This window comes from Nocardia sp. NPDC003693 (assembly GCF_053981095.1).
The window spans coordinates 172039-222055 of sequence record NZ_JBSFNO010000009.1; the positions used below are offsets into that span (position 1 = coordinate 172039).

46 protein-coding genes and 1 pseudogene (1 of these 47 cut by a window edge) are annotated in these 50017 nt (G+C 70.3%); 10 read left to right on the forward strand and 37 right to left on the reverse strand.

What is annotated here, in order from left to right:
- Positions 1–398: the 5' portion of a YidH family protein gene (locus ACWDOP_RS13400; protein ID WP_454209022.1), read on the reverse strand. 7 nt of this gene lie to the left of the window's left edge; the window shows 398 of its 405 coding nt (coding positions 1–398); its start codon is at positions 396–398; the stop codon falls past the left edge of the window.
- Positions 399–585: 187 nt separating this feature from the next.
- Here ACWDOP_RS13400 and ACWDOP_RS13405 point away from each other — a divergent pair, with 187 nt between their 5' ends.
- From ACWDOP_RS13405 to ACWDOP_RS13415, 3 genes and pseudogenes are all read left to right on the forward strand, one after another.
- On the forward strand, positions 586–1035 hold the full coding sequence (locus tag ACWDOP_RS13405; RefSeq protein WP_456345301.1) for a M23 family metallopeptidase: 450 nt from the start codon (positions 586–588) through the stop codon (positions 1033–1035).
- 32 nt (positions 1036–1067) lie between these two features.
- Complete coding sequence (locus ACWDOP_RS13410) at positions 1068–1577, forward strand: DUF1990 family protein (protein ID WP_456345269.1); 510 nt, start codon at positions 1068–1070, stop codon at positions 1575–1577.
- A pseudogene (locus ACWDOP_RS13415) lies at positions 1574–1777 on the forward strand (hypothetical protein); the annotation flags it as partial. The gene ACWDOP_RS13410 and the pseudogene ACWDOP_RS13415, both read left to right, overlap by 4 nt.
- A 19-nt stretch (positions 1778–1796) precedes the next feature.
- Here the strand turns inward: ACWDOP_RS13415 and ACWDOP_RS13420 are convergent.
- The 25 genes from ACWDOP_RS13420 to ACWDOP_RS13540 all read right to left on the reverse strand — a co-directional run bounded on the left by ACWDOP_RS13420 (position 1797) and on the right by ACWDOP_RS13540 (position 28088).
- On the reverse strand, positions 1797–2174 hold the full coding sequence (locus ACWDOP_RS13420; RefSeq protein ID WP_456345270.1) for a hypothetical protein: 378 nt from the start codon (positions 2172–2174) through the stop codon (positions 1797–1799).
- Between the two features lie 14 nt (positions 2175–2188).
- Complete coding sequence (locus ACWDOP_RS13425; protein ID WP_456345271.1) at positions 2189–2950, reverse strand: siderophore-interacting protein; 762 nt, start codon at positions 2948–2950, stop codon at positions 2189–2191.
- Between the two features lie 85 nt (positions 2951–3035).
- Positions 3036–3881, reverse strand: coding sequence for an N-formylglutamate amidohydrolase (locus tag ACWDOP_RS13430; RefSeq protein WP_456345272.1), 846 nt, complete (start codon positions 3879–3881; stop codon positions 3036–3038).
- A gap of 4 nt (positions 3882–3885) precedes the next feature.
- Positions 3886–4809, reverse strand: coding sequence for a tyrosine recombinase XerC (locus ACWDOP_RS13435; protein ID WP_456345273.1), 924 nt, complete (start codon positions 4807–4809; stop codon positions 3886–3888).
- Positions 4810–5079: 270 nt separating this feature from the next.
- Positions 5080–6378, reverse strand: a complete 1299-nt coding sequence (gene dprA / locus ACWDOP_RS13440; protein ID WP_456345302.1) for a DNA-processing protein DprA — start codon at positions 6376–6378, stop codon at positions 5080–5082.
- Positions 6379–6998: 620 nt separating this feature from the next.
- On the reverse strand, positions 6999–8507 hold the full coding sequence (locus ACWDOP_RS13445; protein WP_454209029.1) for a YifB family Mg chelatase-like AAA ATPase: 1509 nt from the start codon (positions 8505–8507) through the stop codon (positions 6999–7001).
- Positions 8507–8866 carry a YraN family protein gene (locus ACWDOP_RS13450; protein ID WP_454209030.1) on the reverse strand — a complete coding sequence of 120 codons (360 nt, stop codon included), beginning with the start codon at positions 8864–8866 and terminating at the stop codon, positions 8507–8509. The genes ACWDOP_RS13445 and ACWDOP_RS13450 overlap by 1 nt, the downstream gene beginning before the upstream one ends.
- Before the next feature lie 86 nt (positions 8867–8952).
- Positions 8953–9258: a DUF2469 domain-containing protein gene (locus tag ACWDOP_RS13455; RefSeq protein ID WP_067514125.1), complete on the reverse strand. Its 306-nt coding sequence runs from the start codon at positions 9256–9258 to the stop codon at positions 8953–8955.
- Between the two features lie 43 nt (positions 9259–9301).
- A complete protein-coding gene (locus ACWDOP_RS13460; RefSeq protein WP_454209034.1) occupies positions 9302–10051 on the reverse strand; it encodes a ribonuclease HII in 750 nt (249 codons plus the stop codon).
- Positions 10052–10084: 33 nt separating this feature from the next.
- The gene (lepB, locus tag ACWDOP_RS13465) at positions 10085–10906 is read right to left on the reverse strand and encodes a signal peptidase I (RefSeq protein ID WP_456345274.1); all 822 of its coding nucleotides are present in this window, start codon (positions 10904–10906) and stop codon (positions 10085–10087) included.
- Positions 10907–10982: 76 nt separating this feature from the next.
- Positions 10983–11324, reverse strand: coding sequence for a 50S ribosomal protein L19 (gene rplS, locus ACWDOP_RS13470; RefSeq protein WP_354987409.1), 342 nt, complete (start codon positions 11322–11324; stop codon positions 10983–10985).
- A gap of 176 nt (positions 11325–11500) precedes the next feature.
- Positions 11501–13195 carry an alpha-keto acid decarboxylase family protein gene (locus ACWDOP_RS13475; protein WP_456345275.1) on the reverse strand — a complete coding sequence of 565 codons (1695 nt, stop codon included), beginning with the start codon at positions 13193–13195 and terminating at the stop codon, positions 11501–11503.
- Complete coding sequence (locus tag ACWDOP_RS13480) at positions 13192–14058, reverse strand: hypothetical protein (RefSeq protein ID WP_456345276.1); 867 nt, start codon at positions 14056–14058, stop codon at positions 13192–13194. The genes ACWDOP_RS13475 and ACWDOP_RS13480 overlap by 4 nt, the downstream gene beginning before the upstream one ends.
- A gap of 395 nt (positions 14059–14453) precedes the next feature.
- On the reverse strand, positions 14454–16805 hold the full coding sequence (locus tag ACWDOP_RS13485; protein ID WP_456345277.1) for a Tex family protein: 2352 nt from the start codon (positions 16803–16805) through the stop codon (positions 14454–14456).
- Between the two features lie 285 nt (positions 16806–17090).
- A complete protein-coding gene (gene trmD, locus ACWDOP_RS13490) occupies positions 17091–17780 on the reverse strand; it encodes a tRNA (guanosine(37)-N1)-methyltransferase TrmD (RefSeq protein WP_456345278.1) in 690 nt (229 codons plus the stop codon).
- A gap of 3 nt (positions 17781–17783) precedes the next feature.
- Positions 17784–18320 (reverse strand): ribosome maturation factor RimM, encoded by a 537-nt coding sequence (rimM, locus tag ACWDOP_RS13495; protein WP_456345279.1) that lies wholly within the window; start codon positions 18318–18320, stop codon positions 17784–17786.
- Complete coding sequence (locus ACWDOP_RS13500; RefSeq protein ID WP_354987403.1) at positions 18321–18563, reverse strand: RNA-binding protein; 243 nt, start codon at positions 18561–18563, stop codon at positions 18321–18323.
- Positions 18563–19009, reverse strand: coding sequence for a 30S ribosomal protein S16 (rpsP, locus tag ACWDOP_RS13505; protein ID WP_454205933.1), 447 nt, complete (start codon positions 19007–19009; stop codon positions 18563–18565). Before rpsP ends, ACWDOP_RS13500 begins: the two co-directional genes overlap by 1 nt.
- Before the next feature lie 522 nt (positions 19010–19531).
- Positions 19532–20110 (reverse strand): Uma2 family endonuclease, encoded by a 579-nt coding sequence (locus ACWDOP_RS13510; RefSeq protein WP_456345280.1) that lies wholly within the window; start codon positions 20108–20110, stop codon positions 19532–19534.
- Between the two features lie 237 nt (positions 20111–20347).
- Positions 20348–21448: an amidohydrolase family protein gene (locus ACWDOP_RS13515; RefSeq protein WP_454205937.1), complete on the reverse strand. Its 1101-nt coding sequence runs from the start codon at positions 21446–21448 to the stop codon at positions 20348–20350.
- A gap of 263 nt (positions 21449–21711) precedes the next feature.
- Positions 21712–22689 carry a BMP family ABC transporter substrate-binding protein gene (locus ACWDOP_RS13520; RefSeq protein ID WP_456345281.1) on the reverse strand — a complete coding sequence of 326 codons (978 nt, stop codon included), beginning with the start codon at positions 22687–22689 and terminating at the stop codon, positions 21712–21714.
- 50 nt (positions 22690–22739) lie between these two features.
- Entirely contained in the window at positions 22740–23711 is a 972-nt protein-coding gene (locus tag ACWDOP_RS13525; protein ID WP_456345282.1) for an ornithine cyclodeaminase family protein, read from the reverse strand.
- Complete coding sequence (locus ACWDOP_RS13530) at positions 23708–24628, reverse strand: ABC transporter permease (RefSeq protein WP_456345283.1); 921 nt, start codon at positions 24626–24628, stop codon at positions 23708–23710. The genes ACWDOP_RS13525 and ACWDOP_RS13530 overlap by 4 nt, the downstream gene beginning before the upstream one ends.
- The gene (locus ACWDOP_RS13535; protein WP_456345303.1) at positions 24625–25623 is read right to left on the reverse strand and encodes an ABC transporter permease; all 999 of its coding nucleotides are present in this window, start codon (positions 25621–25623) and stop codon (positions 24625–24627) included. Before ACWDOP_RS13535 ends, ACWDOP_RS13530 begins: the two co-directional genes overlap by 4 nt.
- 611 nt (positions 25624–26234) lie before the next feature.
- Complete coding sequence (locus tag ACWDOP_RS13540) at positions 26235–28088, reverse strand: ATP-binding cassette domain-containing protein (RefSeq protein WP_456345284.1); 1854 nt, start codon at positions 28086–28088, stop codon at positions 26235–26237.
- Positions 28089–28204: 116 nt separating this feature from the next.
- On the opposite strand from ACWDOP_RS13540, the gene ACWDOP_RS13545 reads away from it, so the two are divergent.
- Complete coding sequence (locus ACWDOP_RS13545) at positions 28205–28924, forward strand: GntR family transcriptional regulator (RefSeq protein WP_454205947.1); 720 nt, start codon at positions 28205–28207, stop codon at positions 28922–28924.
- 71 nt (positions 28925–28995) lie between these two features.
- Here ACWDOP_RS13545 and ffh read toward each other — a convergent pair whose 3' ends face one another.
- The 6 genes from ffh to ftsY form a co-directional block, all read right to left on the reverse strand.
- Positions 28996–30567: a signal recognition particle protein gene (gene ffh, locus ACWDOP_RS13550; protein WP_456345285.1), complete on the reverse strand. Its 1572-nt coding sequence runs from the start codon at positions 30565–30567 to the stop codon at positions 28996–28998.
- 64 nt (positions 30568–30631) lie between these two features.
- Positions 30632–30907, reverse strand: coding sequence for a hypothetical protein (locus tag ACWDOP_RS13555; protein ID WP_454205951.1), 276 nt, complete (start codon positions 30905–30907; stop codon positions 30632–30634).
- Positions 30908–31104: 197 nt separating this feature from the next.
- The gene (locus ACWDOP_RS13560) at positions 31105–33573 is read right to left on the reverse strand and encodes a [protein-PII] uridylyltransferase (protein WP_456345286.1); all 2469 of its coding nucleotides are present in this window, start codon (positions 33571–33573) and stop codon (positions 31105–31107) included.
- A gap of 169 nt (positions 33574–33742) precedes the next feature.
- On the reverse strand, positions 33743–34081 hold the full coding sequence (locus ACWDOP_RS13565) for a P-II family nitrogen regulator (protein WP_067827260.1): 339 nt from the start codon (positions 34079–34081) through the stop codon (positions 33743–33745).
- A gap of 3 nt (positions 34082–34084) precedes the next feature.
- The gene (locus tag ACWDOP_RS13570) at positions 34085–35395 is read right to left on the reverse strand and encodes an ammonium transporter (protein WP_454206115.1); all 1311 of its coding nucleotides are present in this window, start codon (positions 35393–35395) and stop codon (positions 34085–34087) included.
- 264 nt (positions 35396–35659) lie between these two features.
- The gene (gene ftsY, locus ACWDOP_RS13575; RefSeq protein WP_456345287.1) at positions 35660–37228 is read right to left on the reverse strand and encodes a signal recognition particle-docking protein FtsY; all 1569 of its coding nucleotides are present in this window, start codon (positions 37226–37228) and stop codon (positions 35660–35662) included.
- Positions 37229–37443: 215 nt separating this feature from the next.
- On the opposite strand from ftsY, the gene ACWDOP_RS13580 reads away from it, so the two are divergent.
- A complete protein-coding gene (locus ACWDOP_RS13580) occupies positions 37444–37833 on the forward strand; it encodes a DUF2237 family protein (RefSeq protein ID WP_354987389.1) in 390 nt (129 codons plus the stop codon).
- A 243-nt stretch (positions 37834–38076) separates the two neighbouring features.
- On the opposite strand, the gene ACWDOP_RS13585 is transcribed toward ACWDOP_RS13580, so the two are convergent.
- Positions 38077–38982, reverse strand: a complete 906-nt coding sequence (locus ACWDOP_RS13585) for a hypothetical protein (RefSeq protein WP_454205957.1) — start codon at positions 38980–38982, stop codon at positions 38077–38079.
- Between the two features lie 108 nt (positions 38983–39090).
- Positions 39091–39792 carry a TetR/AcrR family transcriptional regulator gene (locus ACWDOP_RS13590; RefSeq protein ID WP_456345304.1) on the reverse strand — a complete coding sequence of 234 codons (702 nt, stop codon included), beginning with the start codon at positions 39790–39792 and terminating at the stop codon, positions 39091–39093.
- 512 nt (positions 39793–40304) lie between these two features.
- On the opposite strand from ACWDOP_RS13590, the gene ACWDOP_RS13595 reads away from it, so the two are divergent.
- Positions 40305–41204: an NmrA family NAD(P)-binding protein gene (locus ACWDOP_RS13595; RefSeq protein ID WP_456345288.1), complete on the forward strand. Its 900-nt coding sequence runs from the start codon at positions 40305–40307 to the stop codon at positions 41202–41204.
- 91 nt (positions 41205–41295) lie between these two features.
- Here ACWDOP_RS13595 and ACWDOP_RS13600 read toward each other — a convergent pair whose 3' ends face one another.
- Positions 41296–41958, reverse strand: coding sequence for an HAD family acid phosphatase (locus tag ACWDOP_RS13600; RefSeq protein ID WP_456345289.1), 663 nt, complete (start codon positions 41956–41958; stop codon positions 41296–41298).
- A gap of 97 nt (positions 41959–42055) precedes the next feature.
- The gene (gene smc / locus ACWDOP_RS13605) at positions 42056–45664 is read right to left on the reverse strand and encodes a chromosome segregation protein SMC (protein ID WP_456345290.1); all 3609 of its coding nucleotides are present in this window, start codon (positions 45662–45664) and stop codon (positions 42056–42058) included.
- A gap of 292 nt (positions 45665–45956) precedes the next feature.
- Between smc and ACWDOP_RS13610 the strand changes: the two genes are divergently transcribed.
- A complete protein-coding gene (locus tag ACWDOP_RS13610; RefSeq protein WP_354987380.1) occupies positions 45957–46160 on the forward strand; it encodes a cold-shock protein in 204 nt (67 codons plus the stop codon).
- A gap of 129 nt (positions 46161–46289) precedes the next feature.
- Here the strand turns inward: ACWDOP_RS13610 and ACWDOP_RS13615 are convergent, their stop codons facing one another.
- Positions 46290–46721 carry a DUF1707 SHOCT-like domain-containing protein gene (locus ACWDOP_RS13615; RefSeq protein ID WP_456345291.1) on the reverse strand — a complete coding sequence of 144 codons (432 nt, stop codon included), beginning with the start codon at positions 46719–46721 and terminating at the stop codon, positions 46290–46292.
- 166 nt (positions 46722–46887) lie between these two features.
- Here ACWDOP_RS13615 and ACWDOP_RS13620 point away from each other — a divergent pair, with 166 nt between their 5' ends.
- The 3 genes from ACWDOP_RS13620 (at position 46888) to ACWDOP_RS13630 (ending at position 49899) form a co-directional block, all read left to right on the forward strand.
- Positions 46888–48120 carry an acyl-CoA dehydrogenase family protein gene (locus ACWDOP_RS13620; RefSeq protein ID WP_456345292.1) on the forward strand — a complete coding sequence of 411 codons (1233 nt, stop codon included), beginning with the start codon at positions 46888–46890 and terminating at the stop codon, positions 48118–48120.
- A 2-nt stretch (positions 48121–48122) separates the two neighbouring features.
- Positions 48123–49247, forward strand: coding sequence for an acyl-CoA dehydrogenase family protein (locus ACWDOP_RS13625; RefSeq protein WP_456345305.1), 1125 nt, complete (start codon positions 48123–48125; stop codon positions 49245–49247).
- A 214-nt stretch (positions 49248–49461) separates the two neighbouring features.
- Positions 49462–49899, forward strand: a complete 438-nt coding sequence (locus ACWDOP_RS13630) for a carboxymuconolactone decarboxylase family protein (protein WP_456345293.1) — start codon at positions 49462–49464, stop codon at positions 49897–49899.
- Positions 49900–50017: the final 118 nt, after the last annotated feature.

Genomic DNA, 50017 nt, shown 5'->3' on the forward strand with positions numbered 1-50017 from the left:
AGCAGCAGCCCGTACCCCGCGAGCACCGCGATGACGGCGATGCCGAAGGCCAGGATCGGGACCATGAGCGTGCGCGGCAGCCGGTCGCCGCGTTCCATCGCGGCCTGCACGTGCTTCCAGCGCCCGTACGCGCCGACGGCGATGATCGCGGCCAGCACGATGCAGCTCAGGGCCACGGCGCTGCGAATGCCGTGGTGCGTGAACGGGCGGACCAGCTCGTGCACGGCCACGCCGCCCGCGAGCAGGCCCAGGCCGGTGCGCATCCACGCCAGGAACGTGCGCTCGTTGGCGAGGGTGAAGCGGTAGTCGATGTCGGCGGGTTCGGCGGCGAGCTCGCGATCGTGCTCCTGCGCCTCGGCTTCGATCGGGGTCTCGGGGCGCGGCTCGGCGGAGCCCATGACGTTCTCCTGCTGGTCGGCGGCATGTTCCGGGATTGGACAGCACGGTGTTCACATCCGTGCGGCCCATCCACATTCGAGGTTCACGGTAGTCCCGGGCGGCGGCCGGGAGCGCACCCTGAGGGGTATGCGAGCGATCGTGTCGATAACCCTCGGCTGGTTGCCGGGGCTGCTGCTCGGGCAGGTGATGGTGACATCGGCGGGCAGCGCGGCGCCAGCCGGCGAGTTCGGCTGGCCGCTGCGCCCGCGGCCCGCGGTGGTCCGGGCCTTCGACGCGCCGGAGCGGGACTGGCTACCCGGGCATCGCGGGGTGGATCTGGCGGGCCGCGCCGGGCAGGTGGTGCTCGCCGCCGGGGACGGAACGGTCGCCTTCGCCGGGACGGTGGCGGGCAAACCTGTGCTGTCCATCGATCACGTGGGCGGGCTACGGACAACATACGAGCCGGTGCGTGCCGGGGTTCCGTTGGGGCGCAGGGTTTTTCGCGGATCTAACATCGGGTCGCTGGAGGCCGGCCACGCCGGATGCCCGGTGGCCGCCTGCCTGCACTGGGGGCTGCGCCGGGACCGGGTGTATTTGAATCCGCTCGGGCTGCTGCGCACGGTCCAGGTGCGACTGAAACCACTGGCGAATCCTTGAAGACAGCACCGTCGCGAGACCAGGATGGGGGTATGACGCACGAGCCCGCCACGGTCGAATTCACCTACGCCGAGGTCGGCGCGACCCTCGGCGAATTCCCGCCCGGCTACCACCATTTCCGGCTGCGCCGCCGAATCGGTTCGGGCCGCGCGCTGTTCGAGGAGGCCGGGGCGCAGATCCTGGCGTACCGCATGCAGCGCGGTACCGGAATTCTCGTGTCGGCCACGACCCCGGTGGCCGCGCCCGGCACGGAGATGACCATGTGCCTCGGCATCGGCCGGCTCGGGTTCCGGGCCCACTGCCGCGTGGTCTACGTGCTGGACGAACCCGATCGCCGCGGCTTCGCCTACGGCACGCTGCCCGACCACCCCGAGATCGGCGAGGAACTCTTCGCCGTCGAGTACGACCCGGCCGACGGGTCCGTGTACGGGATCGTCGAGGCCTTCGCCCGCCCCGGCGCCTGGTACACCCGGCTCGGCGGGCCGATCGTCCGGGTCATTCAACGCTGGTTCGCGGGGCGGTACATCGGCACATTGACCTGACAGTCGCGGGTCGAGCCGCGGGGGCGACTCGACGACGTCAGCCGAGGAGTGGCGACGGTGGATTGCTCATTCCCTATGTCACCGCTCGCCAGGAGCAGCGGCGCCTCGCCTCGGATTCGGGACTGACGATGTCGCGGGTACTCGATCTCATCGTGCTCGCCGCCGAGAGCGGCGTCGCCGTCGTCGACAAATACCGCGACGGCATGCCGGGGCACGGCCTCACGACCGCCCGTAGAGGTGGCGGGTGAGGACGGCGGCTTCGGCGCGCAGCGCGGCGGCGCGCGCGGCGCCACCGGCGGCAGCGGCGTAATCGGTTGCGGCACTGTCGCGTTCGTCGATCTCGGCGCGGACGATCTCGTCGACGTCGGACTCGGTGAGTGCACGGCGGGGGCGTTCGGCCGCGCCGAGACCTCCGGCGGCCTCGATCGCGCCCGCGCGGACATCGGAGGCGTCGACCGCCTCGGCGTTGTCGATGGCGGCCAGGGCCGAGCGCAGGGCCGCGGCCGCGGTGCGGTCGCGGGCCTTCAGGGCTGCGGGCAGCGCGGCCCGCAGCCGGTCACGCAGTGGAGGGAGAGCTTGTTCGGAATCGCCGGGCATGCCTCGACCGTAGGTCAGACCCCGGCGGGCGCGGCCTTCTCGGCCTCGGCGAGTTCGGACTTCCAGGTGCGGAAACCCTCTTCGGTGCGGCCGCGACGCCAGTAGCCGGAGATGGACGCCCACTCGGCGGTGACGCCGCGCTCCTTGCGGACGTAGGGGCGCAGATCGTGCATGACGGCCTGCGCCTCGCCGTGGATGAACACGTGCGCCTGTCCGGCGCGCCACGGCTCGGCGCGCACGGCGGCGGCCAGCCGCTCACCGGGAGCCGCGTCGCCGCGATGCACCCAGGTGAGTTCGACATCCTCGGGGAGCGGGAAGGAGAGTTCGTCGGCGGGACCGCCGACCTCGATGAACACCCGGCCGGTCGCGTCGATCGGCAGCGTCGCGCAGGCGGCGGCGATGGCGGGCAGCGCCGACTCGTCACCGGCGAGCAGATGCCAGTCGGCGTCGGCGCGGGGCGCGTACGCGCCGCCGGGGCCGAGCAGGTCGATGCTGTCCCCGGGCTCGGCCGCGGCCGCCCACGGTCCGGCGACGCCCTCGGTGCCGTGGTGCACGAAGTCGATGGCGATCTCCTGGGCCGCGCGATCGATCGCGCGCACGGTGTAGGTGCGCATGATCTCCCCGTCGGGGCCGGGGAAGACCAGCTTGACGTAGGCGTCGGTGAAGTCGTTGGCCTCGAAGCTCGCGAAGCCGGGCCCGCCCAGGTGTACGCGGATCAGGTGGTCGGAAAGCCAGATGGTGTTCTGAACAATCAAGGTCGTACGGCTGCGTGCCAAGCGGAACACCTCCACAATTAGGGTTACCTAAGTCAACGTACACGACGCCCGATAGCTCGTCGATACGGTCTTGATATGGCGTCGATTACCTCGCCCCATCGAACGACACCGCATCGATCAACGCCGCCAGCGCGGTAGCGAGTCGCGGAAGGCCCGGGCCGGCCGGACCACCCGGCTCGGCCATATAGACATCCCTGCGAATCTCCACCATGAGTGCGGTGACGCGTGGTTCGGAGCGGTACCGGTCCAGGGGGACATAGGTTCCCGCGAACGGAGTATCCACCGCGACGCCACCGAAACCCGCGAACACCGCGGCGGCGAACGCCGTCAGCTTCGGCGGCGTGTGGAAGTCATTCGTTCCCAGGCAGATCGGCGGACGGCCGCCAGCCGCAAATAGCTCGTAGGCCAGCGGTTTCGTCGGATACGAGTGCACATCGAGGATGACGGCGCGCCCGGTCGCGCGCAGGCGATCGGTGACCAGATCGGCCATGGCGCGGGCGTAGGGGTGGAAGTAGCGGTCCAGGAGTTCGGCGGGGTCGAAGGCATCCGGCCGCAGGATCTTCCGGTCGGTGGTGCGGGTGTAGACCGCGCCCATGCCGACGGCGGCCATCTCCTCGCGCTCGTCCGGGAATCGCTCGGGGTCCACGACCAGACGCGAGAGCCGGTTGACGAACCGCCACGGCCGCATCCGGGCGCCGGCGGCGGCCGCCGCGGACAGCTCCGCGGTATGGGCGTCGGTGATGTGGTCGAGTTCGCGTTCCAGGGCCGGGTCGTCCAGGACGATATCGGCCCGCACGTCCGGTGGAATGCGGCGCGCGGAGTGCGGAACATGCAGGATGACAGGCGATTCCGGGGCGCCGGGGTACAGGTCGACGTTGTCTGGCGAAATCGGGGCCGGAGTACGCCGGCTCGAGTCGGGAATTCTCGGCACCGGTTCAGGCTCGGGGGTGGGCCTGGTCGTGCACCTTCTTGAGGCGCTCGATCGAGACGTGGGTGTAGAGCTGGGTGGTGGCCATGCTCGCGTGGCCGAGGATCTCCTGCACGACGCGCAGGTCGGCGCCGCCCTCCAGCAGGTGGGTGGCGGCGGTGTGCCGGAAGCCGTGCGGGCCCATGTCCGGCGCGCCGGGTATCGCCGAGATGACTTCGTGCACAACGGTTCTCGCCTGGCGCTGATCCAGCCTCTTGCCACGGCGGCCAAGCAGCAGCGCCCGGCCGGACGCCTCGTTCGCGAAGGCGGCCCGGCCGTGCCGCAGCCAGCTGTCCAGCGCCTGTTCGGCCGGGCCGCCGAACGGCACCGACCGCTCCCGGTTGCCCTTGCCCAGCACCCGCACTAGGCGGCGTTCGCGGTCCACGTCCTCGATGTCGAGCCCGCACAGCTCGCTCACCCGAATCCCGGTCGCGTACAGCAGCTCCACGATCAGCCGATCTCGCAGGGCCATGGGATCGTGTTGCGCCGCACCCGATTCCGCCGCGTCCATGACCGCCGAGGCCTGCTGCTTGCCCAGCACCGCGGGCAGCACGCGGTGCGAGCGCGCGGTCCCCAGCCGCGGCCCCGGGTCGACCGTCAGCCGCCCGGTGTAGGTGAGCCACGCAGTGAACGTCCGGGCCGACGAGGTCCGCCGCGCCAGCGTGGTGCGCGCCGCCCCACTCGCCGACAATCCCGCCAGCCACGACCGCAGCAGCGTCAGATCCACCTCTCCCACACCGCAATCCGCTCCCCGCTCGAGCAGATGCCCGAGCAGCCCCCGCGCGTCCCCCACGTACGCCCGGACGGTGTGCTCCGACCGGTTCCGCCCGAGCCGCAGATGCCGCCCGTACTCGACCAGCAGTGCCTCCAGGTCCTCGGGCAGTTCGCTCATCCCCCCACCGTCACCGCCCACGCCCCCGAGCGCAAGTTCCCCCGCCGGATACGCGGATCATGCCCCGGCGGCCCGCCCACGGGCTGCCCTGAACGATCACTGCGGAGGCGTTGCACTCGGCGGTACGCAGTCTGTCGAGGCCGGTGATCCACGATGTGCCCGGCACCGCATCGGGTAGCAGCGGTTTCGCATCGGAGTTCAGAAAGTCGTCGACGCCAGCCGGTCGAATGGCATGCCGGCGAGCTTTCCGGCGAACTGCCTGTTCCCGCTTCAGGAGTCGGCGGTGCGGTGCCAGCCGTCGTCGCCGCTGGCGGCGCGGCCGGTGAGTTCGAGGGCCGCGAGGGTCGCCCGGACCACGGGGAGCGGGAGGCCGGTGTCGGTCGCGAGGGTGCGGGGTAGGCGGGAGCCGATCGTGGGGAGAGCGGCCAGGAGGCGGGACTCGTTGTCGTCGAGGGCGGGTGGGCGGGGACGCCGGTCGTTGCCGGCGCGGAGCTCGGGTGGCGGGCGGGTGTCGGTCAGGGTGGCGGCCGAGGACGCTGGGGCTATGCCGGCGAGCGCGAGGCGCAGGGGGCCCGCCTCGTCGAGGATGTCGTCGGCGCCGGTGACCAGGAACGCCTCGCCGTCGCGGATCATGCGGTGACAGCCGACCGAGGCCGCCGAGGTAACGGGGCCGGGGACCGCCAGGGCCGGACGACCCAGGCGGCGTGACCATTTCACGGTATTGCGGGCGCCGCTGCGGGCGCCGGCCTCGACCACGACCACGGTGTCGGCCAGCGCCGCGATGAGCCGGTTGCGAGCCAGGAAGTGGTGTTTGCGCGGCGTGACCCCGGGTGGGTATTCGCTGACCACCAGCCCGGTGTCGGCGATCTCGGCCAGCAGCCGATCATGCTGCACCGGGTAGGGCCGGTCGGCTCCGCACGCGAGCACCGCGACCGTACAGCCGCCCACCGCGAGCGCGGCCCGATGCGCCATCGAGTCGATCCCGAACGCGGCCCCCGACACCACGGTCCACCCCCGCCCCGCCAGCTCCCCCGCGATCTCCGCCGTGACGTGGTTCCCGTATCCGGTGCTGCACCGAGCCCCGACGACCGCCACCGCCCGCTCGGTGCACTCCACCAGCGAGCGCGGCCCCCGCGCCCACAACACGACCGGCACCGCCCCCGCCTCGTCCTGCCCCGGGTCCAACTGCCCCAGCCCGAGCATCCGCCACGCCGGCCATTCCGAGTCGTCCGGCGTAATAACGCGCCCACCGATCCGCTCCATCACCCCCAGGTCCCGCTCCGCCCACTCGATCCCCCGCCGCAGCTCCGTAGGCCCCCGCAACACGTCCGGCAACGCACACTCCCGCACCGCCCGAGCCGCCTCGACCACCCCCACCGACCCGATCAACGCCGACAATGCCGCACACGGCCCCTCCACCACCCGCGACAGGTACACCCAGGCCAACCGCCGCTCGTCCGCGTCGCCACCACCCGGCGTCCCGCCGTCGGCCGATCCCCCGGCACCACCTGCGGGCAGGGTGTCGTGCCGCCGGTGCGACAGCACATCCGAATCACGCGGGCCGAGCATGGGTTTCGGACCGTCGGGCCCCGAATCAGCCGCGACGGAAGGCTTTCGTTCCCGATCGGTGCGCACACCCTCCACGCCGACCCTCGGCACGTCATCGACCCGATGACCCGGCCCAACCCGATCGAGCATGGTCTCACCGCTGTCATCCGGTCGCGAGACGCTCTGACACCGCACCTCGTCCTGGTCGTCGATCCTCGAATCGGCCACGGCGAGAGACTTTCCAGCCACATCGGTTCGCGCACCGGGCAGGACGTGACCCGAGCGATCGGTTCGTGAGCCGGCTGCGGCAGTGGGCGTCGGTGTGGGGAGGCCCGGTGCCCGGTACTTATCCGCGTCGCCGAACAGGGTGCTTGCCGCGCGCAACTCGTCGATGCTCGCGTCATCGGGGAGGGCGCAGGCATCTGTGCCCGTGCACCCGGTTCCCGCCATATGCGCCGCGCACGGGAAGGGGTGTACCGACCCCTCTTCCTCGTCACCGAAGACATTGGACGCCAGCGGAACAGGAGGCTGCGGCACCGCGAAAGGCTCGGTCGGCGCGGGCACAGCGGGCGGCGTACACGGGGCGCCCGGGGGCGAATCACCCTCCGCCGCAGGGGAGACCGCGCGACCGGGGCAGGGGTTCATGCTCCACCTCGATGGCGAAAGGCCAGGGCCTGCAGGACATCCTGGGCGGTGGGGACCTCGCCACCGCGCAGGTCGCACACCGTCCAGGCGACGCGCAACGCGCGGTCGGCGCCGCGGGCGGACATGCGGCCGTGTTTGAGGGCGTTCTCCACCGGGGCCAGGGACTCGCGCGGGAGGCGGAACTGCTGGCGCAGCACGTGACCGGGGACCTCGGCATTGGTGGTCAGGTTCAGCGTCGCCCAGCGGGCCGCGGCGGCATTGCGGGCCAGGGCGACCCGGGCCCGGACCGCCTCGCTGGATTCGGTCTCCTCGCCGCTGAGTGCGCCGGCGGACTGCGCGTGCATGCGGACCGAGAGATCGATGCGGTCCAGCAGCGGGCCGGAGAGTTTCCCGAGATAGCGGCGGCGCGCGAGGGGCGCGCAGATGCAGTCGATATCGCGAGCGGGCGCGCAGGGGCAGGGATTCGCGGCCAGCACCAGCTGGAACCGGGCGGGATAACGGGCGACGCCGTCGCGGCGGGCGATGCGAACCTCGCCCTCCTCCAGGGGAGTTCGCAGCGCCTCCAGCACCTTGGTGCCGATCTCGGCGCATTCGTCGAGGAACAGCACGCCCCGGTGCGCGCAACTGGCCGCACCGGGACGCGCGGATCCGGAACCGCCGCCGATCATCGCCGTCACCGACGAGGAATGGTGCGGCGCCACGAAGGGCGGCAGGTGAATCAGCGGATGATCGTCGGACAGCGTGCCCGCCACCGAGTGAATCGCCGTGACCTCCAGCGACTCTCGCTCCCGCAGGGCCGGGAGCAGGCTCGGAAGGCGCTGGGCGAGCATCGTTTTGCCGATACCCGGCGGCCCGGTCAGCAGCAGGTGGTGCCCACCCGCCGCCGCGACCTCCAGCGCCCAGCGCGCCTCCTCCTGACCGACCACCTCGCTGAGATCCCCGTGCGAGCGCACCTCGGCCGGGACCATCGGCTCGGGCGGGGTGAGCTCACCGGCCCCGCGCAGCCAATCCACCAGCTCGCTCAGCGTCGCCGCCCCGAGCACCCGTATCCCGTCCACCAGGCCGGCCTCGGCCAGCGCCGCGGTGGGCACGATGACCAGCTTGCGCCCGGCGGTGCGCGCCGCCAGCACCGCGGGCAGGATGCCCCGCACCCGGCGCACCCGCCCGTCCAGCGCGAGCTCGCCGAGCAGGACGGCCTCGGCGAGCCGATGCACCGGAACCGAACCCGCCGCGTCCAGCACCGCGGCGGCGAGCGCCAGGTCGTACACGCTGCCGACCTTGGGCAGGGTGGCGGGCGACAGCGCCAGGATCACCCGCCCGTCCGGCCACTTCTCCCCCGAATTGGTGACCGCCGCCCGCACCCGGTCCCGCGATTCCTGCAGCGTGGTGTCCGGCCGCCCGACCAGGTGCACCGATGGCAGCCCCTGCCCGATGTCGGCCTCGATCTCCACCAGCTGCCCGTCCACCCCGGCCACAGCCACCGAATGCGCCCGCCCGAGCGGCATCAGAACGCCGCCCGCAGATGGGTGATCTCCGGCGGGGTGCCCGGCCGCAGCAGCACCGACACCACGTCGAACCGCACCCGCGACCACGGCCCGGACCGCTCGTGCAGCCACACCAGCGCCAGCCGCCGGATGCGCTGCTGTTTGAGGAACGACACCGCTTCGGCGGGCTGCCCGAACGCGAGCCCGCTGCGCGTCTTGACCTCGACGAAGACGGTGACGCCCGCGGCATCCCTGCCGATCAGATCGAGTTCCCCGTACCTGCACCGCCAGTTACGGGCGACGATCTCCATTCCGGCGTCGCGCAGGTAGCGCGCCGCCAGCTCCTCCCCCTGTGCGCCGAGCGCGAGATGCTGTGCCATAACGCCAGCATGGCCGGGCCCGATCCGGACCCGGCCATGCCGACCTGGGAAAACTCACTGCCTGTGGATACCGCCGAGCCTGTGGACTACTCGGGCAGCCGCAGGTCGGGCTTCTCCAACTCCTCGATGTTCACGTCCTTGAACGTGATGACGCGAACGTGCTTGACGAAGCGGGCGGGCCGGTACATATCCCAAACCCACGCATCGGACATCCGCACCTCGAAGTACACTTCGCCGTCGGCGTTCTGCGGCCGCAGTTCAACCGTATTGGCCAGGTAGAAGCGGCGCTCGGTCTCCACCACGTACGAAAACTGGCCGACGATGTCCTTGTACTCGCGATACAGCGAGAGTTCCATCTCGGTTTCGTATTTCTCGAGATCCTCGGCGCTCATCGGGTGGAACGTCCTCCTTATCGCCCAACTGGGTGTAGAGACATCATCCCGCATACGCGGTATCGGTAGCCACTCGGCCGGTCCCGGGCGACCGCACCGCGATCTCCCGCACATTGCGCCAGGACCGGCGATGTTCACTGGTGACGCCCAGACGATGCAGCGCCTCGTTATGTTCGGGCGTGTTGTAGCCCTTGTGACCGGCGAATCCGTAACCGGGGAACTGCTCGTCCAGCTGAACCATCATCCGGTCGCGGGTCACCTTGGCGAGCACGCTCGCCGCGGCGATGCAGGCCGCCGTGGCGTCACCGCCGATCACCGGCAGCGACGGCACGGGAATGCCGGGCACCCGGAAACCGTCGGTCAGAACGTACCCCGGAACCGGGTTCAGTCCGGCGACCGCACGCCGCATGCCCTCGATATTGGCCACGTGGATGCCGATGGCGTCGATCTCCCAGGCCGGGATCACGACCACCGACCAGGCCAGGGCCACCCGTTTGATGATCGGGAACAGCTCCTCGCGCGCGTCCTCGGTGAGCCGTTTGGAATCGTCGAGCCCGGCCAGCGACGCGTACGCCTTGGGCGCGAGCAGACACGCCGCCACGACCAGCGGACCCGCGCTCGGGCCACGCCCGGCCTCGTCCACGCCCGCGACCGGGCCCAGCCCGCTGCGGATCAGCGCGGCCTCAAGCGTGCGTAGCCCGCCCGCGCGTCGCATGACGACGCGCGGCGGCCAGTCACCGCGTTCGATCGGCTGTATCTTCTTGCCGCCCCGCTGCTTCGGGGTGTTCGCCATCTTCCCCACCGGTCGATTATCTCGCCCTCGGCCCTATTGCGGGTCCTCGGACCGCACGAATCCGATCCGGCCCAGCGGCCAGATCTTGAAGACCGCCTTGCCGCGCACGTCCGAGATCGGCACGGTGCCCTGGAACTCGTCGTCCATGTGGTACCGGGAGTCGGCGGACTCGCGGCGATTGTCGCCCATGACCCACAGGTTGCCCTCGGGCACCTTGACCGGGCCGAACGCGCGGCCGCCGGCGTTGAACGGGATGTCGGGGCGCTCGGGGTTGAACGGGTTGTTGCGGTCGGGGTTCGAGGTCTGGATGTAGGGCTCGTCCAGCGGCTGCCAGGTGGCGCCGGGCTCGTCGTCCAGCACCAGGATGCGGCCCTGGTCGTCGCAGCACTTCACCGTCTGCCCGCCGGTCGCGATCACCCGCTTGACCAGATCGTTCTCGTCCGGCGGCACGAGGCCGAAGAAGGACAGGAAGTTCTGCACGCCGCGCACCGCGGTGTTGGTCGAGCGGATGGACCGGTAGTGCCGGTTCCAGGAATCGGTCGGGCCGACGAACACCACCACGTCACCCGGCTTCGGGTCACTGAAGTAGTAGCTCAGCTTCTGCACGTAGATCCGGTCGCCGGTGCAGCCCGCGCACCCGTGCAGGGTGGGTTCCATCGACTGCGAGGGGATCACGTACGGGCGTCCGATGAAGGTCACGACCAGCGCGGTGATGACCGCCGCGATGCCGATGAGCATCGGCAGTTCCTGCCAGAACGGACGCTGCTTCTTCTTGGCGGGGGTCGCCTTCGCGTCCTCGCTCACGTCGTCGTCGCCCGGACCGGACACCGCTGTCGACTCGTTCTCGTCTGCCACGGGGAACAGAGTAGCCCGGCACCGCGAGAAACTATGCGGTGCCGGGCTACTCGAAGACTCCGAGCGGAAAGCTACCTCAGCGCTTTTCCTTGATCTTGGCCTTCTTGCCACGCAGATCGCGCAGGTAGTACAGCTTGGCGCGACGAACGTCACCGCGGGTCACAACTTCGAGCTTGTCGATGTTGGGGCTGTGCACCGGGAAGGTGCGCTCCACGCCGACGCCGAAGGAGACCTTGCGGACCGTGAAGGTCTCGCGAACGCCGCCACCCTGGCGACGGATGACCGCGCCCTTGAAGACCTGGACGCGTTCCTTGTTGCCTTCGATAACCTTCACGTGCACGTTGACCGTGTCACCCGGGCGGAAGTCCGGGACATCGCTACGCAGCGACTTTTCGTCGACGAAGTCGAGGGTGTTCATTTCCGTCCTTATTGGATTCGCGCGAACAGAGGAACCTGGCGGCTACCTGGTACAGGTGCTCTACCGGTTCGTGCTCCGGATAATTGGGCGGTGCCCGGGCGCATGATCCGCCCTAGGCAACCCAAGCATCATGCCAGATGGCGGGGTGCGCCGGTTAATCGGCCCCCACCCGGTGCTCAGGACCGGGAATTGGCCCGCGTCAGGGCGGCCGCGATGTCGGACACCAGCGGCGGATAGTCGGTGGGGCCGGTGACCACCTGGAGAAAGACCAGGCAGTCCTGCGCCTGGGTGGCTACCTCCAGGCATTCGCGGAGTTCCCCCACGGTAGCCGCGCGCAGGGTCAGCACCGAATTCTCGTCGCCGCCGAACGCGTGCGGCAGTTCGGACCAGCGCCACGGGGCGATGTCGTTGTAGGGCGCGTGCGCGCCGTGGATCGCGCGTTCGATGGCGTAGCCGCCGTTGTCGACCAGAATGATGACCCCGGTCAGGCGCTCGCGAATCCAGGTGCCGAGCTCCTGGATGGAGAGCTGGGCCGCGCCGTCGCCGATGACCAGCACCGCCCGCCGGTCCGGGCAGGCCAGGCCCGCGCCGAGCGCGGCGGGCAGGGCGTAGCCGATCGACCCCCACAGCGGCTGGCCCAGGAAGGTGATGCCCGCGGGCATGCGCAGGGTGGCCAGCCCGAAGAAGGCCGAACCCTGATCCGCGACAACGATATTGCTGTTGCCCAGCGCCCCCGCGATGAGCGGCCACAGGGCGGCCTGGGTGAGCGGGGTCTCGGCGGGGGCGGTGTCGGCCGGTTCCGGATCCGGTGGCGCGGGGTCGGTATGGGTGGGTGCGAAGTCGGCGGAGATCTCGGCGAGCACCTCGAGCGCGACGGGCAGCGAGAGCGGCGCGAAGGCGTCGACCCCGGCGATGACGCTGCGTTCGGGGCCGATCTCCAGGGTCCGGCGCGGGTCGATGCGATGACTGAATCCGGCGGTGATGCTATCGGTGTACTGCACGCCGACGGTGATCAGGCGTTCGGCGTCCTCCACCGCGGCGCGCACGGGTTCGGGTGAGGCGGCGCCGGTGTAGACGCCGACGAAGCGCGGCCCGGATTCGTCCACGACGGTCTTGCCCCAGGCGAGGGTGGCGTGCGGCACCTCGCCGATGGCCAGCAGCGCGCGGAGTTCGTCGGTCGCCCCGACGCGGTCGACGAAGACGTCGGCGAGCACGGTGACCCGGCGGTCGGCCAGGAATTCGCGGGCCGCGCGCGCGAAGGCCAGGCGCGCGCCGTCGCTGCTGAAGTCGGCGGCGGGCGCGAGCGGGGCGGCCGGGGGCGCGACCTCGAGGCGCGCGACATCGGTGGACAGCATGAGATAGCCCGGACGGCGGTGCACGCGAACCGAATTCAGGACGCGGTCGATCTCCTGGCAGGCGTCGGCCGCGCCGAGATCGGCCTGGGCGCAGGTGACTTCGGCGGCGATGCGGCGGAAGTGGTGGAAGTCGCCGTCGCCGAGCGTGTGGTGGATGACGCGGTGGTTGGCCTGAATGTCCTTGGCGGGCACCCCGACGACGTGGACGACGGGCACGTGTTCGGCATAGCTGCCCGCGATGGCGTTGACCGCGCTGAGCTCGCCGACGCCGTAGGTGGTGACGACGGCTCCGATGCCGCGCAGGCGGGCGTAGCCGTCGGCGGCGTATCCGGCGTTGAGCTCATTGGCGCTGCCGACCCAGCGCAGGCCGGGGTGCGCGACGACGTGATCGAGGAAGTGCAGGTTGAAATCACCCGGCACCCCGAAGATCTCGGTGACACCGAGTTCGTGGAGCCGATCGAGCAGGTAATCGCCGACAACGTAGCCCATGCCACACCCTGGCACGGCAACCGTCATTCAGCAATCTTCTGGCTAATTGTTCGGTGCGTCGAATGCGGCGCGGGCGGCGCCGCGATCACGGTGCGCGCCAATTCTTCCTCTGCCGCGCGGCGGACGTGATCGACATCGGGCTTCCCCGCGACCAGATCCTGCACGAAGATCTTGGCGGCGATCACCGGACGGCGATAGCGGCGCTCGCGGCGCATGGCCCGGCGCATGGTCCCGGGCCGTTCGCCGTAGCGCCAGCGCGCCCAGGGCGCGCCCGGACGGCTCAGCCGCAGCGCGCCCACGAACAGCAGCGGCGGGAAGAACATCCCGAACAGGCCCGTCCAAATCTTGCCCTTGGCAATGACAATGGCGGCCAGCAGCAGGTTCACCACCGAGAACAGCGCGATCACCCAGCGCTCGGCCGGATTGGACTGGCTCCGGAAGTCGTTGATGTCCAACAGCCACAGCGGATGAAAACCCATCAGCAGCAACCCCGTCACCGCGACCGCGACGAAGACCGCGTCCACCGAGGTGCGCCCCTGCTCCTCCCAGTACACGTCGCGCAGGTAGTAGATGAGCGCGAATTCGTCGAGCACCAGCGCCGCCCCGACCCCGAAGAAGGCCGCGAGCAGGCTGATCACCCCGACGCTGCTCTCGTACATGGTGATCAGGCCCGCGCCCGTACTGAGCACGAGGATCACGCCGAACACCATGTGATGGATGTGCACGTCCCCGGCCCGCACGTTGCCCGGCCACCAGCGCACCTGCTTGCGGATGAGCCGCACGCTGATCCGGATCAGCACGAACCCGATGATGAAGCCGAGTAGCAGGCAGGCCAGCGGCAGTCGCCCGTCCGCGATCACGGTGTCTTCCATCCACCGCCGAAACGCCATACCCGTATCGCCTCCGCACTCGCCCGCCGGTCGCCCGGCCACTCGCCGCTGGATCCCCGACGGTACCCCTCCCCCACAAACCCCCAGCAAATCCCGGCCGTCGGCGGGCGGAACCAGCCGCGACCGCCCTGCGAATCGCAGGGGAACGGCGAACGGCCGGCACTCGTCGCCGAACGAGGACTCGGCCGTCCCCCGAGGTTCTCGGCGCTGACACCACAGGGGCGCTCACCGCTGTCATCGCCGATCGGGCTGCGACCGCGAGACCGCCAATTCCTGCGCGACGCACGCCGACTCGGCCCGTTGCACCGGCCGCCCGGCCCGCGAGCACGGCGGGGCCGCGGGAATGCCGTTGGGCGGCACCGCGGTTGCGGTGCCGCCCAACGGGTGACGCGGTGCTACTTACCGAAGCCGGCGCGGCGCAGGGCGTCGGCCATGGAGCCGGAGGCGGCCGGCTGCGGACGGCCACCGCCCTGGCGATTGCCGCCGGACTGGTTGCCCTGGCGGGGATTGCCGCCCTGGCGGCCGCCGCCCTGACCACCCTGGCGCTGGCGGTCACCGGACGGCCGATTGCCCTGGCCGCCGCGCGGACGGCCTTCGCCGCGTTCGGGTTTGGCGGCGCCGGGCTCGTCGTCCAGGCGCAGGGACAGGCCGATGCGCTGGCGCTGGACGTCGACCTCCATCACCTTGACCTTCACCACGTCGCCGGACTTCACGACCTCGCGCGGGTCCTTGACGAAGGTGTGGGACATGGCCGAGACGTGGACCAGGCCGTCTTGGTGGACGCCGATGTCGATGAACGCGCCGAAGGCCGCGACGTTGGTGACCACGCCCTCGAGGACCATGCCGGGTTCGAGGTCGGCGACCTTCTCGATGCCGGCGGCGAACTCGGCGGTCTTGAACTCCGGGCGCGGGTCGCGGCCGGGCTTCTCGAGTTCGGCGATGATGTCGGTGACGGTCGGAACGCCGAAGCGCTCGTCGGTGAAGTCGGCGGGCCGCAGCGCGCGCAGCGCGGTGGTGTTGCCGATGAGTTCGCCGACGGTGCGGCCGCTGGCGTCGAGCATGCGGCGCACGACCGGGTACGCCTCGGGGTGCACCGAGGAGAAGTCCAGCGGATCCTCGCCGTTGCGGATGCGCAGGAAGCCCGCGCACTGCTCGAACGCCTTGGGGCCCAGGCGCGGCACGGTCAGCAGCGCGGAGCGGCTGCGGAACGGGCCGTTGGCGTCGCGGTGCGCGACGATGCTCTCCGCGACCGAGCCGGTGATGCCCGAGACCCGGGACAGCAGCGGCACCGAGGCGGTGTTCACGTCGACGCCGACCGCGTTCACGGCGTCCTCGACGACCGCGCCGAGCGAACGCGCCAGCAGGGTTTCGGAGATGTCGTGCTGGTACTGCCCGACGCCGATGGACTTGGGATCGATCTTCACCAGTTCGGCCAGCGGATCCTGCAGCCGGCGGGCGATGGAGACCGCGCCGCGCAGCGACACGTCCATGTCCGGCAGTTCCGCCGAGGCGTAGGCCGAGGCCGAGTACACCGAGGCGCCCGCCTCCGAGACCACGATCTTGGTGGGCTTGTTCTCGGGGATCCGCGAGATGAGTTCGGCGGCGAGGGCGTCGGTCTCGCGCGAGGCGGTGCCGTTGCCGATGGCGATGAGCTCGACCCCGAAGCGCGCGACCAGCGCGCCGAGCACGGCGAGGGACTTCTCGGTCTGGCCCTGCGGCTTGTGCGGGTAGATGACCTCGGTGGCCACCACCTTGCCGGTGGCGTCGACCACGGCGACCTTCACGCCGGTCCGGAAGCCCGGGTCCAGACCCATGGTGGTGCGGGTGCCCGCGGGCGCGGCCAGCAGCAGGTCGCGCAGGTTCATGGCGAACACGTCGACGGCGTCGCGTTCGGCGGACTGGCGCAACCGCATCCGGGTGTCGATGCCCAGGCTGACCTGGAGCTTGGTGCGCCACGCCCAGCGCACGGTGTCCAGCAGCCAGGTGTCGGCGGCGCGGCCCTGGGCGGCGATGCCGAACTTGTGGGCGATGCGGCCCTCGTAGACGCTGCGCTCGCCGGGTTCGAGTTCCTCGGTGTCGGGTTCGAGGTGCAGGGTGAGCACCTCTTCCTTCTCACCGCGCAGCAGCGCGAGGATGCGGTGCGAGGGGAGCTTGTCGAACGGTTCGCTGAATTCGAAGTAGTCGGCGAACTTCGCGCCGGCCTCTTCCTTGCCCGCGCGCACGGTGGAGGTGACCTGGCCCCGGTTCCACATGAGTTCGCGCAGTTCACCGACCAGGTCCGCGTCCTCGGCGAAACGCTCGACCAGGATGGCGCGGGCGCCGTCGAGCTGTTCGGCGTCGTACTGCGCGGGATCGGTGGTCGGGTCGCCGATCAGGGCGTCGGCCACGGGCTCGTGGCCGGCTTCGCGCGCGATCTGGGCCTTGGTGCGCCGCTTGGGTTTGAACGGCAGGTAGATGTCCTCGAGGCGGGCCTTGGTGTCGGCGAGCATGATCTGCGCGTGCAGCGCGTCGTCGAGTTTGCCCTGGCCACGGATGGATTCGATGATCGAGCCGCGGCGCTCGTCGAGTTCGCGCAGGTAGTGCAGGCGCTCGTCGAGGGTGCGCAGTTGCGCGTCGTCGAGGCCGCCGGTGACCTCCTTGCGGTAGCGGGCCACGAAGGGCACGGTCGACCCGGCGTCGAGTAGTTCGACGGCGGCGCGCACCTGCTCCTCCCGCACGCCGAGTTCGTCGGCGATACGCCGACCCACGCTGGCTAGGCGAACGGTTCCCGCGCCCGGGGCATTGACACTGTCTGCGCTGACGGTTTCGGAGGCTGTCGTCACTTCGCAGACACTACCGGCGTCCGGCGACAAGCCCGAACAGTGCCGCACCGAACTGTCCGGAACGTCGCAGTCATTCGGTTTGTGGCGGATGCGGTCAACCGCAAACCCGAAGCGCGCGAAGATCACTCGCGGTGCGGGAGCGATGGTCGAGCACAGCCCGCTGCGGGGTGTTAGCGGGAGCGGACGTGCGCTATGTCAGCGAATGTCCGGCTATTCGCCGGTGGGCGGCAGCAGATCCGGACGCCGGGCGCGCGTGCGCTCGAGGGACTGCTCGCGCCGCCACGCGTCGATCTTGGCGTGATTGCCCGAGAGCAGAATGTCCGGGACATCCAGGCCGCGCCAGGACACCGGGCGCGTGTAGCTCGGGCCCTCGAGCAGGCCGTCGGAGAACGAATCCTGTTCGTGCGACTGCTGATTGCCCAGAACGCCGGGAATGAGCCGGACGAACGCCTCGGTCATGACCAGCACCGCGGCCTCGCCGCCGATCAGCACGTAGTCACCGATGCTGACCTCTTCCACGCGCACCCGCTTCGCGGCGTCGTCGAAGACCCGTTGATCGATGCCTTCGTAACGGCCGCAAGCGAATACGACGTGTTCCTCGGCCGACCAGCGTTCGGCGGTGGCCTGGGTGAAGGGCACGCCCGCCGGGGTGGGAACCACCAGCAGGGCGTCGTCCGGGCACACCTGATCCAGGGCGTCGCCCCAGATGGTGGGTTTCATGACCATGCCGGGGCCGCCGCCGTACGGGGTGTCGTCCACGGCCTTGTGCACGTCGTGCGTCCAGTCGCGCAGATCGTGCACCCCGACCTCGAGGATGCCCTTGTCGATCGCCTTGCCCAGCAAGGCCGTTCGCATGGGGTCGAGGTATTCGGGGAAGATGGTGATGACGTCGATGCGCATCGCTTACTCCGGGTCCAGCAGACCCTCGGGCGGATCGATGACGATCAGCTGGTCCGCGATCGAGACGGTGGGCACGATCGCTGTCACGAAGGGCACCAGGATCTCTCGGCCCGCCGGGGGGAAACCTTCCGACGCCTTGATCGAAAGCAGTTCTCCCGCAGCCGAATGCAGGACTTCCCGCACCGTGCCCACGACGGTGCCGTCACCCAGTTGCACGGTGAGGCCTTCGAGTTCGTGGTCGTAGTACTCGTCCGGATCCGCCGAGGGCGGCAGATCGGCGGAGTCGATCACGAAGAGCATGCCGCGCAACGCGTCCGCGGCTTCACGCTGGACGAGCCCCTCCAGACGCACGAGAAGCCGGCCCGAGTGCTCCCGGGCCGACTCCACTACGTACTTCTGCGTCTGCTTCGCGCGCGGCAGCCGACCCACGAGGGTGGCGCCGGGCGCGAAACGCAGATCGGGCTCGTCGGTGCGGACCTCTACGACGAGTTCGCCGCGCACACCGTGCGACTTGGCGACCCGCCCGACGACGAGTTCCATCTATTGATCCGTGTCGACCACGTCGACGCGAATGCCCTTACCGCCGATACCGGCGACGAGCGTGCGCAGCGCGGTGGCGGTGCGACCGCCCCGGCCGATCACCTTGCCCAGATCGTCGGGATGCACGTGCACCTCGACGGTCCGGCCACGACGGCTGGTGATCAGTTCGACGCTGACGTCATCCGGATTGGCGACGATGCCGCGAACGAGGTGTTCGACGGCATCGGCGACGACGGCCGTCATTACTCGGCGGCCGGGGTCTCGGCAGCCTCGGAAGCGGCCTCGGCGGCCTCTTCCTTCTTGGCGGCCTTCTTCTTCGGGGTGACGGCCTCGGCGGTGGGCTCGCTGTCGGCGGCGGCCAGCGCGGCGTTGAACAGGTCCAGCTTGGACGGCTTGGCGGCCTTGGTCTTGAGGGTGCCCTCGGCGCCCGGCAGGCCCTTGAACTTCTGCCAGTCGCCGGTGATCTCCAGCAGGCGCTGCACGGGCTCGGTCGGCTGCGCGCCGACACCCAGCCAGTACTGGGCGCGCTCGGAATCGATCTCGATGAGCGAGGGCTCTTCCTTCGGCTGGTAGATGCCGATGGACTCGATGGCGCGGCCATCGCGGCGGGTACGCGCGTCGGCGACGACGATGCGGTACTGCGGGTTGCGGATCTTGCCCATGCGGGTCAGCTTGATGCGAACAGCCATTAGCTGTGCCTTTCGGTGGCGACCGCCGCTGGGGGCGATCTGAGTGGTCACGGCCGCAATTCAGCAGCCCACACGGGGTGGGCCCGGTTTTGCGTTGAGTGTGTGACCGCCGCGCGGAACGTATCCGGAGACGGGCTGCACTTTTCCTCGATGAGGACGAGGGGCCATTCTGCCAGACCCGCCCCGAACCCGAGAAATCGCCCTCCGCCCACCTGTCATCGGTACCGCCGGTCTCCCCCGAAAACGACTCGGCCCGCCGGGTCGCAAGACTACCGGGCGGGCCGTCGGTCGGTCGGGCGCTATCGGGCGCTGATCGACGAGCTGAGCGAATCGACACTGCCGAGGAACATCTTGGCGGCAATGCTAGCGATCAGACCGGCGATCACGGTCTCCACGGAACCCACAGCAGGTCTCCTCATCGGGTCGAACTCCAGAACGTGTGAAGCATGACCCATTCACACTCTCGAGGCGACCGGAATCACGAGATTGGACCACTGGGCACCACTCAGCGGGATTCCACCGTCAGCGCAGATCCGCCGTATCCACCGTGACCGGGAACGGCGCCGGCGCGATGACGGACTCACCCGCCGCGGCATAGACCTCCTGGCGATACGCCGTTTCCCCGAGCCTGTACCCGCAGAACTTGGCGGGCTTCCCCGCCGGTAGCTCCACCACCCACAGGTAGGGCACGCGCGCGGCGGCATATCCGGCGATCTTCGTATCGCGCTCCTCCCGGGTGTTTCCCGGAGACCAGACCTCCACCGCCAACAGCAGTTCATCCGGCCCGTAGCTGACCCGGTCGATACCGCCGGAGACGACCGCGACATCCGGAATGACCCCGGTCCGGAAGGCCGTGCTGATCTTCACGGCAATACCCGGCAGGACGTGCAGGTCGGTTCGACCGGCCGCCCGCAGCGCGGTACGCAGGACAACGGCCAATTCGAGCGAAGCGTGCTGATGCGACCCGGTCGGCGCAGGTGTCATGTAGAGGTACCCCAGGATGAGCTCGAGACGAGATCCATCGGACGGCTGCTCTTCGGCTAGCCAGTCGTCCAGCGTCATCGGGCCGAGGGGGTGGATTGTCGAAACCTCCGCTGTCATCGTCACTTCCGTCCGATGTGTCGCCATAGTCCCGTGCGCGACAAACAAATCCGCGCGCCGATCGAGTCGCTTCGATTCGGAGCACAATCCGAACGGAGCTGTCTGCTGCTCGAACGGATCAATTTCTGCTCGAATGGATCAGTTTCCGCGCCGAACGGATCAATTCTTGCACGTGCACCGCGCGAACCAGCACGGATCACGCGGGCACTTGGTTGCGACGTCGTCCCCGAGGCCGGCTCAGCGGTACGCCGTCACCGGGTCGCGGCGGTCGTAGACGTGGCCGCGCAGGACCACCCAGGAGGGGGTGGACAGGACGGCCAGGTTCTCGCGGGGATCGTCCTGGTAGACGACGAAGTCGGCGGGGGCGCCGGGCTCTATCGCGGGGTGGTTCAGCCAGGCGCGGGCGTTCCAGGAGGCGGCGCCGAGGGCGTCGTGGGGGGTGAAGCCGGCGCCGGTCAGGGCGATGATCTCGTCGGCTATGCGGCCGTGGGTGATCGAGCCGCCCGCGTCGGTGCCGGTGTAGATGGGGACGCCGGCCTCGTGCGCCTTGCCGATGGTCTCGCGGGACCGAGCGTGCAGATCGCGCATGTGGGCGGCGTAGACGGGGAATCTGCCCGCGCCGGCGGCGATCTCGGGGAAGGTGTCGATGTTGATCAGGGTCGGCACCAGGGCGACGGTGTGGCGGGCCATGAAATCGATGGTGTCGTCGGTGAGGCCGGTGCCGTGCTCGATGCAGTCGATGCCCGCGTTCAGCAGGCCGGGGAGCGCGTCCTCGCCGAACACGTGTGCCGTGACCCGCGCGCCCTCGCGATGGGCGGCGTCGATGGCTTCCTTGAGCACGGTGTCGGACCACAGCGGCCGCAGGTCGCCGACCGCGCGGTCGATCCAGTCCCCGACGATCTTCACCCACCCGTCGCCGCGCCGGGCCTGCTCGGCCACGATCTCCGGCAGGTCCCGCTCGTCGTCGAGATCGATCCCGAGCTCGCGGATGTACCGCTTGGGCCGTGCGATGTGCCGCCCCGCCCGCACGATCCGCGGCAGATCCATCCGCTCGTCGGCGAAGCGCGTGTCGATGGGTGATCCGGCGTCGCGCAGCAGCAGCACCCCGGCGTCCCGCTCGACCTCCGCCTGCGCGATGGCCCCTTCCGAATCCTCGTGCCCGCCACCGTATTTGATCCCCACGTGGCAGTGCGCGTCGACCAGGCCGGGCACGATCCACCCCGAGGCGTGAATGGTCTCCGCGTCCGCGACGGGCTCGAAGGAGATCACCCCGTCGTGCACCCACAGATCGACGAATTCCCCGGTGGGCAGTACCGCCCCGCGAAAATGCAGACGCATGTCCGACCTCCTGGTCTCGGCCTCCGCACATCGTAGTGGGTCGGCCCCGCGGGTCCGCCGCTCCGGGTCGGCCCCGTGCCACCGCTGCCGCCGGGACCGAGTCGGCACGACGATGCGGGCCCGTCCCGTCGATCAGGAACGAACCCGCATGCCGATTCCATTGCCGAGGTGGATCTTTCGTCACGTACCCCGGGCGGATCCGGGTTCCGTGCGATCGAGCACGGCCACCCGCCGCCGTCACGATGCGGCGGGCGCCCGACCCCTCACCCGATGGTGACCGCGCCGGACGCGAGGTCCTTCTCGATCTTGTCCATGGCGGCGGTGACTGCAGGATCGGCCGTGCAGACGACCAGGTCGGAGGCTCCGGTGCCGGAGGCGATCCCGAATCGGACCTGTTCGGCCTTGAAGCTGTCGTTCAGCACGGCGTTGACGGCGTATTCCAGTTCGGCGCCGGTGTCCTGTTTCGCGTAGGCGGCGTAGGCGGCCTCGGAGCCGCACGGCTTGACCAGGGGCCCGCCGACGAGGGTCGCGCCGCCCTCCTTGGCGGCCTGGGCCAGACCCTGATGCCCGAGGTTGAGCTGCTGGCCGAAGACGTCGGCGCCGGCGCCGATACCGGCCTGGGTGGCCTGCTTCGCCTTCGCGACGTCGTTGAAGTCGCCGATGTACTGCGGTGGCAGCACCGTGACATCGGGCTTGGCGAGCTTGGCGCCCTGCTCGAAAGCCTTGGCGGTCTTGACGATCGCGGGCAGTTCCATACCGCCGAGGAAGGCGACCTTCCCGGACTTGGTGGTGAGCCCGGCGAACGCGCCCGCGAGGAACCCGCCGTCGGCCTGCACCGGGTCGTAGTAGGCGAGATTGCTCAGCGGGGCCGCGTCGGCAGGACCGCCGATCTCGACGAACTTCACCTTCGGGAAGGCGGGGGCGACCTGGCGCAGCACCGAATCGGTCTGCCCGCCGAAGGACACCACCAGGTCGGTGGTCGAGGCGAGGCGGGTGAGCACCTGCTGGTAGTCGGCGGTGCTGACCTGCTCCACCTTGGTGAGCGAAACCTTGTCGCCCAGTGTGCTTTCCAGTCGTTGATAGCCTTCGTACCCGGACTGCATGAAGCCGTCGTCGGAGATGGATCCCGGGAACATCACCCCGACTTTCACCTTGGAGCCGGTCTCCTCGGCGCTACTGCCGCACGCGGCGACGGACGCGCCGACGGCCAGGGTCAGCAGGGCGGCTGCGATCTTCTTCATGGTTCTTCCTTCGAGGGGTTGAGATACAGGCGTTCGGGCGGGGCGGTTCGTCATGCGGCGAGGTCGATCTCGGTGCCGATGCCGCGGCGGCGGGCGATATCGACGAGGAGTCGGGCGGCGGCCAGATCCTGCAGGCCCACGCCGAGGGAGTTGAACAGGGTGATCTGCGCGGGATCGGTGCGCCCGGGTTTCGCGCCGATGAGCACCTCACCGAGCTCGTCCCCGACGTGGTCGGGCCCGAAGACGCCCGCGCGCAACGGAATCAGCGCGTCGCCGGATTCGTGCAGCGTGGACAGGCGGCTGTCGACCACCACGCGGGCGCGGCGCATCCCCTCGCTGTCGATCTCGCGATGGTCCGCGCGCGGCGGGGCCCCGACGGCATTGACGTGCAAGCCGGGATGGAACCATTCGCCTTGCACCACGGGGTCTTTCGAGGGCGTGAGGGTGCACAGCACGTCGGCCTCGGCCACCACTTCGGCCGGGGAGCCCGCTACCTCGGCCCCCGTCTCGGCCGCGAAAGCCTTGGCGGTGGCATCGGTCCGGCTCCACACCACGACGCGCTCGAACGGCAGCACCGCGCTCAGCGCCTCGACGTGGGTGCGGGCCAGCGCGCCGGCGCCGATCAGTCCGAGCACGCGACTCTCGGGGCGCGCGAGCAGTTTCGTCGCCACCGCGGACGCGGCGGCGGTACGGAACCGGGTGACCGCGCCGCCGTCGATCAGCGCCGCGCAGGCGCCGTCCGCGGTATTCACCGTCAGAATCGCCGAACGCTGCACCGGCAGTGCGTGATCCCGATTGGCGGGGACGTCGGCGAGCAATTTCACCGCCGCCATTCCGGCGCTGCGGGACGCGGCCGCCATGACCAGGAAGGCTGCATCGGAGCCGGGCAGTCGCATGGCCGGCGGCGCGGGCAGCACGGCCTCGCCGCGCGCCAGTTCCGCGTGCGCGGCGCGTACCGCGGCGATGACCTCGGGCAGCGTGATCATCGCGAGCACGTCGGAGCGCGTCAGAATCAGGGTCATGCTTTGGCCTCTCGGAGGAAGGGCTGGGTGAGGGCGGCAGGTGCGCGGCTCGCGCCGACCAGACCGCTGACCGCCAGCACCGCGAGCAGATAGGGCGACATGACCAGGACCGCCGTCGGCACGTGAATGCCGAGCGCGGGCGCGGCGAACTGCAGCGCCTGGGCGATGCCGAAGAGCAGGCAGGCCAGCAGGGTCGGCCAGGGCCGCCATTTACCGGCGATCACCGCGACCACGGCGAGGTACCCGGCGCCGGCGGTGATGTTGTCGGTGAAGGCGTGCACGTCGGCCAGCGCCAGGTGCGCACCGGCCAGACCCGAGGCGATGCCGGTGACGAGGATGGCGGCGTAGCGAAAAGCCTTGACGGGCAACCCGGATCGGTCGGCGGTGAGCGCGTCCTCGCCGATGGCGCTGATCGCCAGGCCCCAGCCGGTGCGGTGCGAGAACACCACGGCCAGCAGGACCGCGAACGCGATGGCCAGGTAGCCGAGCGCGGTCTGCGCGAACAGGGCGCGGCCGATCACCGGGATATCGCTGAGGATCGGGATGGCGAGCCGGTCGAAACCCGGAACCGCCCGTCCCTCGGTGAAATACAGGCGCGCGCCGTAGGTCGTGGCGCCGAGCGCCAGGGCGTTGGCGGCGATGCCGGTGACGATCTGGTCGGCCCGCAACGCCACGCTCAGCACCGCCTGGATGACCGCGACCAGCAGGGCGGCCACCAGGGCGCAGAGCACCCCGACGAGCGCGCTGCCGGAGCTGTGCGCGCCGACCGCGCCCGCGAAGGCGCCGGTCAGCATCATGCCGTCGACGCTGAGGTTCAGCACGCCCGCGCGTTCGCTGACGAGTTCGCCCGCCGAGGCGACCGCGAGCGGAATCGCCAGTCGCACACCGCCGTCGAGCAGCTCTCCGATGGCGCTCATCGTTTGTTCTCCTTACGCAACAGCACCGCACCGGCGACGAAGATGATCAGCACGCTCTGCACCACCTGGATCGAGGACGCCGGAACCGACGCCGCCAGTTGCAGATTGATGCCGCCGGAGGCGAGCAGCCCGAACACCAGCGAGATTCCGGCGACCGCGGTCAGCGAGCCGCGCGCCAGCAGCCCGACCACCAGACCCGCGAACCCGTAGCCGGAGGTGAAATGCTCGGCGAGCACGTACGGAACGGTCGCGACCAGGCCCGCACCGGCCACGCCGGCCAGCCCGCCCGCCACCGCGAGCGCGCTGAACCGCAGCCGGTGCACGCCGATCCCGAGCCGGGCCGACGCGGCCTCGGACTGCCCGACGGCGGTGAGCCGGGTGCCGGTCGCGGTGCGCCGCAACACGATCGCGGTGATCACGGCGGCGATCACCGCCACCACGACCGCGATGGTCGCGGGCGAGCCCTCGACGCGCAGGAGCGGCAGTCGCGCGCCCTCCGGCAGCGGCGCGGACTGCGGCAGGGTTTCCGACGAGGTGATCGGCTGGCGCAGCAGTCCGGCCTCGTGCACGACGAGCGTGACCAGCCCGAGTCCGACGAAGTTCAGCAGCAGGGTGGTGATCACCTCGCTGGTCCCCCGCCGCACCCGCAGCCCGGCCGCGATGCCCGCCCACGCCGCGCCCGCCACGAATCCGGCCGCCAGTACGAGCGGAACCCCCACGGCCGCGGGCGCTCCGGCGGGCAGCCACAACCCGACGGCGGCGGCCGCGATCCCCCCGAGCGCGAGCTGGCCTTCCCCGCCCACGTTGACCAGCCCGGCCCGGTGCGCGACCGTGAAGCCGGTGCCGATCAACGCCAGCACCGCCGCCATGTTCAGCGCGCTGCCGAACGCGTACGGGGTCCCGAACATCCCCTCCCACAGGGCATCCGCGGCGGCGGCGGGCGACGCGCCGCCGCCGAGTACGAGCGCCAGGCCGACGGCCAGCGCGGCCGCCACCGCCCCGCCGTAGACGGCGAGGTCACGCGTGAGGTTCGGTGCGGGAAGAAGTTTCGCCGCCTTGCGGAGCTGGGCCACAACCGACCGGCCGCCGGTCGTACCCGGCGTGCGGGCATCATCGGCCGCGTCGGCCGCCGGGGGCACGACACCGGTGGCAGATTCGCTGTCGCGAGACGCCACGTCCGGCGTCTCGGGGCCGGATTCGGCAGCGGGTCCGGTCTTCCGCGTGGGCCCGTCGCCGGAGACAGCGGGAACCGGGCCGGAACCTCGCGTGTTCCCGGCGCCCTCGGCATCCTGGGCCACGCGCGGAAGAACCGCGCTTCCCGAGATCTCGGCGGGTGAGTCGGTCCGCGCGTCGGCAGGTGCGGCCACGTCGGTATGTCCCGCGCGCCGCATCGAGATCGGCAGCTCCGAGTCGAGACCGTGTGACTCGGCACCGCGAGCCTCGGCGGGTGCGTCGGTCCGCGCATCGGCAGGTGCGGCCACGTCGGTATGTCCCGCGCGCCGCATCGAGATCGGGGGCTCCGAGTTGAGACCGTGTGACTCGGCACCGTGAGCCTCGTCCCCTGCGCGAGGCGGACGGGTATGCAGCCCCTTGCGGGCGTCGGCGGTCATGCGGCTGTTCCGAGCATGAGGTGGGCGATCTTCTCTCGGGCGGCGGGATCGGTGGGAGCCACCGGGCCGAGGAGGCGGCCGCGGTAGGCGACCAGGATCCGGTCGCAGAGGGTCAGCAGTTCGGGGAGTTCGTGGGAGACGAGCAGGACCGCGGTGCCTGCCGCCGCGGCTTCGCGCAGGAGGGTGAGGACGGCGTCCACCGCGCCGAGGTCCAGGCCGCGGGTGGGTTGGGCGGCGATGAGACAGCGGAGGCCGGGGAGAGCCAATTCCCTTGCGACCACCACCTTTTGCTGGTTGCCGCCGGACAGGGTGCGCATGGGCGCGCGCGGGCCGGAGGCTTTGATGCGGTGGTGGGCAATCGCACGGGTCGCGGTGGCGTCCATGGCTTTACGGTCGAGCAGACCGTAGCGGCGGAATTCGGCGAGGCGGCCGAGGGTGAGGTTCTCGGCGACGGTCATCGCGGGGACGCAGCCCTCGTGGTGGCGATCCTCGGGGATCACGCCCAGGCCGTGCGCGGTCCGGGCGGCGGGGGTCGCATGCGTGAGATCGGTTGCACCCAGCAGGAATTGCCCCGCATCGGGGCGGCGGGCACCGCTCAGGACGGCGACCAGTTCGCTCTGACCGTTGCCCTCCACGCCCGCGATGCCGGTGATCTCGCCCGGCCGCAACTCCAACTCGACGCCATCGAGGGCGGCGGCGCCGTCGGGGCGTGTCAGGCTCAAACCGACAGTGCGCAGCACCGGCGGCGTGGCGGCGGAATCGGCTGTGCGCCGTGCACTCTCGCGTGCCGGCGCAACCGGGCGCAGTTCGGTGACCGCCCCGCCGGACCCCGGGGTGACATCGGCCGCGGGCCCAGCCACGCCGGGCTCTCCACTGGGCGGTGCCGAACTCGGAGGGAAGCGCCCGGGCACATCGAGCCCTGCGGCCCGGTCCGGAGCCGGCGAATGCGGATCGCCGCTGTTCGCCCAGGCGTAGGTGACCATCCCGGCCCGCGCGGCGGGGTCGGATTCTGCCCCGGGTTCGGCCGCAGCATCGACGGTCGCCGCGACGGACGCCCCCGCACCATCGTCACCCCGATCCGGGATAGCGTCCGCTACCACCACCCCCGTGAGCAGAGTCTGATCCAGGTCGGCGAGCGAGCGGCCGACCATCAACTCGACCAACTCACCGCGGCTGAAGGATTTCAGCGGCCCGGAGCCCGCAACGCGCCCGCCGCGCAGGACGGTGGCCGAGTCACCGGCCTGCTCGATCTCGCCGAGTTTGTGGGTGACCAGGACGACCGCGCGGCCGGAGTCGGCGATGCGGCGGCAGGTGGCCAGGAGGGATTCGACCTCGGTGGGGCCCAGCACGGCGGTGGGTTCGTCGAGCAGGACCAAGCGGGGTTCGCGCAGCAGGCATTTCACGATTTCGACCTGCTGGCGCTCGCCGACCGAGAGTTCCTCCGCGCGAGCCGAGAGTGCCACGCGCAGACCGAATTCGGCTTCGATACGGGCGAGGCGGTCGGTGAGTTCGCGGCGGGGCAGGCGCAGGCGCGAGCCGGCGCCCAGCAGGAGGTTCTCGCAGACGGTGAGCGTGGGGATCAGGCTGAAATGCTGATGCACCATGGCGATTCCGTGCCGGAGTGCGTCGGCGGGGCGGCGCGGGCGGTAGGGCTCGCCGAACAGCAGCAGCTCGCCGGTGTCCGGGGCCGCGCCGCCGTAGACGAGATTGCAGAGCGTCGATTTCCCGGCGCCGTTCTCCCCGAGCACGCAGTGCACCTCGCCGAGCGCGACCGTGAGATCGATGTCCGACAGCGCGCGCACCGCACCGAAACTCTTGCTGACGCCGGTCAGCCGCAGGGCCGTGTCCACGATCGAACCTCCAGTTAGTGGTATACCGTTAACTGTCGGTCCCGGGTGTGGCATGAACGTTCCGCCAATGTTTCGGTCCGGAAAACCCGCCCCGCGCCCCGATACTGTGGAGAGTTGTGACGGAACCAGGTTCTCTACGCCACCGCGCCTACGAGTCGATCAAGGCGCGCATCGTCGGCGTCGAACTGCGCCCGGGCCAGCGCCTGGTGGAGCGCGATCTCGCCACCGAACTCGAGGTGTCGCGCATTCCGCTGCGCGAGGCGCTGCGCATGCTGGCCGCGGAGGGCCTGGTCCTGCTCGTGCCCGGAAAGGGCGCGCTGGTAGCGCCTTTCACCCCCGCCGACGTGAATCACCTCTTCGATGTCCGCGAGGTCCTGGAGTCCCTGGCCGCCCGCCTGGCCGCCGAGAACGCCACCCCCGCCACGATCGGCCCCCTGGAAGCCAGTCTCGCCGAGGCGGTTTCGGCCACCCACGCCCGCGATCCACAGCGCATAGCCCCCGCCAACGCCGCCTTCCACGCCGAAATCATCGAGTTGGCGGGCAATCCCCTGCTCAGCTCCCAGATGCGCCCCCTGGCCGCCCGCACCGAGTGGCTCTTCCGCCTGACCGCCGATCGCGATGCCGCCGAACAGTGCTCCGAACACCGAGCCCTCTACGACCGCATAGCCGCCGGCGACGGCCCGGGCGCCGCCGCCAGCGCCTTCGCCCACATAGCCGCCGGCCGCGCCCCGAGCCTCGCGTACGCAGCGGCCTGGTCCCAGTCGGAGATGGATCCCGAACAGATAGCCCGCGCCCGCCGCCGACGCCGCCCGGAGCCGACGTCGACGGCGACCTGACCGATCGCGAAAACACCCCCGGCCCCGTCGATTTCGACGAGGCCGGGGGTCGCTTCAGGGTCGCTACGCGACTACTTCTTCGGGAAATTCAGCTTCGAGAGATCCAGGCCCTCCAGGCCCGGGGGCAGCTCGTTCAGCCCGGCAGGCAGGTTGCCCAGATCCGGCATCCCGGCGGGCATGCCGCCCGGCAGGCCGGGCATCCCCGGGAAACCGCCGCGCATCTTCGGCGGGGTCGGGCCGCGGCCGCCCTTCTTGCCCTTCTTGCCCTTGCCCTTCTTGTTGTTGCCGCCGCGCGAGCCGGGCAGGCCGAACTGGCGGCTCATCATCCCCATCATCTTCTTCGCCTCGAAGAAGCGGTCCACCAGCTGGTTGACCTCGGAGACCGTGACGCCCGAGCCGTTGGCGATGCGCAGGCGGCGGGAGGCGTTGATGATCTTCGGGTTGTCGCGCTCGGCGGGGGTCATGCCGCGGATGATGGCCTGCACGCGGTCGAGCTGCTTGTCATCGACCTGCGCCAGAACGTCTTTCATCTGGCCCGCGCCCGGGAGCATGCCGAGCAGGTTCCCGATCGGGCCCATCTTGCGGATGGCCAGCATCTGCTCGAGGAAGTCCTCGAGGGTCAGCTCGCCGGAGCCGATCTTGCGGGCGGCCTCCTCGGCCTGCTTGGCGTCGTAGACCTGCTCGGCCTGCTCGATCAGCGAGAGCAGGTCGCCCATGCCGAGGATGCGGCTGGCCATACGGTCGGGGTGGAAGACGTCGAAGTCCTCGAGCTTCTCACCGGTGGAGGCGAAAAGGATGGGCTTGCCGGTGATCTCGCGCACCGACAGCGCCGCGCCACCGCGGGCGTCACCGTCGAGCTTGGTGAGCACGACGCCGGTGAAGCCGACGCCGTCCTGGAACGCCTGGGCGGTGGTGACCGCGTCCTGGCCGATCATGGAGTCGAGCACGAACAGGATCTCGTCCGGGTTCACCGCGTCGCGGATGCCGGCGGCCTGGGACATGAGCTCGGCGTCGATGCCGAGGCGGCCCGCGGTATCGACGATCACGATGTCGTACTGCTTGTTCCGGGCCTCGTCGATGCCCTGGCGCGCGACCAGCACCGGATCCGCGGCCGAGACGCCCAGCGGGTTCTCGCCGCCGCCGATGGAGGTGCCCGGGTTCGGCGCGAACACCGGCACGCCGGCCCGCTCGCCGACGACCTGGAGCTGGGTGACCGCGCCGGGGCGCTGCAGGTCGCAGGCCACCAGCAGCGGCTGATGTCCCTGTCCCTTGAGCCATTTGGCGAGCTTGCCCGCCAGGGTGGTCTTACCCGCGCCCTGCAGACCGGCCAGCATGATGACCGTGGGCGGGTTCTTCGCGTACTGCAGCCGCCGGGTCTCGCCGCCCAGGATGCCGACGAGTTCCTCGTTGACGATCTTGACGACCTGCTGCGCCGGGTTCAGCGCGGCCGAGACCTCCGCGCCCTTGGCCCGCTCCTTGATCTTGGCGATGAAGGCGCGGACCACGGGCAGCGCGACGTCGGCCTCGAGCAGCGCGAGCCGGATCTCCCGCGCGGTCGCATCGATATCGGCCGGAGACAGGCGCCCCTTTCCGCGAAGGTCCTTGAGGGCACCGGCCAACCGGTCGGAAAGGGATTCGAACACCGATGCTCCTGATCTCGAGGGACGTCACTCGAGATACCAGGGTAGTGGGGAACGCGGCGGGCCGTTATTCCAGGGAGCGAGGTCGCGGCGAAGCGACCGGGCGACGGAGGTCGTGGCGCTCGCCGGCGACCATCCCGACGGCTTCGCGGGCGGTCAGGCCGAGTTGGAGGGCGAGGCCGTCCAGGACGGCCCATTGGGCCCGGGATGGTTCGCGCGGATCGGTGACGGTGGCCGCGATGGTCATGGCTGTCACCGCCTGCGGACCGGTCAGTGTTCGCCCGGGCAGCCACGAGACGACCCAGCGGTCGCCACCGACACAGCGGGCAATGTGCGTGGTCATATCACTCGTCATAGTCGACGCGGAAACAACTTCGATTGCCACCAACTGCTCCCCTCAAAGGCTGTAACAGCTCGGGATGAGGCGATATTAGGGTGTGCCGGGGATCACGCTATCCGCACTTCAGCTAATTGCGTGCAACAATCGGATTAACTGGCAAACAGTTGGTTTGCCAGCTAATCCAACTTCCTAGCAATCGTTCAGAAAATCGAGGTTGAATCGTTTTCCGTGTCCGATTCGGGCGATTTCTTCGGTTGTTGCGGAGGCACCACCCCCAGCACCGCCGCCTCGATCTCGGCTCGGCGTTCCGGCGAGTCGGCCGCGCCGAGGTCCAGGCAGAACGAGTCGACGACCGCCGCGCCCATGGTCCCGACCTTGGCCCAGCACACGTTGGCGCCCGATTCCGCGAGCGCGGCCGCCAAACGGCTCAGCAATCCGATACGGTCCTCGGCACGCAATTCCAGCAGCACCCGTCCGGGTTCGGCGGTCTCGAACCAGATCACCCGCGGTTTCGCCTGCGCGTACGGACTGGGCTGGGTTCCACCGGCCTCACGTTCCTTTCGCGCGAGCACCGAAACCAGATCCAAATCCCCGTTGATGGCCCTGATCAATTCCTGGCGCAGCAGACCCGGATCCGGCGGATCACCGAATCGCGGGGCGACGACGAAGGTATCGATGGCCGATTCGCCGATACCGTCGAGACTCGCCGAGAGCACCCGCAGCGAATGCAGCGCGAGCACCCCGGCGGCATCGGAGAGCAGCCCCGGCGTGTCCGGGGCCACCACGGTGACCACATGGGTGTAGCGACCCTGCCCCGGCTTCAATTCCACGTGCACGCCGCCCTTTTCGGCCCGCACGCGCAACTCCTCCGGAATCGGCTCGGGCTTGGGCAGCTCCTCCCCCGCCATCGCGAGCCGGCAGCGGCGCACCAGATCGCCGATGAGCGAGGCCTTCCAGTCGTTCCAGACCCCCGGGCCGGTGGCGAGCGAATCGGCCTCGGCCAGCGCGTGCAGCAGTTCGAGCAGTTGCGGATCACCCTCGAGCGCCTCGACCACCATGTTCACGGTGTCCGGATCGGCCAGATCGCGGCGAGTCGCGGTGTCCGGCAACAGCAGATGGTGCCGGACCATGGCCGAGAGCGTGCGCACGTCCGAGGGCCACAGCCCCAGCCGCCGGCCGATGGAGGTCGCCAGTTCCGCGCCGACGACGCTGTGATCCTCGGTGCGCCCCTTGCCGATATCGTGCAGCAGCGCCCCGATGAGCAGCAGGTCCGGGCGCGCGACCCGGGTGGCCAGCGCGCCCGCCTGCGACACCGCCTCCATGAGATGGCGATCGACGGTCCAGGTGTGCATGGCATCGCGCGGCGGCAGATCGCGCACCACGCCCCACTCCGGAAAGAGCCTGCCCCACAGGCCCGTTCGGTCCAGGGCCTCGATGGACTCGATCGCGCCGCGACCCGACCCGAGCAGCACCAGCAGATCGTTGAGCGCTTCCTTCGGCCACGGTTCGCGCAGTTCGGGCGCGTCCTCGGACAGCCGGTTGAGCGTGGTCGCCGACATCGGCAGCCCGGTCTGCGCCGAGGCCGCCGCCACCCGCAGGATCAGCCCGGGATCGCGCTGCGGTCGCGCGTCGCGCGCGAGCACCACCTCACCGGCGTGCTCGACCACGCCCTCGTCGAGCGGGCGCCGCACCGGCATGCGCCGCAGCCGGGCGAGCCCGCGCCGGGGCAGGGCGTTGGCGGCGGTGCGCAGCCCGACGTCGGCGGAATAGCTGACCGTGCGGGCGGCGTCGCTCAGGGTCCGGGCCAGATCGAAGCGGTCACCGACGCGCAGCGCGGCGCCGATCTCGTCGGCGTCCTGGGCGCGCAGCTGGTCCCGTGCGCGGCCCGCCACCCGGTGCAGTTCGGTGCGCACGTCCAGCAGGCGGCGATGCGCCTGCAGCAGTCCCCCGCCGGGCACGTCGGGGCCGAGCCCCGGCATGGCGTCGGTCAGCTGCGCGATGGCCAGCGCGTCCAGCAGCTGGATGTCGCGCAGGCCGCCGCGCCCGTTCTTGAGGTCGGGTTCGGCGCGGTGCGCGATCTCCCCGCTGCGCCGCCAGCGGGTCTCGGCCTGGGCGATCAAAGCGTCGAAGCGCGAACGGATTCCGGTGCGCCAGTCCCGGCGCACACCGCTGATCAGCAGATTGCTCAGCCCCTCGTCGCCCACGATGTGGCGGGCCTCGAGCATGCCGAGGGCGGCGGTCAGATCATCGGCGGCCACCCGCAGCGCCTGCGGGACGGTGCGCACGCTGTGATCGAGTTTGATGTGGGCGTCCCACAGCGGATACCAGAGTTGATCGGCGACCTCGGCCACCCGTTTGGGATCGACGCCGTCGTAGAGCAGCACCAGATCCAGGTCGGAATAGGGCAGCATCTCGCGGCGGCCGAGTCCGCCCACCGCGACGATGGCCAGCCCACTGTCGGCGGTGATGCCGACCTCGGAAGCCTTGGTGGTCAGCCACAATTCGAAGAGATCGACCAGGGCCTGGCGCAGGGCCTCGGGATCGAGCCGGGAGCTGCGCCCGTGGGCAGAATGCTCGGCGAGCAACTGGGTGCGCGCCCGGACCAGATCCGATGCCCCATTGGACTTGGCGCCCGAACCCTGCTCGTCGCGTGCCTGCTCGAATCCCACAACTACCCACCTCGTTCAGTTCGGCGTCCCGGGCGCGTCGTGCGCCGTCCGGAACCTCTCGCCCGGGAAAAGCACGGAGGCGGCCCCGTCCCGGCCGGGGTGAGCCGGGCGGGAGCGGGGCCGCCGCTCATCGATCTTCAGTGCTCAGCGAGCTCGGATCCGTGTTCGCTCAGAGAGCGTCGGATCCACGCTCGCCGGTGCGGACCCGGATGACACCCTCGACGGGGGTGACCCAGACCTTGCCGTCACCGATCTTGCCGGTGCGGGCGGCCTCGACGATGACCTCGACGACCTTCTCGACCGACGCGTCGTCCACGACGACCTCGACCCGGACCTTCGGGACGAAATCCACCGAGTACTCCGCACCGCGGTACACCTCGGTGTGGCCCTTCTGGCGGCCGTAGCCCTGGACCTCGCTGACGGTCATGCCGAGCACGCCCGCCTGCTCCAGACCGGACTTCACGTCCTCGAGCGTGAACGGTTTGACGATTGCGGTTACCAGTTTCATGCGTCATGCCTCCTTGACGGCGGTGGTACGTGCCGTGCCACCCACAGCAGCGAAATCGTATGCCGATTCCGCGTGCTCCGACTCGTCCATGCCGACGAACTCGGATTCTTCATCGGCTCGCAGCCCGATCGTGAACTTGATGGCGAGGGCGATGATCAGGGTCGCGATACCCGAGTAGGCGAGAACCACACCGGCGCCGACGGCCTGCTTGATCAGGACCTCGAAGCCGCCGCCGTAGAACAGACCGGCCACGGCCGCGGGGGCCTCGGGCGCGGCGAACAGGCCGACCAGCAGGGTGCCGACGATACCGCCGACGAGGTGGACGCCGACCACGTCGAGCGAGTCGTCGAAGCCGAACTTGAACTTCAGGCCGACGGCCAGGGCGCAGAGCGCACCGGCGATGACGCCGATGGCGAGGGCGCCGAGCACGTTCACCGAGGAGCAGGAGGGGGTGATGGCGACCAGACCGGCCACGATGCCCGAGGCCGCGCCGAGCGAGGTCGGCTTGCCGTCGCGCAGCTTCTCCACCAGGAGCCAGGCGAGCATGGCCGCGGCGGTGGCGACGGTGGTGGTGACGAAGGTGGCGCCGGCGATGCCGTTGGCGCCCACCGCGGAACCGGCGTTGAAGCCGTACCAGCCGAACCACAGCAGACCCGCGCCGAGCATGACGAACGGCAGGTTGTGCGGGCGCATGGGGGTCTGCGGCCAGCCCTTGCGCTTGCCCAGCACCAGCACCAGGACCAGCGCGGCGATACCGGCGTTGATGTGGACCGCGGTGCCACCGGCGAAGTCGATCGCCTTGAGCTTGTTGGCGATCCAGCCACCGGTCTCGGAGGTGACGCCGTCGAAGGCGAAGACCCAGTGCGCGACCGGGAAGTAGACCACGGTGGCCCACACGCCGGCGAAGAGCAGCCAGGCGCCGAACTTCAGGCGATCGGCGACAGCACCCGAGATGAGGGCGACGGTGATGATCGCGAACATGGCCTGGAAGGCCACGAAGACCGTGAGCGGGATCGTGCCGGCCAGCGGAATGCTCGCCGCCGTCGTCGCGCCGTCCTCGGCCGTGCTGGCGAGGTACGTGCCGCCGATCAGACCCTTCAGACCGAAGTACTGGGTCGGATCGCCGATCAGATTGCCCTTGTCCTCACCGAAGGCAATCGAGAAGCCGTACAGCACCCATAGGACGGCTACCACGCCCATGGCACTGATGCTCATCATGATCATGTTCAGCACGTTCTTCGCACGGACCATGCCGCCGTAGAAGAATGCCAGACCCGGGGTCATCAGCAGCACGAGTGCGGCGCTGGCCAGCATCCATGCGGTGTCTCCGGCGTCAGGTGCACCGGTTAACGGAAACGCCACCTCTAGTTCCTCCTCATCTCGGGCTCTGCCGAATCCGGCAAATCGAGCCTGCAATGAGGTTCCTCAGTTGGTGTTTCCGCTGTGATCCTGCCGCGTTTCACCTAGGTGAACGGATGAGATTGCACTGTTGCGGTCAGGTTTCCAACGTCGCACCGCTGTTACGCGGGTGCTGTGAGGATGTCGGTGTTTCCCCTGATGCGCGTGGTTCCGGGCCGGTCAGCCCAGCAGCGCGTCGACGAAAGCCCCGGGTTCGAAGGGTGCGAGATCGTCCGCGCCCTCACCCAAACCGACCAGTTTGACCGGAACGCCGAGCTCGTGTTGTACCTGGAAGACGATGCCGCCCTTGGCCGTACCGTCCAGCTTCGTCAGGGCAACACCGGTGATGTCGACGACCTCGGCGAAGACCCGCGCCTGCGTGAGTCCGTTCTGGCCCACCGTAGCGTCCAGCACCAGCAGCACCTCGTCCACGGCGGCCTTCTTCTCCACCACGCGCTTGACCTTGCCCAGTTCGTCCATCAGACCGGTCTTGGTGTGCAGGCGGCCGGCGGTGTCGACGAGCACCACGTCCACGCCGCGATCGATGCCTGCGCTCACCGAATCGAACGCGACGGCGGCCGGATCGGCGCCTTCCTTACCGCGCACGGTCTCCGCGCCGACGCGCTCACCCCAGGTCTGCAGCTGATCGGCCGCCGCGGCCCGGAAGGTGTCGGCCGCGCCCAGCAGCACCCGGCGGCCGTCGGCCACCAGCACGCGCGCGAGTTTGCCGGTGGTGGTGGTCTTTCCGGTGCCGTTCACGCCGACCACCAGCAGCACGGACGGGTGGTCGTCGTGCGGTAGGGCGCGAATGGAACGGTCCAGCTCCGGGCGCAGGGCCTCGATCAGCACCCGGCGCAGCACCGCGCGGGCGTCGTCGGCGGTGCGGACGGTGCTGCGGGCCATCTCCTCGCGCAGGCGCGCCACGATGGTGGCGGTGACCGCGGTGCCCAGGTCCGCCATGACCAGGGTGTCCTCGACCTCTTCCCAGGAGTCCTCGTCCAGGTCGCCACCGCCGAGTAGGCCGAGCAGGGACTTGCCGACCGCGTTCTGCGAGCGGGACAACCGGCCGCGCAGGCGGGTCAGGCGCCCCGCGGTCGGCTCGATCTCGGGGATGAGGATTTCCGGTTCGGCCGGCGCGGATTCGGCGGGCGGCGCGGTCTTTTCGAGGGCGGCGGGCGCTTCGGGGGCCGCGGGCGCTTCGGGGGCGACCGGCTCGGCCGGAGCGGTGGCGGCTGCCTCCGCCGCGGGCGCGGCGGTCTCGGGGGCGGCCGGGGCTTCGGGAACCTCGGGCGTCGCGGGGGCAGCGGTCTCCGCCGGAGCGGTGGCGGCCTCGCTCGCGGGTTGCCCGGTCTCGACCGCGTCGGCGTCCTCGGGCGCACGCTCGGGGCCCTGGACCGGATCGGGCAGGCGGACGTCGTGAATGCCACGACGGCCGGAGTCGCGCGGGACCGAGGCGTCGTCGCCGACCGCGGGCTGTCCCTCGGTCTCGGTGCGCTCGGCGGGCGCGGGCGCGGTCCGGGGCAGCGGCTCGGGGGCCGGGGCCGGGAGCGTCGCCGTCCCGCCGCCTTGACTGAAACTGAATCCCGACGAGGCCGTATAGCCGCCCGACTTGTCGGTCAGCTCGGGCTTGGCCTCGGCGGGCGGGGTCAGCGAGATGCGCCGCCGCTTGGCGAGGACGAATCCCGAGACGAACGCCACCAGCAGGACCGCGGCGATAACGGCGATGAGGATCCAGGCTTGTGCAGTCACGCGGCCATCCTCTCAGAGGGATGAGTGTTGCCCGATTCACGCACCTACCGACGAGTTCACGGGGTGTGTCATGTAGCACACATCGGTACGTGAACGCTATCGACACGCCGCCGGACACGCCTTATGGCAAACCTACGACCGACCGGTCTGCTTGACAACGCACCACACTTCGGAAGGAGCGGCGAATGCGACACCGAGACAATAGGATCGGCGGCGTGACCGATCGAAATGTGCTTGGGGGACCGCTGGAGGAGTGTGGCACCGATCCTCTCACCGGCTTTTACCGGGACGGCTGCTGCAGCACCGGGCCCGAAGATCTCGGCAGCCACACCGTCTGCACCGTTGTGACCGCGGAATTCCTGGATCACCAGAAATCGATCGGCAACGACCTCGTGACGCCGCGCCCGGAGAACAACTTCCCGGGCCTGCAGCCGGGTGATCGCTGGTGTGTGGTGGCGGTGCGCTGGCTACACGCGCACGAGGACGGTGTCGCGGCGCCGGTGGTGCTGGCCGCCACCCACGAGAACGCCCTCGAGGTGGTGCCCATGGAAACGCTGCGCAAGTACGCGGTGGACGTACCCAACGACGTCAGCGACCTGCTCTGAGCCGCGGCCGTCCAGCGGAGCGAACACACCGGGTGACGGCGGGGGCGACGCCGATCACCGCGGGTGCGGCACACGGAGCGCCCTGTCGCGCACCGTGATTCCCGGGCACGGCTCGGTCGTGGCGCGACCGCGATCCGGTCGCTGCCGCGAACATCCGACCGGCCTGCGCCGCCGGCGCTCGCCGAACGGCCCACGGCCACCGGATGTTCGGCACCGGACCCGGGCGCGCCCGGCCCTACCCGATCAGTGCACCGCGCAGGGCTCGGTGCCGGAGGCCTTGCGGGGCAGGGACTTCGCGGTGGTGCGCAGTTCGGTGCGGATCGCGCGCAGGTGCGGCCTGGAGGAGAAGGCCAGGCGGTCTATGCCCGTGTGCAGCGGCGCCTCGAGCACTCGCATGAGGACGGACGCCGCGATCGTGCCGAAGAACAGCGCGACCAGCGCGGGCCGCTCCCCGACCAGGACGAGCACGACGGCGGCCTGACCGCCGAACACCGCGGCGGTGACGGCCGAGATCAGCAGGGAGTGCGCCATGTCCGGGTACAGCTCCTCGCCCTCGTCGAAGGCGTCGAGCACCGCCAGGCCCACCCCGAGCAGCACCAGATCCACCGCGAGCGCCGCGAGCATGCCGCTGTGCGGTAGCACGTTGAAGCCGAGCAGGATCAGGGCCGCGGTGAGCCCGAACATGAGCGCGCCGGTGGTGAACAGGCTCGCGACCGGACGGCGGGAGTCCTCGGCCCAGTCGCATTGGCGGCCGAGCACCGCCAGCATGGTGCCGAGCAGGGCCATGATCGCCAGGGTGCCCAGCAGGTAGGCGGCGGGCATCAGGCCCGCCGCGCCCGGCATCGCCGCGAATCCGCAGATCGGCAGGAAGATCAGCCGCCACAACCGGTCCGCGCGCGCGTTCCAGCGGTCGGGCAGCAGGGCGACGAAGACGCCGCTCCAGGCCACCGCGGGCAAACTGACGAGCACCACGTGCAGTCCGTCGAACCAGGGTTCTCCGCCGACGAGGCGATCGGCGACCACCGCCGCCGCGTACGCGAGCAATCCGATTCCGGCCCGGCGTAAGGCCGGCTTCCGCGAATCGCGAGCCAGGAGATACCAACCGAGCCACCACGCGACGCCGAAAGCGATCGCAGACACCCAAACCACGCAGCGAAGCCTACTGCCGGACCGGGGCATTTCGGTCGCCTCCGCTGGTCACGAATTGGTATGCACATCAGTCACTTTCACGTGACGGGAAAGCGGATGTCCGGTGCGTCAGCAGTTTTCGAGCGAACGCCGGCGGCGGTGCGCCTTCTGCCTGCAGGCGGGTGAGCAGTACCGCGCGGGGCGGCCCGAACGCCCGGCGGGCAGGGGCGCGACGCAGATGGGGCAGTGTCGCGTTTCGTTACGCGACGAGGTTTCGTTACGGGGCCGGGCGCGAGTTCCGGCTTTCGTGACAGCGGTCCCGGCGGGCGGTCGCATGGTCTCCAGCACCAGACCCGCGCCCCGGGACAGCGCCCGTTGCCCGGGTGAGAGGTGCTGGATGGCAACGCATCCGGTGAACAGCGCCAGCACGTCCTCGAGGGTGAGGTCCGCCCGCACCGCGCCGGCGGCGTGCGCGCCGGCCAGCAGCTCGCCGAGCGCGAGGTGGAACCGCTCCCCCGCCTGCCGCAGCACCGGACTCGGCCACCCGTCCTGCGCGGTGACCTCGCACAACTCCTGGTTGCCCGGGGTCGAGACCACCACCTCGGTGCAGAAGGTGAAGAACGCGACCCCGGCATCGACCGCGTCCCGGTATCCGACGGCGACCGCAGTGAGCCGGTCGATCCGCTGCTGCAGCACGGCTTCGAGCAGTTCGGCCTTGGCCGGAAAATGCCGGTGCACGGTCCCAGCCCCCACCCCCGCCCGCCGCGCGATCTCGGCCAGCGAGACGTCGACCCCCTCGGTGGCGAACGCCCGCTGCGCCGCGGCCAGCACCAACGCTCGGTTCCTGCGCGCGTCGGCCCTGATACTCGCGGCCGAACCCGCAACACCGGAAGCCGCTGCCCTCGAACCGATCTCCGGACGCACTCCGACCCGCACGTCCCTGGTGCTCCCGGCGCTTGTACTCGAGTCCGGGTGGGTGGACGTCGGCACAGTGGGCCGGTGGCCAGGAACCTCGGTGCCGGAAGCCGGTGCCGCCGAACCGATGCCGGGGAGGGCCGGAATCCGGGTGGCCGCGCCACGATCGGCTCGCACACCGGACGCGAGGTGGGGGCTCAGGCCGTAGGGATCGTGGGCGGCGCCGGTCCCGGCAGCGGGCGGCGGGAGGACGCGCGAGGCGGCTGGGGGCGAGGGCGGCGGGGTGGAGGCGGGGCCGGAGCGGGAGGCGCGGGGGGCGGTCATTTCGTTACGGGGCTCTCGTCGCGGGGGTGGGCGGGGCTGCGGGGCGGACGTAGCGTCCGGATACGGGTTGCTCGACCCGAATACTATCCAGGAGAGCGAACTTCATGTCTGTTCAACGAGATCCGATTCTCATCACCGGGGCCACCGGACAGCAGGGCGGAGCGACAGCCCGACATTTGCTGCATATCGGAATCCCGGTGCGCGCGTTGGTGCGCGACCCGGACGCTCCGGCGGCCCGCGCGCTCGCCGCGGCGGGCGCGGAACTGGCCGTCGGCGACTTCGACGACCCGGCGACCCTCGCGGTGGCGCTGGCGGGGGTGCGCGCGGCACTGCTGGTGCCGCCCGCCACCTACGCCGAGGGCGCCTGGGACACCGAACTGGAGGCGGGGCGCGGTACCGCGTTCATCGCGGCGGCGCGGTCCACGGGTATCGACCACGTCGTCTTCACGGGTGTCGCCGGCCTGAAGGAGGAAGGCCCGTGGGGCGCGCACGGCAAGCGCCGCATCGAAGACGCGCTGCGCGCGAGCGGATTACGGTGGACCATCCTGCGGCCGGTCCGCTTCATGGAGAACTATCTACTGCGGAACTCCCCGGTGGACGGCCTCACCGACGCGGGCGTGCACCGGCACCTGTTCGTCGCCGACGCCCCGCTGCAGGTGATCGCCCTCGCCGATGTGGGCGCCATCGCCGCGCTGGCGCTCACCGACCCGGACCGCTTCCACGGCCGCGTGCTGGAACTGGCCGGCGACGACCCCACCCCGGTCGCGGCGGCGGCCCGCATCGCCGAAAGCACCGGGCACCCCGTCGAATACGCGGAGGTGACCGAGGATCAGGCCCGCGTGCTCGGCCCCGAGGTGACCAACGTCTGGCTCACCGCGCACGCGGGCAAGGGCTGGCACGCGGACATCGCCGCGGTCCGCGACATCCACCCGGGCCTGCGCACTTTCGACGACTGGCTGACCGAAACCGGTGCGGCACAGATCAAAGCGCGCCTGGCGGGTTAGGTTCCGCGCGGGCGGCGCGGGCCCGCGTCAACGAAAACGCCCCCGGGACAATCCCGGGGGCGTCGGCGGCCCGCGCCGCGAGTTCGGCGCGTCAGTTCAGCGCGCCGTCGTAGTCCGGCAGCTTGAACGTGCGTTCGGCGTGCCCGCCCGCCAGGTCCGAGGCGCTGTTCCCGATGTTGGCGACGATCGTGTACCCGCGGGACTCGATGTCGATGCGGCTGGCGGTCTTGTACGCCTCGAGCCCCGCCGAACCGGCCGAGAGGGTCTGCGGCTGGGTGCCGTACAGCCGTTCCACGGTGTATCCGACCGCCTGCAGGTTGGCCTGGGTGTAGACACCCATGAGCGCGGGCCGCCCGGTCACGAAGATCAGTGCGGCGCCCTGGGATTTGGCCCACTGCGCCAGCGCCAGCATGGGCGGGATGGCCGGGGTGATGGGCGCGGCGTTGTAGGTGGTCTCGAGCGTGGTGTTGTCGATGTCGAACACGATGGCGGGCTTGCCCGCGGCCGGCAGCCGCGTGCTCAGGTACGCCCGCGCCTCGTCGGCCACCACGGTGACGTCCGCGATCCACTGGTCGTAGCTGGGCTTGGTCCCGCCGTTGCCCGACAGCGAGGAGGACCCGGTGCCACCGGACAGCGACGACGATCCGCCGCCGCCGGAGAGCGAGGAGGAACCCGTATCGGCCAGCGCCGCGGGGACCGGAACAGCGAGGGCGGCGGCGACACCGAGGGCGATACCTGCAATAGAACGCTTCATGGTCACCGGACAGTATTCGGCCGGCCATAGCTACGTGATCATGTTTCACATACTCGCGCTGTCGGGTATTTCACTCCCGGTCAACGGGATTCGGCCTTCAGGTCGCCGCGCCCACCAGGTTCTCCCCGCGCAACCGCTGGGAGATGACCTGCGTGATGCCGTCACCGCGCATGCTGACGCCGTAGAGCGCGTCGGCGATCTCCATCGTCGGCTTCTGATGGGTGATCACGATGAGCTGGCTCTTCTCCCGCAGCTGTTCGAAGAGTGTAATGAGCCGGCGCAGGTTGGTGTCGTCGAGCGCGGCCTCGACCTCGTCCATCACGTAGAACGGGGACGGCCGCGACCGGAAGATGGCCACCAGCAACGCGACCGCGGTCAGCGACTTCTCGCCACCGGACAGCAGCGAGAGCCGCTTGACCTTCTTGCCCGGCGGCCGGGCCTCGACCTCGATGCCGGTGGTGAGCATGTTGGCGGGATCGGTCAGCAGCAGCCTGCCCTCACCGCCGGGGAAGAGCTTGGCGAACACCCCGACGAACTCGCGCTCCACGTCCTCCCACGCCTCGGTGAACACCTGCAGGATGCGGGCGTCGACCTCGGCCACGACATCCAGCAGATCCTGGCGCGCCTTCTTGACGTCCTCGAGCTGGGTGGCCAGGAAGTTGTACCGTTCCTCCAGCGCCGCGAACTCCTCCAGCGCAAGGGGATTGACCTTGCCCAGGGTGACCAGGTCCTTCTCCGCGCGTTTGGCCCGGCGTTCCTGGGTGGGCCGGTCGTACGGCATGGGCTGCGGTTCGGTGACCGCCTCGCCGCGTTCGCGGGCCTGCTCGTACTCGATCATCTCGACCGCGGAGGGCGGGGTGAGGGTGTCGGGACCGTACTCCCCGATGAGATCGTCCAGCGCGAGCGAGAACTGTTCGGAGATGGTCGCTTCCAGCTGTTCGATGCGCAGCGCGGCCTGCGCGCGAGCGACCTCGTCCCGGTGCACGGTGTCGGTGAGCTGGGCGAGCTGGGTGTTGAGCGCGCGGGCGCGCTCCTTGGTCTGATCCACCTGCGCGGCGAATTCGGTACGGCGGCGCACCAGTTCGTCGCGGCGGGCCGCGGCCTCGGCCACGACCTTCTCCAGCTGGGCGGCGATCCGCTCGGCGGAGTCCGCGACCGTGGCGGCGACCTCGGCGGCGCGGGTGCGCGCGGCGTGCTGGCGTTCGGCGCGGGCCCGGTTCTCGCGTTCGGCGCGCGCGGCCCGGCGCAACCCGTCGGCCTTGCCGCGCACCGATTCCGCGCGTTCCTCGGCGGTGCGCACGCTCAGGCGCGCCTCGACCTCCATGGTCCGGGCTTCGGCGAGCGCGGCGGCGGCCTCCTCGCGGGCGTACCCCGCGGTTTCGGTGCCGGCGGATTCGCTGCCCACCTCGGATTGTTCGGCCTCGGCGTGCCGCAGCCGCGCCTCGAGTTCCTCGAGCTTGGCGAGGGTGTCGGTGCGCCCGGCCTCGGTCTCGGCGCGCTGGGCGACGAGTCGCTCGCATTCGCGCTGCGCGGTGCGCGCGGTCTGCCCGAGCCGCCCGAGCCGGTCGTAGATGGCGACCAGGTTCTGATCGGATTCGTGCAGGGCCAGCAGCGCGTGCTCGACCGCGTCCTTGCGGTCGGTCTGCTCGGCGAGCGCCCCGGCGAGCGTGGCCTCGAGTTCCTCGGCGGTGCGCTGCCAGGTGGCGAGTTCGGTGGTGGCGGCGTCGATCTCGGCCTGGATCTCGAGCTGGCTCGGTGCGCGATCGGAGCCGCCGAGCACCCAGCCCGCACCGGTGAGGTCGCCGTCGCGGGTGACCACGCGCAGTTCCGGGCGGGCGCGCAGCACCTGGTCGGCGGCGGCGAGATCCGCGACGACGGCGATGCCGGTGGTGAGCGCGGCGATGGCGCCGCGCATGTGGTCGGGGCACTCCACGACCTCGGCGAGCCACCGCGCCGCACCCGGCAGGTCGCCGCGTGCGCGCGAGTCCGGTTCCGCGGCACCGGCGTACACCAGCGCGGCGCGGCCCCCGTCGGCCTCCTTGAGCGCGTGCACCGCGGCGTGCGCGGACGGACCGGTGTCGGCGGCCACCGCGTCGGCGAGCGGACCGAGCGCGGCCGCGACGGCGGCTTCGAATCCACCGTGCACGCGCAACAGCCCCGAGAGCGGGCCGAGCAATCCGTCGGAGCGGTGTTCGAGCAGCCACGCCGCGCCGTCGCGCCGGGCCAGGCCCATGGTGAGCGCCTCGATGCGCGCGGAGAGCGAGGCCACGCGCTTGCCTGCCTCACGATCGCGGTCGCGCAGTTCGTCGACCCGCTCGTCGGCCAGCTTCAGCGCTTCGGCGGCGTGCTCGTACTGCGCGTCCAGTCCGGCCTCACCGGCGTCGAGTTCGCCCAATTCCTCCTGGACGGACTCGAACTCGGTGTCGGCGGTGGCCCCGCGCCGGCGCGCCTCGGCGATGGAGTCCGAGATGCGGGTGATCTCCCCGTCCACCGATTGCGCGCGCGAGCGCAGCGTGTCGACCTGGCCCGCGAGCCGGGCCAGGCCCTCGCGGCGGTCGGCGATGGCGCGCACGGCGGCCAGGTGCGCCTGTTCGGCGGCCTTGGCGGCCTGTTCGCGTTCGTAGAGCGCCTCGCGCGCGGATTCCAGGGTCTCGGTGGCGATCTCGACGGCCGCGAGCAGTTCGGCCTCTTCCATCTCGACCCGTTCGGCCTCGCGCTCGAGCTGGTCGGGGTCGCGCCCGGCGCCGGTGGGTTGCTCGATGGCGAGGTTGCGCGCGCGATCACGCGCGATGCGGATGGTGGCGTTGACGCGTTCGGTCAGCGCGGACAACTGGAACCAGGTCTGCGCGGCGGCCTCGGCGCCCGGGGTGAGCCGGGAGAGCTCGAATTCCTGCTGGGCGAGTGCGGCGTTGGCGGCGTCGAGTTCGGCGTGCACGGTGACCTGCTGCTCGCGCGCGTAGGACTCCTTGCTCTGCTGGCTCTCGAGTTCGCGCCTGCGGCTCACCAGGTCGTCGGCGGCCAGGCGCAGGCGCGCGTCCCGAAGTTCGGACTGCACGGTGGCCGCGCGCCGGGCCACCTCGGCCTGGCGGCCCAGGGGTTTGAGCTGGCGGCGCAGTTCGGTGGTGAGGTCGGTCAGGCGAGCCAGGTTCGCCTGCATGGCGTCGAGCTTGCGGACCGCCTTCTCCTTGCGGCGCCGGTGCTTGAGCACGCCCGCGGCCTCCTCGATGAACGCGCGCCGGTCCTCGGGCCGCGATTCGAGGATGGCCGAGAGCTGACCCTGGCCGACGATGACGTGCATCTCCCGGCCGATGCCGGAGTCACTGAGCAGTTCCTGCACGTCCATCAGGCGGCAGGTGTTGCCGTTGATCTCGTACTCGCCGGCGCCGTCGCGGAACATGCGGCGGGTGATGGAGACCTCGGAGTAGTCGATCGGCAGCACGCCGTCGGAGTTGTCGATGGTCAACGTCACTTCGGCGCGACCGAGTGGCGCGCGTCCCGCGGTTCCGGCGAAGATGACGTCCTGCATCTTCCCGCCGCGCAGCGCCTTGGCCCCCTGCTCACCCATGACCCAGGTCAGGGCGTCGACGACGTTCGATTTGCCGGAGCCGTTGGGGCCCACCACGCAGGTGATGCCGGGCTCGAACCGCAGCGTCGTCGCGGACGCGAAGGACTTGAAACCCTTCAGCGTCAGACTCTTCAGATGCACAGCCGCCCAGGTTACCCGGTCGATCGCGATTGCCCCGAGTATGCCGGGAACGCGTCCGGTTCCCGGTCCGGCGGTTCGGCTCGCGCTCGGTCCGCGGACCCAATTCGTCGGATCATTGAAAGATCAGGTAGCCTCGTGGCGTTGCAACTTTTGGTTCTCACAGACTTCAGTACGCGCCTGCTGACCATGACGCAGGCGCGCATTTGTGTTTCCAGTGATTCCATGGGGAATCATTACAGCGACATCAGATCCGCAAAGTGTGGGTCGCACCAAACAAAGAGGAGAGTCCATCGTGGCTACCGGTACCGTCAAGTGGTTCAACACTGAAAAGGGCTTCGGCTTCATCGAGCAGGACGGTGGCGGCCCCGACGTCTTCGCCCACTACTCGAACATTGCCGCCACCGGCTTCCGCGAGCTGACCGAGGGCCAGAAGGTCTCGTTCGACATCGCGCAGGGCCAGAAGGGCCCGCAGGCGGAGAACATCACCTCGCTGTAATTCTCAGCGTGGCTGTTCACTCAGCCGGCGAAGTGCCAGAACGGCGTCCCGTGTACCTCGGTACATCGGGACGCCGTTCTTCTTTGTGTAGACCACCCGTTTCGGGTGGGTTCGATCCGCGCTTCGGGCTCACCGGGCGCAGCCGTGCACCCGCCTCCCGGCGCCGGCTTCCCAGCCGGTGAGGACGCGGAAGACGAGCACCGCACCCCAGGGGCCGATGACCCAGGCCGGCCAGAAGTAGGTGAGGCCGCCGGTCCCGATCGAGATCGCCGCCCAGATCAGCAGGACGAGCACGCTCACCCCGAGCCAGGCGCCGCCCTCGATGCGCTGCCAGATGGGCAGGCGGCCCGATGCCACGCTCGCGCGCGGGGGCTCGGTCAGAGCGGGCAGGTCGCTGAGCACCAGCCGCAGGTCTTCGCGGGTCGCGGTCCCGTAGACCAGGCCCAGTCGCTCGTTGTATTCGCCGGGGTCCAGCCGGCCCTGGCTCATGTGACGGCCCAGCAGTTCGGCCACTTCGGCGCGTTCGGCGTCGGAGGCGCGGGTTCCGGCGGTGATGTCCATCTCTGAATCCTCCCGATCATGTTCCACAATGGAACGTGAATACACCCAGGATATTCCTCCACTATGGAATGTCAAGGACGGCAAGTGAAGGCGGGTGCCAGCACATTTGCCAGCAGGGGTGACGCAATGAGATGGTGGGGTTCAGTTCTTCGCACAAGGAGTATTCGTGGACCTCGACTGGTCGACCGGTGATCTGGCGTTTCGCGATGAGGTGCGCCACTTCCTCGATGAGAATCTGACCCCGGAAATACGCCGCGCCGGACGCCTGGCCACCAGCGTCTACCCGGACCACGAGGCCAGCATGGAGTGGCAGCACATCCTGCACGCGCGCGGCTGGGCCGCACCGGCGTGGCCGGTGAAGTACGGCGGCTGCGACTGGAGCCTGACCCAGCACTACATCTTCGGGCGCGAATGCACCCTCGCGGGGGCGCCGAACCTGTCCCCCATGGGAATTCGCATGGTCTCGCACGCCATCATGGCGTTCGGCACCGCCGAGCAGAAGGATTTCTTCCTCCCCCGCATCCTCACCGGCGAGGTCTTCTTCTGCCAGGGCTACTCCGAGCCCGAGGCCGGCTCGGACCTGGCCTCGCTGTCGATGGCGGCGGTCGACGACGGCGACGACCTGGTGGTCACCGGTTCCAAGATCTGGACGACCCACGCCACCGAGGCCAACTGGATCTTCGCGCTCGTGCGCACCTCCAAGCAGGCCAGGAAGCAGCAGGGCATCACCTTCGTGCTGATGCGGATGGACGCGCCCGGCATCGAGATTCGCCCGCTGGTCATGACCTCCGGCGAGCAGGTGCAGAACCAGGTGTTCTTCGATCAGGTGCGGGTGCCCAAGGCCAACGTGCTCGGGCAGATCGACGACGGCTGGACCGTGGCCAAGTTCCTGCTCAACTTCGAGCGCGGCGGCGGCGCGGCGGCCCCGGCCCTGCAGGTCATGGCCGAGGAGCTGGCGCAGGCCGCCCGGACCCAGGTCGCGCCCGGCGGCGGCGTGCTGATCGACGATCCGGCGTTCGCGGCCAAGCTCGCCGACGCGCGGTTGCGCGCGGACGTGCTGGAGATCCTCGAATACCGCACCCTCGCACTGGTTTCCAGCGGCAAGGATCCGGGCCCCGCGGCCTCCACCATCAAGATCCTGGGCACCGAGCTGAGCCAGGCGCTCACCGAGCTGGCCCTGGAGGCGGCGGGTCCGCGCGGGCGCGCCTACCAGCCGCACGCCACCATGCCCGGCGGTCCGATCGCCGATTTCACCCCGCCCGCGGACGGTTTCGTCAGCGGTGACGAGTGGCAGGCGGTCGCCCCGCTGCGCTACTTCAACGACCGCGCCGGTTCCATCTACGCCGGTAGCAACGAGATCCAGCGCAACATCATCGCCAAAGCCACCCTGGGACTGTGACCATGGACTTCTCCTTCACCGCCGAACAAGAACTGCTCCGCGACACCGTCACGGAATTCCTCGCCGCGCGTTATCACCTCGAACCGAGCCGGGCCGCTGCCCGGGTCGGCGCGGGCTGGCAGCCCGAACTGTGGCGCTCGCTGGCCGAGGAGGTCGGGATCCTGGGTGCGGCCCTGCCGGAAGCGGTGGGCGGCATCGGCGGCGGGCCCGTCGAGATCATGGTCATCGCGGAGGCGCTGGGCGCGGCGCTGGTCGTGGAGCCGTACGTCGACACCGTGGTGATCGGCGGCGGCCTGCTGGGCCGGGCCGAAGGCAAGCGGGCCGAGGACCTGCTCTCCGGTATCGCCGAGGGCGCGGTCATCACCGGATTCGCGGCGCTGGAAGCGGATTCGGGCTACGACTACACCCGGGTCGCCACCACCGCGCGCCGCGACGGCGACGGCTGGGTGCTCACCGGCGCCAAGACCGTGGTGACCTCGGCGCCGCTGGCCACCCACCTGCTGGTGACGGCCCGGATCGACGGCGAGAACGCGCTGTTCGTCGTCGACGTCGATCCGGCCGCACCGCCCGCCGGGCTGCGCGCGCAGCCCTTCCGCACGATCGACGAGCGCCAGGCCGCCGATCTGAGCTTCGACGAACTGCGCCTGCCCGCCGACGCGCTGCTGCTCGAGCGCGCGGACGAGGCGATCGCGGCCACGATCGACGAGGCCATCGCCGCGGTCTGCGCCGAAGCGGTCGGCGCGATGCGCCGGGTGGTCGCCGAGACCGTCGAGTACACCAAGCAGCGCCAGCAGTTCGGCGTGCCGATCGCCAGCTTCCAGGCGCTGCAGCACCGCATGGTGAACATGCACCTGGAACTCGAACAGGCCATCGCCGCAACGTATCTGGTGACCCTGAAGCTGGGCGCGGAACCGGCCGAGCGGGCCAAGGCCGCCGCGGCCGCCAAGGCCACCATCGGCCGGGCCGCGCGCCTGATCGGCCAGGAGGCGGTGCAGTTGCACGGCGCCATGGGCATGACCGAGGAGCTGGCCATCGGCCACCTCTTCAAGCGGCTCACCGCGGTGCAGTACGAATTCGGCACCACCGCGCATCACACCGCGCGCTATGCCGCACTGACCCGGTCGTAACCGCCCGAACCACGGTTATCGACCGCGGCCCCGAGGGGTGGGGCCGCCGCGGCCGGGTTCGATGGGGCGTCGCTGCCCGTCGAACCCGGCCGTTGTGCGTTCACCCCGGCCGCGAAGACTGTGACCGGTCACACACCGGCGCCCCCGTCACGTCCGGGGCGCCCGTCTCGTCCAAGAGTTGTACCGACCGGAACAGCAGCGAAGGAACGAGCCCATGTCACGTTTGAATATGTTCGAAGCCGCTCCCGAGGTCTACAAGGGCTGGCTGGCCGCCGAGGCCGCGATCCGCCGCGGACCGCTCGACGCCGTGGTCCGCGAACTGGTGAAGATCCGGGTCAGCCAGATCAACCGGTGCCTCTTCTGCATCGAGATGCACACCACCGAGGCCCGCAAGGAGGGCGAGACCGAGCGGCGTATCAACCACCTGCCCGCCTGGCGGGAATCGGACCTGTTCACCGCGCCCGAGCGCGCCGCCCTCGAATACGCCGAGGCCGCAACCGAACTCGGCGTGCACGGGGTCAGCGATGAGATCTGGGAACAGGTCGAGAAGAACTTCGACGAGGGTCAGCGCGCGGGCCTGGTCGCCATCACCGCGCAGATCAACATGTGGAACCGCCTCGGCGTTCCGCTGCGCCTGTACGACGGCGCCTGAGCCGCGAAAGCGGTTCCCGCGCATCCGGACCCGGCCGTTCGGCCGGGTCCGGATGCCGGAACGAAGCAGTCGCCCGTCCCGTTCTCCGAGCGATTCCAGTGGCTGCCCACCGATGTCG

What these genes read in the sequence shown, in the direction of transcription:
- ACWDOP_RS13595 (WP_456345288.1), top strand. Translation starts at nt 40,305, where the DNA reads ATGTCTGTTCAACGAGATCCGATTCTCATCACCGGGGCCACCGGACAG.
- dprA (WP_456345302.1), bottom strand. Translation starts at nt 6,378, where the DNA reads ATGCTCGGCCCGCGTGATTCGGATGTGCTGTCGCACCGGCGGCACGAC.
- ACWDOP_RS13405 (WP_456345301.1), top strand. Translation starts at nt 586, where the DNA reads ATGGTGACATCGGCGGGCAGCGCGGCGCCAGCCGGCGAGTTCGGCTGG.
- ACWDOP_RS13510 (WP_456345280.1), bottom strand. Translation starts at nt 20,110, where the DNA reads ATGACAGCGGAGGTTTCGACAATCCACCCCCTCGGCCCGATGACGCTG.
- ACWDOP_RS13625 (WP_456345305.1), top strand. Translation starts at nt 48,123, where the DNA reads ATGGACTTCTCCTTCACCGCCGAACAAGAACTGCTCCGCGACACCGTC.
- ACWDOP_RS13615 (WP_456345291.1), bottom strand. Translation starts at nt 46,721, where the DNA reads ATGGACATCACCGCCGGAACCCGCGCCTCCGACGCCGAACGCGCCGAA.
- ACWDOP_RS13600 (WP_456345289.1), bottom strand. Translation starts at nt 41,958, where the DNA reads ATGAAGCGTTCTATTGCAGGTATCGCCCTCGGTGTCGCCGCCGCCCTC.
- ACWDOP_RS13445 (WP_454209029.1), bottom strand. Translation starts at nt 8,507, where the DNA reads ATGCCGCTCGGGCGGGCGCATTCGGTGGCTGTGGCCGGGGTGGACGGG.
- ACWDOP_RS13455 (WP_067514125.1), bottom strand. Translation starts at nt 9,258, where the DNA reads ATGAGCGCCGAGGATCTCGAGAAATACGAAACCGAGATGGAACTCTCG.
- ACWDOP_RS13480 (WP_456345276.1), bottom strand. Translation starts at nt 14,058, where the DNA reads ATGGCGTTTCGGCGGTGGATGGAAGACACCGTGATCGCGGACGGGCGA.
- ACWDOP_RS13530 (WP_456345283.1), bottom strand. Translation starts at nt 24,628, where the DNA reads ATGAGCGCCATCGGAGAGCTGCTCGACGGCGGTGTGCGACTGGCGATT.
- ACWDOP_RS13525 (WP_456345282.1), bottom strand. Translation starts at nt 23,711, where the DNA reads ATGACCCTGATTCTGACGCGCTCCGACGTGCTCGCGATGATCACGCTG.
- rpsP (WP_454205933.1), bottom strand. Translation starts at nt 19,009, where the DNA reads ATGGCTGTTCGCATCAAGCTGACCCGCATGGGCAAGATCCGCAACCCG.
- ACWDOP_RS13460 (WP_454209034.1), bottom strand. Translation starts at nt 10,051, where the DNA reads ATGGCGAACACCCCGAAGCAGCGGGGCGGCAAGAAGATACAGCCGATC.
- ACWDOP_RS13500 (WP_354987403.1), bottom strand. Translation starts at nt 18,563, where the DNA reads ATGACGGCCGTCGTCGCCGATGCCGTCGAACACCTCGTTCGCGGCATC.
- ACWDOP_RS13435 (WP_456345273.1), bottom strand. Translation starts at nt 4,809, where the DNA reads ATGAGCGAACTGCCCGAGGACCTGGAGGCACTGCTGGTCGAGTACGGG.
- trmD (WP_456345278.1), bottom strand. Translation starts at nt 17,780, where the DNA reads ATGCGCATCGACGTCATCACCATCTTCCCCGAATACCTCGACCCCATG.
- ACWDOP_RS13450 (WP_454209030.1), bottom strand. Translation starts at nt 8,866, where the DNA reads ATGGCACAGCATCTCGCGCTCGGCGCACAGGGGGAGGAGCTGGCGGCG.
- ACWDOP_RS13630 (WP_456345293.1), top strand. Translation starts at nt 49,462, where the DNA reads ATGTCACGTTTGAATATGTTCGAAGCCGCTCCCGAGGTCTACAAGGGC.
- ACWDOP_RS13520 (WP_456345281.1), bottom strand. Translation starts at nt 22,689, where the DNA reads ATGAAGAAGATCGCAGCCGCCCTGCTGACCCTGGCCGTCGGCGCGTCC.
- rimM (WP_456345279.1), bottom strand. Translation starts at nt 18,320, where the DNA reads ATGGAACTCGTCGTCGGGCGGGTCGCCAAGTCGCACGGTGTGCGCGGC.
- ACWDOP_RS13410 (WP_456345269.1), top strand. Translation starts at nt 1,068, where the DNA reads ATGACGCACGAGCCCGCCACGGTCGAATTCACCTACGCCGAGGTCGGC.
- ACWDOP_RS13570 (WP_454206115.1), bottom strand. Translation starts at nt 35,395, where the DNA reads ATGCTGGCCAGCGCCGCACTCGTGCTGCTGATGACCCCGGGTCTGGCA.
- ACWDOP_RS13475 (WP_456345275.1), bottom strand. Translation starts at nt 13,195, where the DNA reads ATGACGGTTGCCGTGCCAGGGTGTGGCATGGGCTACGTTGTCGGCGAT.
- ACWDOP_RS13565 (WP_067827260.1), bottom strand. Translation starts at nt 34,081, where the DNA reads ATGAAACTGGTAACCGCAATCGTCAAACCGTTCACGCTCGAGGACGTG.
- ACWDOP_RS13420 (WP_456345270.1), bottom strand. Translation starts at nt 2,174, where the DNA reads ATGCCCGGCGATTCCGAACAAGCTCTCCCTCCACTGCGTGACCGGCTG.
- ACWDOP_RS13555 (WP_454205951.1), bottom strand. Translation starts at nt 30,907, where the DNA reads ATGACCACGCACATTGCCCGCTGTGTCGGTGGCGACCGCTGGGTCGTC.
- ACWDOP_RS13515 (WP_454205937.1), bottom strand. Translation starts at nt 21,448, where the DNA reads ATGCGTCTGCATTTTCGCGGGGCGGTACTGCCCACCGGGGAATTCGTC.
- rplS (WP_354987409.1), bottom strand. Translation starts at nt 11,324, where the DNA reads ATGAACACCCTCGACTTCGTCGACGAAAAGTCGCTGCGTAGCGATGTC.